The 57,671-nt window shown below is 66.6% G+C and carries 48 protein-coding genes and 1 tRNA gene (1 of these 49 running past the window's edge); 27 read left to right on the top strand and 22 right to left on the bottom strand.

Annotated elements, in window-relative coordinates:
• Positions 1-189: 189 nt before the first annotated feature.
• The 5 genes from acs (at position 190) to QE394_RS13285 (ending at position 6,611) form a co-directional block, all read left to right on the top strand.
• On the top strand, positions 190-2,202 hold the full coding sequence (acs, locus tag QE394_RS13305) for an acetate--CoA ligase (RefSeq protein ID WP_349034754.1): 2,013 nt from the start codon (positions 190-192) through the stop codon (positions 2,200-2,202).
• Positions 2,203-2,410: 208 nt separating this feature from the next.
• Positions 2,411-3,721, top strand: a complete 1,311-nt coding sequence (locus QE394_RS13300) for an ABC transporter substrate-binding protein (RefSeq protein WP_261620317.1) — start codon at positions 2,411-2,413, stop codon at positions 3,719-3,721.
• A gap of 137 nt (positions 3,722-3,858) precedes the next feature.
• The gene (locus QE394_RS13295) at positions 3,859-4,830 is read left to right on the top strand and encodes a sugar ABC transporter permease (protein ID WP_261620318.1); all 972 of its coding nucleotides are present in this window, start codon (positions 3,859-3,861) and stop codon (positions 4,828-4,830) included.
• On the top strand, positions 4,827-5,750 hold the full coding sequence (locus tag QE394_RS13290) for a carbohydrate ABC transporter permease (RefSeq protein ID WP_261620319.1): 924 nt from the start codon (positions 4,827-4,829) through the stop codon (positions 5,748-5,750). Before QE394_RS13295 ends, QE394_RS13290 begins: the two co-directional genes overlap by 4 nt.
• A 57-nt stretch (positions 5,751-5,807) precedes the next feature.
• Positions 5,808-6,611: a DeoR/GlpR family DNA-binding transcription regulator gene (locus QE394_RS13285; protein WP_056078185.1), complete on the top strand. Its 804-nt coding sequence runs from the start codon at positions 5,808-5,810 to the stop codon at positions 6,609-6,611.
• 10 nt (positions 6,612-6,621) lie between these two features.
• Here QE394_RS13285 and QE394_RS13280 read toward each other — a convergent pair whose 3' ends face one another.
• A complete protein-coding gene (locus QE394_RS13280) occupies positions 6,622-7,650 on the bottom strand; it encodes a LacI family DNA-binding transcriptional regulator (protein ID WP_349034753.1) in 1,029 nt (342 codons plus the stop codon).
• A 75-nt stretch (positions 7,651-7,725) separates the two neighbouring features.
• Between QE394_RS13280 and aroQ the strand changes: the two genes are divergently transcribed.
• Complete coding sequence (aroQ, locus tag QE394_RS13275) at positions 7,726-8,187, top strand: type II 3-dehydroquinate dehydratase (protein WP_349034752.1); 462 nt, start codon at positions 7,726-7,728, stop codon at positions 8,185-8,187.
• A 15-nt stretch (positions 8,188-8,202) separates the two neighbouring features.
• On the opposite strand, the gene QE394_RS13270 is transcribed toward aroQ, so the two are convergent.
• Positions 8,203-9,387 carry a MarP family serine protease gene (locus QE394_RS13270; protein ID WP_056078645.1) on the bottom strand — a complete coding sequence of 395 codons (1,185 nt, stop codon included), beginning with the start codon at positions 9,385-9,387 and terminating at the stop codon, positions 8,203-8,205.
• 220 nt (positions 9,388-9,607) lie between these two features.
• On the opposite strand from QE394_RS13270, the gene QE394_RS13265 reads away from it, so the two are divergent.
• On the top strand, positions 9,608-10,285 hold the full coding sequence (locus QE394_RS13265; RefSeq protein WP_009359192.1) for a Crp/Fnr family transcriptional regulator: 678 nt from the start codon (positions 9,608-9,610) through the stop codon (positions 10,283-10,285).
• 96 nt (positions 10,286-10,381) lie between these two features.
• On the opposite strand, the gene QE394_RS13260 is transcribed toward QE394_RS13265, so the two are convergent.
• The 3 genes from QE394_RS13260 to QE394_RS13250 are packed head-to-tail and all read right to left on the bottom strand — an operon-like array spanning position 10,382 to position 11,998.
• Positions 10,382-11,293, bottom strand: a complete 912-nt coding sequence (locus QE394_RS13260) for an NUDIX hydrolase (RefSeq protein WP_349034751.1) — start codon at positions 11,291-11,293, stop codon at positions 10,382-10,384.
• Positions 11,294-11,307: 14 nt separating this feature from the next.
• Positions 11,308-11,841 carry a RidA family protein gene (locus QE394_RS13255; protein ID WP_015938334.1) on the bottom strand — a complete coding sequence of 178 codons (534 nt, stop codon included), beginning with the start codon at positions 11,839-11,841 and terminating at the stop codon, positions 11,308-11,310.
• Position 11,842: 1 nt separating this feature from the next.
• Entirely contained in the window at positions 11,843-11,998 is a 156-nt protein-coding gene (locus QE394_RS13250) for a DUF4177 domain-containing protein (protein ID WP_011693223.1), read from the bottom strand.
• Positions 11,999-12,035: 37 nt separating this feature from the next.
• Between QE394_RS13250 and QE394_RS13245 the strand changes: the two genes are divergently transcribed.
• The 5 genes from QE394_RS13245 to QE394_RS13225 all read left to right on the top strand — a co-directional run bounded on the left by QE394_RS13245 (position 12,036) and on the right by QE394_RS13225 (position 19,270).
• Entirely contained in the window at positions 12,036-14,348 is a 2,313-nt protein-coding gene (locus QE394_RS13245) for a transglycosylase domain-containing protein (RefSeq protein WP_056078651.1), read from the top strand.
• 6 nt (positions 14,349-14,354) lie between these two features.
• Entirely contained in the window at positions 14,355-15,299 is a 945-nt protein-coding gene (locus QE394_RS13240; protein WP_056078638.1) for a metallophosphoesterase, read from the top strand.
• Between the two features lie 193 nt (positions 15,300-15,492).
• Positions 15,493-17,301, top strand: a complete 1,809-nt coding sequence (locus tag QE394_RS13235; protein ID WP_349034750.1) for an ABC transporter ATP-binding protein — start codon at positions 15,493-15,495, stop codon at positions 17,299-17,301.
• On the top strand, positions 17,298-19,124 hold the full coding sequence (locus QE394_RS13230) for an ABC transporter ATP-binding protein (protein ID WP_261620326.1): 1,827 nt from the start codon (positions 17,298-17,300) through the stop codon (positions 19,122-19,124). Before QE394_RS13235 ends, QE394_RS13230 begins: the two co-directional genes overlap by 4 nt.
• Positions 19,125-19,193: 69 nt before the next feature.
• Positions 19,194-19,270, top strand: a tRNA-Pro gene (locus tag QE394_RS13225).
• Positions 19,271-19,433: 163 nt separating this feature from the next.
• Here the strand turns inward: QE394_RS13225 and QE394_RS13220 are convergent.
• Positions 19,434-19,658 carry a hypothetical protein gene (locus QE394_RS13220; protein WP_349034749.1) on the bottom strand — a complete coding sequence of 75 codons (225 nt, stop codon included), beginning with the start codon at positions 19,656-19,658 and terminating at the stop codon, positions 19,434-19,436.
• Between the two features lie 133 nt (positions 19,659-19,791).
• Between QE394_RS13220 and QE394_RS13215 the strand changes: the two genes are divergently transcribed.
• Positions 19,792-21,057, top strand: a complete 1,266-nt coding sequence (locus QE394_RS13215; RefSeq protein ID WP_056078627.1) for a helix-turn-helix transcriptional regulator — start codon at positions 19,792-19,794, stop codon at positions 21,055-21,057.
• A 39-nt stretch (positions 21,058-21,096) separates the two neighbouring features.
• On the opposite strand, the gene QE394_RS13210 is transcribed toward QE394_RS13215, so the two are convergent.
• Together QE394_RS13210 and purD are read right to left on the bottom strand one after the other, a co-directional pair.
• Positions 21,097-22,038 (bottom strand): phosphoribosylaminoimidazolesuccinocarboxamide synthase, encoded by a 942-nt coding sequence (locus tag QE394_RS13210; RefSeq protein WP_349034748.1) that lies wholly within the window; start codon positions 22,036-22,038, stop codon positions 21,097-21,099.
• 1 nt (position 22,039) lies between these two features.
• Entirely contained in the window at positions 22,040-23,356 is a 1,317-nt protein-coding gene (gene purD / locus QE394_RS13205) for a phosphoribosylamine--glycine ligase (protein WP_261620337.1), read from the bottom strand.
• 96 nt (positions 23,357-23,452) lie between these two features.
• Here purD and QE394_RS13200 point away from each other — a divergent pair, with 96 nt between their 5' ends.
• The 3 genes from QE394_RS13200 to QE394_RS13190 are packed head-to-tail and all read left to right on the top strand — an operon-like array spanning position 23,453 to position 26,527.
• The gene (locus QE394_RS13200) at positions 23,453-25,039 is read left to right on the top strand and encodes a molybdopterin-dependent oxidoreductase (protein ID WP_349034747.1); all 1,587 of its coding nucleotides are present in this window, start codon (positions 23,453-23,455) and stop codon (positions 25,037-25,039) included.
• Between the two features lie 47 nt (positions 25,040-25,086).
• Positions 25,087-26,103, top strand: coding sequence for an asparaginase (locus QE394_RS13195; RefSeq protein ID WP_056078617.1), 1,017 nt, complete (start codon positions 25,087-25,089; stop codon positions 26,101-26,103).
• Between the two features lie 46 nt (positions 26,104-26,149).
• Positions 26,150-26,527 (top strand): sterol carrier family protein, encoded by a 378-nt coding sequence (locus QE394_RS13190; protein WP_056078614.1) that lies wholly within the window; start codon positions 26,150-26,152, stop codon positions 26,525-26,527.
• A gap of 45 nt (positions 26,528-26,572) precedes the next feature.
• On the opposite strand, the gene QE394_RS13185 is transcribed toward QE394_RS13190, so the two are convergent.
• From QE394_RS13185 to QE394_RS13170, 4 genes are all read right to left on the bottom strand, one after another.
• A complete protein-coding gene (locus QE394_RS13185; protein WP_349034746.1) occupies positions 26,573-27,217 on the bottom strand; it encodes a Pr6Pr family membrane protein in 645 nt (214 codons plus the stop codon).
• 34 nt (positions 27,218-27,251) lie between these two features.
• Positions 27,252-28,013 (bottom strand): SDR family oxidoreductase, encoded by a 762-nt coding sequence (locus QE394_RS13180; protein WP_349034745.1) that lies wholly within the window; start codon positions 28,011-28,013, stop codon positions 27,252-27,254.
• A 44-nt stretch (positions 28,014-28,057) separates the two neighbouring features.
• On the bottom strand, positions 28,058-28,816 hold the full coding sequence (locus tag QE394_RS13175) for an aspartate/glutamate racemase family protein (RefSeq protein ID WP_349034744.1): 759 nt from the start codon (positions 28,814-28,816) through the stop codon (positions 28,058-28,060).
• Positions 28,817-28,880: 64 nt separating this feature from the next.
• The gene (locus QE394_RS13170; RefSeq protein ID WP_349034743.1) at positions 28,881-30,449 is read right to left on the bottom strand and encodes an NCS1 family nucleobase:cation symporter-1; all 1,569 of its coding nucleotides are present in this window, start codon (positions 30,447-30,449) and stop codon (positions 28,881-28,883) included.
• A gap of 330 nt (positions 30,450-30,779) precedes the next feature.
• On the opposite strand from QE394_RS13170, the gene aceE reads away from it, so the two are divergent.
• Together aceE and nboR are read left to right on the top strand one after the other, a co-directional pair.
• A complete protein-coding gene (aceE, locus tag QE394_RS13165; RefSeq protein WP_349034742.1) occupies positions 30,780-33,545 on the top strand; it encodes a pyruvate dehydrogenase (acetyl-transferring), homodimeric type in 2,766 nt (921 codons plus the stop codon).
• Between the two features lie 77 nt (positions 33,546-33,622).
• Complete coding sequence (nboR, locus tag QE394_RS13160) at positions 33,623-34,258, top strand: nicotine blue oxidoreductase (protein ID WP_349034741.1); 636 nt, start codon at positions 33,623-33,625, stop codon at positions 34,256-34,258.
• On the opposite strand, the gene QE394_RS13155 is transcribed toward nboR, so the two are convergent.
• The 7 genes from QE394_RS13155 to QE394_RS13125 form a co-directional block, all read right to left on the bottom strand.
• Positions 34,247-34,888 (bottom strand): uracil-DNA glycosylase, encoded by a 642-nt coding sequence (locus QE394_RS13155; RefSeq protein WP_349034740.1) that lies wholly within the window; start codon positions 34,886-34,888, stop codon positions 34,247-34,249. The two genes, nboR and QE394_RS13155, sit on opposite strands and share 12 nt — an antisense overlap.
• A gap of 26 nt (positions 34,889-34,914) precedes the next feature.
• Positions 34,915-35,895 carry an aldo/keto reductase gene (locus tag QE394_RS13150; RefSeq protein ID WP_056078168.1) on the bottom strand — a complete coding sequence of 327 codons (981 nt, stop codon included), beginning with the start codon at positions 35,893-35,895 and terminating at the stop codon, positions 34,915-34,917.
• 54 nt (positions 35,896-35,949) lie between these two features.
• A complete protein-coding gene (locus tag QE394_RS13145; RefSeq protein WP_349034739.1) occupies positions 35,950-38,790 on the bottom strand; it encodes a molybdopterin cofactor-binding domain-containing protein in 2,841 nt (946 codons plus the stop codon).
• A 2-nt stretch (positions 38,791-38,792) separates the two neighbouring features.
• A complete protein-coding gene (locus QE394_RS13140) occupies positions 38,793-39,728 on the bottom strand; it encodes an FAD binding domain-containing protein (RefSeq protein ID WP_349034738.1) in 936 nt (311 codons plus the stop codon).
• A complete protein-coding gene (locus tag QE394_RS13135; protein ID WP_261621149.1) occupies positions 39,719-40,987 on the bottom strand; it encodes an XdhC/CoxI family protein in 1,269 nt (422 codons plus the stop codon). The genes QE394_RS13140 and QE394_RS13135 overlap by 10 nt, the downstream gene beginning before the upstream one ends.
• Before the next feature lie 97 nt (positions 40,988-41,084).
• On the bottom strand, positions 41,085-42,650 hold the full coding sequence (locus tag QE394_RS13130) for an NCS2 family permease (RefSeq protein ID WP_349035408.1): 1,566 nt from the start codon (positions 42,648-42,650) through the stop codon (positions 41,085-41,087).
• A gap of 15 nt (positions 42,651-42,665) precedes the next feature.
• A complete protein-coding gene (locus QE394_RS13125) occupies positions 42,666-43,160 on the bottom strand; it encodes a nucleoside deaminase (RefSeq protein WP_045732180.1) in 495 nt (164 codons plus the stop codon).
• Positions 43,161-43,579: 419 nt separating this feature from the next.
• Between QE394_RS13125 and QE394_RS13120 the strand changes: the two genes are divergently transcribed.
• Entirely contained in the window at positions 43,580-44,974 is a 1,395-nt protein-coding gene (locus tag QE394_RS13120; RefSeq protein WP_349034737.1) for an 8-oxoguanine deaminase, read from the top strand.
• Positions 44,975-45,005: 31 nt separating this feature from the next.
• Positions 45,006-46,250: a non-homologous end-joining DNA ligase gene (gene ligD / locus QE394_RS13115; RefSeq protein WP_056078151.1), complete on the top strand. Its 1,245-nt coding sequence runs from the start codon at positions 45,006-45,008 to the stop codon at positions 46,248-46,250.
• Here ligD and QE394_RS13110 read toward each other — a convergent pair.
• Positions 46,247-46,432 (bottom strand): hypothetical protein, encoded by a 186-nt coding sequence (locus QE394_RS13110; RefSeq protein ID WP_261621147.1) that lies wholly within the window; start codon positions 46,430-46,432, stop codon positions 46,247-46,249. The two genes, ligD and QE394_RS13110, sit on opposite strands and share 4 nt — an antisense overlap.
• A gap of 356 nt (positions 46,433-46,788) precedes the next feature.
• On the opposite strand from QE394_RS13110, the gene pucL reads away from it, so the two are divergent.
• Both pucL and QE394_RS13100 read left to right on the top strand, forming a co-directional pair.
• On the top strand, positions 46,789-47,697 hold the full coding sequence (gene pucL, locus QE394_RS13105) for a factor-independent urate hydroxylase (RefSeq protein WP_056078144.1): 909 nt from the start codon (positions 46,789-46,791) through the stop codon (positions 47,695-47,697).
• A 135-nt stretch (positions 47,698-47,832) separates the two neighbouring features.
• Complete coding sequence (locus tag QE394_RS13100) at positions 47,833-49,338, top strand: nucleobase:cation symporter-2 family protein (RefSeq protein ID WP_349034736.1); 1,506 nt, start codon at positions 47,833-47,835, stop codon at positions 49,336-49,338.
• Positions 49,339-49,418: 80 nt separating this feature from the next.
• Here the strand turns inward: QE394_RS13100 and QE394_RS13095 are convergent, their stop codons facing one another.
• On the bottom strand, positions 49,419-50,174 hold the full coding sequence (locus QE394_RS13095) for an IclR family transcriptional regulator (protein WP_349034735.1): 756 nt from the start codon (positions 50,172-50,174) through the stop codon (positions 49,419-49,421).
• Positions 50,175-50,417: 243 nt separating this feature from the next.
• Between QE394_RS13095 and QE394_RS13090 the strand changes: the two genes are divergently transcribed.
• The 5 genes from QE394_RS13090 to QE394_RS13070 all read left to right on the top strand — a co-directional run bounded on the left by QE394_RS13090 (position 50,418) and on the right by QE394_RS13070 (position 56,856).
• The gene (locus QE394_RS13090; RefSeq protein ID WP_349034734.1) at positions 50,418-51,863 is read left to right on the top strand and encodes an NAD-dependent malic enzyme; all 1,446 of its coding nucleotides are present in this window, start codon (positions 50,418-50,420) and stop codon (positions 51,861-51,863) included.
• A gap of 37 nt (positions 51,864-51,900) precedes the next feature.
• The gene (aceB, locus tag QE394_RS13085; RefSeq protein WP_261620288.1) at positions 51,901-53,499 is read left to right on the top strand and encodes a malate synthase A; all 1,599 of its coding nucleotides are present in this window, start codon (positions 51,901-51,903) and stop codon (positions 53,497-53,499) included.
• A gap of 3 nt (positions 53,500-53,502) precedes the next feature.
• Positions 53,503-54,801 (top strand): aldolase, encoded by a 1,299-nt coding sequence (locus QE394_RS13080; RefSeq protein ID WP_349034733.1) that lies wholly within the window; start codon positions 53,503-53,505, stop codon positions 54,799-54,801.
• Positions 54,794-55,606: a bifunctional allantoicase/(S)-ureidoglycine aminohydrolase gene (locus QE394_RS13075; RefSeq protein ID WP_056078127.1), complete on the top strand. Its 813-nt coding sequence runs from the start codon at positions 54,794-54,796 to the stop codon at positions 55,604-55,606. The genes QE394_RS13080 and QE394_RS13075 overlap by 8 nt, the downstream gene beginning before the upstream one ends.
• 92 nt (positions 55,607-55,698) lie before the next feature.
• Positions 55,699-56,856 carry a serine hydrolase domain-containing protein gene (locus tag QE394_RS13070; RefSeq protein WP_349034732.1) on the top strand — a complete coding sequence of 386 codons (1,158 nt, stop codon included), beginning with the start codon at positions 55,699-55,701 and terminating at the stop codon, positions 56,854-56,856.
• A gap of 19 nt (positions 56,857-56,875) precedes the next feature.
• Here the strand turns inward: QE394_RS13070 and QE394_RS13065 are convergent, their stop codons facing one another.
• Positions 56,876-57,671, bottom strand: partial view of a zinc-dependent alcohol dehydrogenase gene (locus QE394_RS13065; protein WP_056078122.1) — the 3' portion only. Its footprint extends 386 nt past the window's final position; the window shows 796 of its 1,182 coding nt (coding positions 387-1,182); its start codon lies beyond the right edge, outside the window; its stop codon occupies positions 56,876-56,878.

The following is a 57,671-nucleotide window of genomic DNA, read 5'->3' as shown; positions in this document are numbered from 1 at the left end:
AAAAAATGCCGCTTACGGGCACAACTGTGACAAGGCACACATGGCCGCGCCGGCAAGAGTTAGGGTGGATTCCGGAACAGCTCTTTGCGGTATGTCCGTGATCGGCCGGTGCCCGGTGTCGTGCTTGCGGCCCTGCACGGCCGTGGCCTGCATCCCGCGCAGCAAAGATCGATGAATGATGAGGTTCACATGTCCCAGGACACTCCAAGCTCCACGGCCACCGTTCCCGCTGCCCCGGCAGGACAGGGTGCACAGCAGGGCGACGCGTTTGAAAACCTGCTGCATGAGACCAGGACCTTCCCGCCCACGCCGGAGTTCGCGGCGAACGCAGTGGTCAAGGCCACCGATTATGCAGAGGCCGACGCCGACCGGCCGGCTTTCTGGGCGAAGCAGGCCCGCGAGCTGCTCACCTGGAGCAAGGACTTCGGTGAAGCCCTTGACTGGTCCAACCCGCCGTTCGCAAAGTGGTTCGTGGGCGGCGAAGTCAACGCCGCGTACAACGCGCTGGACCGGCACGTGGAAAACGGCCTGGGTGACCGCGTTGCCATCTATTTCGAAGGCGAACCGGGTGACAGCCGCACCTATACCTACGCCGAACTGACTGAGGAAGTGAAGAAGGCCGCGAACGCCTTCGAATCCCTTGGCGTGTCCAAGGGCGACCGCGTGGCCGTCTACCTGCCCATGATCCCCGAGGCCGTCATCACGCTGCTCGCCTGCGCACGGATCGGCGCGGTCCACTCCGTTGTGTTTGGCGGCTTTTCCGCCGACGCCCTGCGCTCACGCATCGACGATGCTGAAGCCAAGCTGGTGGTCACCGCTGACGGGACGTACCGCCGCGGCAAGCCGAGTGCGCTGAAGCCGGCCGTTGATGACGCCCTGTCCAAGGACGGGCACACCGTGAACAACGTCGTGGTGGTCAAGCGCAACGGCCAGGACGTGGACTGGCACGAGGGCCGCGACCACTGGTGGGACGAAACCGTCGGTGAAGCGTCCGCCGAGCACACCGCCGTCGGGCATGATTCCGAACACCCGCTGTTCATCCTGTACACCTCCGGCACGACCGGTAAGCCCAAGGGAATCCTGCACACCACCGGCGGGTACCTTACCCAGACCGCATACACACACAAGGCCGTGTTCGACCTGCACCCGGAGACGGACGTGTACTGGTGCACGGCCGACGTCGGCTGGGTCACCGGCCACTCCTACGTCGCCTACGCGCCCCTCGTCAACGGCGCCACCCAGGTCATGTACGAGGGTACCCCGGACTCCCCGCACCAGGGCCGCTGGTGGGAGATCATCGAGAAGTACAAGGTCTCCATCCTGTACACCGCCCCCACCGCGATCCGGACGTTCATGAAGTGGGGCAGGGAGATCCCGGACAAGTACGATCTGTCCTCCCTTCGGGTCCTTGGCTCTGTGGGCGAATCCATCAACCCCGAGGCCTGGATGTGGTACCGGAAGGTCATCGGCGGAGACAAGACCCCCATCGTGGACACGTGGTGGCAGACCGAGACCGGCGCGCAGATGATCGCGCCGCTCCCCGGGGTTACCGCCACCAAGCCGGGCTCGGCCCAGGTCCCGCTGCCGGGCATCGCCGTAGACGTGGTGGACGAGATGGGTGAATCTGTGCCGGACGGGCACGGCGGGTTCCTGGTGATCCGTGAACCCTGGCCGGCCATGCTCCGCGGCATCTGGGGCGACCCCGAACGGTTCAAGGACACCTACTGGTCCCGGTTCGAGACCATGTACTTCGCCGGGGACGGTGCCAAGAAGGACGAGGACGGCGACATCTGGCTCCTCGGCCGGGTGGATGACGTCATGAACGTGTCCGGGCACCGGCTCTCCACCACGGAAATCGAGTCCGCCCTGGTCTCACACCCGGCCGTGGCGGAGGCCGCCGTCGTGGGCGCCTCGGACGAGACCACAGGCCAGGCCGTCGTGGCCTTCGTCATCCTGCGCGGCGACGCCGCGAACAACGGCGACGCAACCGTCCAGGAACTCCGGAACCACGTGGGCAAGGAAATCGGCCCCATCGCCAAGCCCAAGAACATCCTGATAGTCCCGGAACTGCCCAAGACCCGCTCCGGCAAGATCATGCGGCGCCTGCTCAAGGACGTTGCCGAAGGCCGCGACCCGGGCGATGCCACCACTCTGGCCGATCCCACGATCATGCAGCAGATTGCGCAGTCGCTCAGAAAGTAACACCGGCTTAGTATGTTCCGCAGCACCGCCGAATGGCCCCTTTTAGCCCGTAAGTTCGGGATAAACGGGGCCATCCTGCGTTTGTGACGATTCAAAAACGGCCACCAGAAAAAGTGTTATTTAGCGTTCTTCCATGTTCTGTTTTGCGAGGTTATAGTCGTACTGATGTGAGGTGCCTCACATGCTGCTATTACTCAAGGGAGAGAACATGGCTTCACCGTTTGATGCGTCCGCAACTGCCTTCCCGAGCAGGCGGAGCATCCTCAAGACCGCCGGCGTTGGCGCTGCCAGCCTGGCCGGCATCCCGTTCCTCGCAGCCTGCACCGGCGGCAGCGCACCCTCCGCAACAGGTACCGATTCCGGCGGGCTGACCTTCGGCTCCGGCTCCTCCGACGACGTGCCCAAGCGGGCCTACCAGGCAGTCACCGATGCCTTCACGGCCAAGACCGGCAAGAAGGTCACCACCAACACGGTCCCCCACAACGACTTCCAGAACAAGATCAACTCCTACCTCCAGGGTTCCCCGGATGACACCTTCACCTGGTTTGCCGGCTACCGGATGCAGTACTACGCCGAAAAGGGACTCCTGGCTCCCATCGACGACGTCTGGGAAACCATCGGCGCAAACTATTCCGATGCCCTGAAGAAGGCCTCCACCGGGCCGGACGGCAAGCTGTACTTCGTCCCCAACTACAACTACCCGTGGGGGTTCTTCTACCGGAAGAGCCTGTGGGCCGAGAAGGGGTACGAGGTTCCGGAAACCTTTGACGCCCTCAAGACCCTCGCCGCCAAGATGCAGGGGGACGGCATCATCCCCATCGGCTTCGCGGACAAGGACGGCTGGCCCGCCATGGGCACCTTCGACTACATCAACATGCGGCTGAACGGCTACCAGTTCCACGTGGACCTGTGCGCGCACAAGGAATCCTGGGACCAGCAGAAGGTCAGCGCCGTCTTTGACACCTGGTCGGCGCTGCTGCCGTTCCAGGATCCCGGAGCCCTCGGCCAGACCTGGCAGGACGCCGCCAAGTCCCTTGAGTCCAAGAAGACCGGCATGTACCTGCTGGGCTCCTTCGTGACCCAGCAGTTCACCGACGCGGCAGTGCTGGCCGACATCGACTTCTTCGCCTTCCCGGAGATCGCCATGGAGGGCCGGGACGCCGTCGAGGCCCCCATCGACGGCCTCCTGCTCTCCAAGAAGGGCGGCGAGAACAAGGCTGCGCGGGACTTCATGGCATACCTGGGCACACCCGAGGCGCAGGATGCCTACGCCGCAGTGGATGCCTCCAACATCGCCACCGCCAAGGGCACCGACACCTCCAAGTTCAGCCCGCTGAACAAGAAGTGTGCCGAAACCATTGCGGATGCGAAGTACATCAGCCAGTTCTTCGACCGTGACGCGTTGCCGGCCATGGCCAACAACGTGATGATTCCCGCCCTCCAGAGCTTCATCAAGGACGGCAAGATGGACGTCAAAAACCTCGAGGCGCAGGCCAAGACCCTCTACGCCGCGCAGTAGCCGCCCACAGCACACCGGCACCGCAGCACTGCAGGACGGACGACGGCGGCGCACGCCCGCCGTCGTCCGTTCCCTTCCAGCGTCCCCACCCAGCAGCACCGCCCCGGCGGCGTCCCACCAGCAGAGGGAAGATTTCCATGAGCAGCACCGCGCAAGAATTGATCCCGCCGGAAGCGCAGGAACCCGGCGGCGGCCGGATCGGCCGGACCAGGGGCGGCCGGGTCCGCCGCCTGACCGGCCGGGACAAAGTGGTCCTGTCGCTGATGGTGGGCATCCCAACCCTGATCGAACTGGCCCTGGTATGGCTGCCGACGCTGATGTCCATCGGGCTCAGCTTCACCCGGTGGAACGGCCTGGACCTGGCCGACATCCGTCCCGCCGGCACCGAAAACTACCAGTACATCACCCAGGACTACCCGCCCTTCTGGCCGGCCGTCCAGCACAACCTCATGTGGCTGCTCTTCCTGGCCCTGATCGCTACGCCGCTCGGCCTGCTGCTGGCGGTGCTGCTGGACCAGAACATCCGCGGCAGCAAGATCTACCAGAGCATCTTCTTCGCTCCCGTGATGCTCTCCCTGGCCCTCATCGGCATCATCTGGCAGCTGTTCTACCAACGCGATAACGGCCTCCTGAACTTCCTCCTCGGCACGGCGGGGACGCCGCAGGCCGTCGACTGGTTCGGGGACTCGTCCGTGAACATCTGGGCCGCCATGATCGCGGCCACCTGGCGGCACGCCGGCTACGTCATGCTCCTCTATTTGGCCGGCCTGAAGGGCGTGGACCCCAGCCTGCGGGAGGCGGCCTCCATCGACGGCGCCAACGCCTACCAGACCTTCTTCCGGGTGGTGTTCCCGGCGATGCGCCCCATCAACATCGTCATCGTGGTGATCACCATCATCGAATCCCTCCGCGCCTTTGACGTGGTCTACGTCATCAACCGCGGCACCAACGGCCTGGAGATGCTCAGCGCCCTGGTGATCCAGAACCTCGTGGGAGAAGGCCAGGTGATCGGCGTCGGCTCAGCCCTGGCTGTCGTGCTGCTGGTCATCTCCCTCGTCCCCATCGTCTTCTACCTCAGCCGCACCTTTGGCAAGGAGAACAGAGCATGAGCACCACCCCAGCACGCACGGTCCGCACCGGCCGGATCCAGGCCGCTTCCGCGCAGCGGACCGGCAGCAGGCCCAAGCGCCACTACGGCACGCACATCTTCCTGCTGGTCATGGCCGTGATGTGGCTGATTCCCCTGGGATGGTCGCTGTACACGGCGCTCCGGCCGGTGGCCTCCACTAACGAACACGGGTACTTCAGCTTCGCCGGTGACTTCAACTTCGACAACTTCGTGCAGGCCTGGACCCAGGGCGGGTTCGCCACGTACTTCTGGAACTCCGTCATCATCACCGTCCCCGCCGTGCTGCTGACCCTATTCCTGGCGTCCCTCATGGCCTTTGCCGTCAGCCGGGTGAGCTGGAAGTTCAACGTCACGCTGCTCATCATGTTTACCGCCGGTAACCTGCTGCCCCCGCAGGTCCTTGCCGCGCCGCTGTTCGAAATGGCCAAGCACTTCGAAGTGCCCTACTCGTTCAGCGACTCCGGGAACATGCTGAACACGTACATCATCGTCATCGCCGTCAACACCGCTTTCCAGATGGGTTTCTGCACGTTCGTGCTGTCCAACTACATGAAGGCCCTCTCGGCGGACCTGACGGAGGCGGCGCTGGTGGACGGAGCCGGCATCTGGCGGCAGTACCGGGAAATCATCATGCCGCTCTGCCGGCCGGCCTTCGCGGCGCTCGGCACCCTCCAGGTCATCTTCATCTACAACGACTACTTCTGGCCCCTGATCTTCATCCAGAGCGGCAACCGGCTCCCGATCACCACGGCCATCAACAACCTGCAGGGCGAGTTCCTGAGCAACTACAACCTCCTGGCGGCGGGGGCGGTGATCACCGTCATCCCCACGCTGGTGATCTACCTGCTCCTGCAACGGCAGTTTGTTGCGGGCCTGACTCTTGGTTCCAGCAAGGGGTAGACCATCATGGAAGGTGACGGGGAGACAGCTCCCCCACCCCAGCACGAAAGGATCTCCATGCTCCCCGCAGCACGCCACCAGGCAATAGTGGACGTCGTCCAGCGCGAACGGGTTGTCCGCGTCTCGGACCTCGCCCAGCAACTGGGCGTCTCGCTGATGACTGTCCGCCGGGACATCGAACTGCTGGAGGAGGGCGGCAAGCTGGAGCGCATCCACGGCGGTGCGAAGCTGCCCGGTGATGCCAGCACCCACGAGCCCGGCTTCGAGCAGAAGTCCACCCAGCTGACAGCGGAGAAGCGGGCCATTGCGGTGGAAGCGGCCGCTCTGGTGCAGGAAGGGATGGCGGTCGGCCTGAGTGCCGGGACCACCACGTGGGCCCTTGCCAAGGAACTGGTCAACGGGCCGCCCATCACTGTGGTCACCAACTCCGTGCGCATCGCCGACCTGTTCCACCACGCAGCCGCCACGGGCCCGGCCCGCTACAGCTCCACTGTGATCCTGATCGGCGGCCAGCGCACGCCCTCGGACGCCCTGGTGGGCCCCATCGCCACGAGCGCACTCAAGCAGCTGCACCTGGACCTGCTGTTCCTCGGTGTCCATGGCATGGACTCCGCAGCCGGTTTCACCACCCCCAACCTCCTGGAGGCCGAGACGGACCGGGCTTTCGTGGCCGCAGCCCGCAAGACCGTGGTGCTGGCGGACCACACCAAATGGGGCGTGCTGGGCATCAGTTCCATTGCGTCGCTGGACGACGTGGACGAGGTCATCAGCGATCCCGGGCTCGGTCCCGATGCGCAGCGCATCCTGCGGGACAGGGTTGGCAGGCTGCGGCTTGCGCCCGCCCTGGGCCAGCCGGCCTAAAGGCAAATACTCAGGGGCAGCCGCAGGATTGGCGGACCTGGAGGTCGGCGGGGAAGATGAGGTGTTCGGGGGTGTTGCCGCGGCCCGTGCCGATGAGGGCGTTCACCGCGGCTTCGGCCATGGCCTTTGCCGGCTGCCTGACCGTGGTCAGCGGCGGCCAGCTGTACTCCGCTTCCGCCGAACCGTCGAAGGACGCCAACGCCATATCCTTCGGCACGGACAGGCCCGCCTCGTGCAGCGCCCGCAGGATCCCCACGGCCTGCAGGTCCGACGTCGCGAAAATAGCCGTGGGCCGCTCCGCCCCGGCCAGCAGGCGCTTGCCCGCAGCGTAACCGCCCTCCCGCGTGAACGGGGTCCGCACAATCGGGCCCTCCGGCAGGCCCGCGCCGGCCAGGGCCTGCAACCAGCCCTCCTCCCGGCCGTCATAATAATTGCCCGTGTTCGTCCCCATCGCCAACGCAATCCGCGTGTGCCCGTGGCCGATCAGGTGCTCCACCGCAGCCCGCGCACCGGCCACCAGGTCCACCCCAACACTGTTGAACCCCGGCGCCTCGGCACTGTGGTTCAACAACACCACCGGGACCTCCGCCGACTCGAAATCCGCCGCGCCGGGCTCCATCAACACACTCGAGACGATCACACCATCCACCTGCCGGGCCACCAGGTTACGCACGTTCCGGCGTTCCTTGGCCACGTTCCCGTCCGAGTTGGTCAGCACCAGGGCATAGCCACGCTCGGCCGCGGCCTCTTCCACCGCGTGGGCCAGCAACGAAAAGAACGGGTTGCTGTTATCCGGAATGACCAGCCCGATGGTCTCACTGGAGCCCAGCTTCAACGCCCTCGCCGCAGCATTGGGCCGGTACCCCAACCGGCGGATGGCATCCTGGACCTTCGCCTCAGTAGCCGGCGCCACCCGCTTCGGACCACCATTAACCACATAACTCACCACGGCAGTACTCACCCCCGCGAACCGCGCAACATCCTTACGCGTCACAGGCCCCCGGGGCCCCGGCACAGCCGACATGGTCATGGAGTACATGCTAGCTCCCGGCTCCGGCAGGACGAGGCACGTAAGAATGCACGGCACGCCGGGCCAGCCGATAGATTGGCAGGCATGACTGAAGCCTCCACCCCGGACACCAGCCGCGGCACCATCCTGGTAATCAACGGCCCCAACCTGAACCTCCTGGGCACCCGGGAGCCCGAAAAGTACGGCACCTCGACGCTCCCCGACGTGGAGCAGCTGGCACGCTCAGCAGCCGAGGCGCACGGGTTCGCGGTGGAATGCGTCCAGTCCAACCACGAAGGCGTCCTGCTTGACGTCATCCACGCCGCGCGCGAAACAGCGGCGGGCATCGTCATCAACGCCGGCGCTTTCACCCACACCTCCGTGGCGCTGCGTGACGCACTCGCCGCCGTGCAGCTTCCCGCCGTCGAGGTCCACATCACCAACGTGCACCAGCGCGAGGAATTCAGGCACCACTCCTACCTGTCGCCCGTGTGCGCCGCCGTCATCGTGGGCGCCGGCGTCACGGGTTACCGGCTGGCCATCGATTACCTGGCCGAAACCCTTTAGCTGCTTCGGGAGTCCCTACTTCTGGATGCACTGGCCGGAGGACACCGGCGCGCTCAGGGAAGATGCCTGCGCCGCCACCGGGTTCAGCTCATCCATGGTGATGGCGAAGCCCACGTCTGAGTCAGTTGTGGCCTTGGCGAAAATGACTCCGGCCACCTGGCCGTCCGTGGTGAGCAGCGGGCCGCCGGAGTTGCCCGGCTGCACATCACCGGCCAACCGGTAGATGTCCTCGGGGGCCGGGTTGTTGCCGTAGATATCGGGCACCAGGACGGTGGCTATGTCCTGGACGGTGGCCGGCTTGGACTGGAACGGTCCGCCGTGGGGGTAACCGGAGAACGCGGCCGCGCTGCCGCCGGGAAGGTCTGCCGAGAGGGGCAGCGGCTGCGCAGGCAACCCGTCAACGGCCAGCACCGCGAGGTCGTGCCTGCTGTCGAAGTAGACCACGCGCCCGGGGATGGCATCGCCGTCGGGCATCTCCACCACGGGCTGCGACACGCCCGCCACCACGTGCGCGTTGGTAACCACGCGGTCCTCGGACACCACAAAGCCGGTGCCGGTCTGGTTCTGGCCGCACTCGTACGCAGTTCCAGCGATGCGCAGCACCGATGCGGCGGCACGGTTAAGTGCCGGCGTATCCGTGCTGGCGTTGGGAACGGGAACAGCCGGCCCCTGCCCCAGGCCCTCGATCAGGGTGGGGATGCCGTTGCCGATCACCGTGGAACGCAGCTGCGCCATGGTGGCCTTGACAGGGATGGGGGTCAGCCCGTCGATGAAGCGGATGACCTTGGATTCGGCCAGCTGCTGGGACACCACCGGCACGCCCAGGGAGCTCACGCTGAAAGCCAGCATGGACATCACCAGAGCCGAAACCACCACGTTCACGGCGCCGCCCACCAGCCGGTCCACGGCGCGGAGCGGCCGGATTCGCACGGCGCCCCGGACCTGCCGGCCCACCATGGTGCCCAGGCCGTGGCCCAGCACCACCAGTACGACGGCGGCAGCCACGATAGCGGTCAGCCTCCATCCGGAGTCCGCAACAAAACCGCTGACCAGCGGGACGGCGAAAAAGGCAGCCACGGCGCCGGCTGCAAAGCCCACCAGGCCGCCAACAGTGACGAGGAAGCCGTTACGCAGCCCGTAGACCAGGTAGGACAGCAACGCCAGGATCAGGATCAGGTCCAGGACAGTCAAGCCGACCACGAAGGCTCCTTATAAACAGTTGAAACCTCATTCTAATGGGGGTCCCTGACAATCATCTGTGACGTCATCCCCGTCACAGCGGGCCTCCTGCCCGGACCCGGGCGGCCCCGTCGCAGGCCGTCTTATAGGCGTTTCGGCTGCCAAGTTCGTCACAGAAGCTTGAAAATTCTGAAACAATGGCAAAAGCGCCACAGACGATACTTTTTACTCAGGAGATTTCATGGACATCGAGGTACTGCGCCGAGCACCACTTTTCGCCACGCTCGACGACGACGCATTCCGTCTGCTGACGGACGAGCTCACCGAGGTGGACCTCTCCCGCGGCGCGTCCGTCTTCCGCGAAGGCGACCAGGGTGACCAGCTCTACTTCATCGTCTCCGGCAAGGTGAAGCTGGGGCGCACTTCCCCGGACGGTCGCGAGTCGCTCCTGGCCATCCTTGGGCCGGGCGAGCTCTTCGGCGAGATGGCCCTGTTCGACCCCAGCCCCCGCACGGCCACGGCCACTGCCGTTTCCGAGACGCGGCTGGCCGGGCTCAAGAACGAGAGCCTGAACAACCTCCTGCGCACGCGCCCCGAGGTTTCCGCCCAGCTGCTGCAGGCCCTTGCCCGCCGCCTCCGCCGCACCAACGACTCCCTGTCGGACCTCGTCTTCTCGGACGTCCCCGGCCGCGTGGCCAAGGCCCTCCTGGACCTCGCAGACCGCTTTGGCCGTCCCGCCACCGACGGCGTCCTTGTGGCCCACGAACTTACCCAGGAAGAGCTGGCGCAGCTGGTGGGCGCCTCACGCGAAACCGTCAACAAGGCCCTGGCCGAATTCGTCCAGCGGGGCTGGCTGCGCCTGGAAGCCCGCGCCGTCGTCATCCTGGACATGCAGCGCCTCCGCCAGCGCTCCCGCTAGGCGCTTCGCACCCAAGCGAAACCTAAAAGGCCGCCCTACCTCACCGGTAGGGCGGCCTTTCGTTTGTCCGGAAACGGCGCCGGATGGGCGAGTGGGTTAGCGTTCGCGCTGGGGGTCGCCGGGGGTTGTCTTGGCTGCTTCCACCTCAAGCATCAGTTGTCCGTCCTCTTCAATGAGCGCCGGCTGGTAGACGTGCGCCTTGCGCTTGTAGCTGAGGTAGGCGATGCAGCCGTTGGCCGAGGCCATCTTCTCGAGCATGATCTCGGAGCCCGGCACCAGGAGCTTGCCCAGCGTCCGGCCCACGGTGTTCTCCTGCCCCGCTTCATCGCCGAGGGCCGTGGTGTTGCGTCCGTCGATGACCTGCGCGGCGTTGACCCAGCGGCCCCAGATGCCTTTTCCGTCCAGCAGCGTGGGCTCCTGGCCCATGGGGACCGTGGCGGCGAAATAGCGCGTGTCGAACCGGCGGTGCGCGAAGTCCGGGGTGCGCCAGTTGACCAGGGATTTCAACAGGTCGGTCCGGAGCAGCAGGCCGCGCTTGTCCAGGACCTGCGCGAGGGTCTTTTCCTGTTCGGCCACGGCAACGCGGGCACGCATCCACTCGGGGGTGGAGGTGGCCTCGACGGTACTGGACATGTCCGGCCCGGCCAGCAGGATTCCGGTCTCTTCGAAGAGTTCGCGGATGGCGCCCACCACGTGCCGGCGCGCCAGCCCGACGTCGTCCGTTCCCATCTGCTCAGCCCAATGCTGGGGTGAGGGGCCTAGCCAGCCCATGGGATCGTCGTCGGCCGTGTCCAGCGATCCGCCGGGAAACGCAAGAACCCCCAGCGGCGAGGAACCCGGCCGGTAGGCCAGCCAGGTTTCCAGGCCGTTGGGGGAATCCCGCAGCAGGACAACTGAGGACGCAAGACGCGCGGCCCTGGGCGTCCGCTCGCCGTGTTCAAGCCAGCTTTGTGCTGCTCCTACAAGTTCCTCGGGGAGTGCAAAAAGACGGCGGGCGAGCTGTGGCAAGGAAAGGACCGGTCCTAGCTGAATTCGGCGATCAGTTCGACTTCCACCGGGGAGTCGAGGGGAAGGACGGCAACGCCGACGGCGGACCGGGCGTGCTGGCCGGCGTCGCCGAGGACGCGGCCCAGCAGTTCGGAAGCACCGTTGATCACGGCGGGCTGCCCGGTAAAGGTGGGGTCCGAGGAGACGAATCCCACAACCTTGACGATCCGGGTGATCCGGTCAAGGTCGCCGATGACGCTCTTGACGGCGGCGAGGGCGTTGACAGCGCACACTGCGGCGTACTTCTGGGCGTCCTCGGGGGAAACCGTGGGCTCGTCGGCGAACGCTTCAGCGCCGGCGGCCACCTTGCCCGTAGCTTCGAGTTTGCCGTTAATAAACGGCAGCTGGCCGGAGGTGTAGACGTGGTTGCCGGAGATGACGGCGGGAACGTAGGAGGCCACGGGGGCGGCAACCTCGGGGAGCGTCAGTCCGAGCTCTGCGAGGCGCTGCTCGACAGCTGAAACTGGCGCTGATTCCGCGCCGGTGCGGGCTTCTGCGGGGGTGCTCATGCTACTGCTTCTCCCTCTTGAGGTAGGCAACCAGTCCGTTTCCGTCAGGTCCTGTGACTACCTGGACGAGCTCCCAGCCGTCCTCTCCCCACTGGTCCAGGATCTGCTTTGTGGCGTGAATAATGAGCGGAATCGTCGCGTACTCCCATTTGGTCATGAGAGAAAGACTAGTCCTTGCCGGTAAAGTGGAAAACATGGCAACTCGTAAGAACCCCTTATTCGACACTGCCACCACCCTCGGAAAGATCCTTATTTTCCTTGGCGTGAGTGCTGTCTGCGGTGTCCTGGTGGCCGGCCTCCTGGTGCCGGCGGCTGCAGTGTCGGGCAGCGCAGCGAGCGGTTCGATCGAGTTCTTCGACACCCTCCCGGCAGAACTGAAGGTCGATCCGCCCAACCAGACCACCCGGATCCTGGCCGCGGACGGCAGCGAGATTGCCAGCGTCTACACGGAAAACCGCACCAAGGTTGCCCTGGACCAGATCTCCCCGTTCATGAAGGAAGCTGTCATCGCTGTTGAGGACAGCCGCTTCTACGAGCACGGGGGCGTGGACACCACCGGCATCCTGCGTGCCTTGGCCGCCACCGCCCGCGGCAACAAGCAGGGCGCCTCCACCATCACCCAGCAGTACGTCAACAACGTGCTGAACGCCAACCTCGCTGCCGAAGGCAACGAGGACCAGATCAAGCTCAATGGCGTTAACAAGGGCGTGGGCGACAAGCTCCGCGAGATGAAGCTGGCCATCGCCCTCGAGAAGGAGTTCAGCAAGGACCAGATCCTTGAGGGCTACCTCAACATCGTCTTCTTCAACCGCGACGCGTACGGCATTGAAGCCGCCTCGCGGTACTTCTTCAGCACCTCCGCCAAGGACCTAACGCTACCCCAGGCGGCGCTCCTGGCCGGCCTGGTGAACAGCCCCTCAGCTTTCGATCCCATCACCAACCCGGAGAGCTCCAAGCAGCGCCGCGACCTGGTGCTTGGCCTGATGCTGAACCAGGGCAAGATCACCAAGGAAGAACACGACGCCGCAGTGGCCACCCCGGTGGAGCCCAAGGTGACCCAGCCCAAGCAGGGTTGTGCGTACGCGTCCTCCGCCCCGTACTTCTGCGACTACGTCCTGCACCTGCTGGAGAACAATCCGGCGTACGGTGCCGAGCGTGAAGAGCGCCAGCGCCTGATCTACGGCGGCGGCCTCACCATCACCACCACGCTTGACCCGAAGGCCCAAGCTGTTGCCCAGGACCAGGTGAACGCGTCCGCGGGCGCCAACCCGGACAAGTGGGGCGCCGCGCTGGTGTCCGTCCAGCCGAACTCGGGCAAGATCATTTCGATGGCCCAGAACACCACGTTCCTGCCGAACCAGGGGTTCGATTCGCAGCTGAACTTCAACGTGGACCAGATGGACAAGGACGGCAACGACCTCAACGGCATCGGTGGTTTCCAGCCCGGTTCCACCATGAAGCCGTTCACGTTCGCGGAGTGGCTCAATGAGGGCAAGTCCATGAACACGGTGGTCAACGCCGCCCAGCGGGTGTACCCGTTGAGCTTCCCGTGGCGGAACTCCTGCGGCAAGGTCACCGGCGGCTACAGTACCGCGCAGAAGAACGCGGGCCTTGGCACCGCCGATGACCTGCAGAACGCCGAGCCGCAGTGGTACAGGAACCTCTCCGTCCTGGAAGGCCTCTACAACTCCATCAACACGGTCACGTTCGCTTCGGCCGCCCAGCTCGACTTCTGCGGCATCCAGAAAGTGGTTGACGCAGTAGGACTGCACAGCGGCCTGCCGTCGGCAGACGGATCCGAGCCCAACCCGAAGATCGACATGAACCTGCTGGGCAACCTGCTGGGTTCCACCCAGACTTCACCGCTGACCATGGCCAGCGCGTTCGCCACGTTCGCCAACGACGGCAAGTACTGCGAGGCCATTGCCATCACGTCCGTCACGGACGCCACGGGCAAACAGCTCCCTGCGCAGTCCACCAACTGCCGCGATGCCATCAAGCCCGAGGTTGCCCGCGGCGTGAACTACGCCCTGCAGGAAGTCCTGAACCGCGGTTCCGGTTCGCTGATCCAGCCCCGGATCTCCACCCGCACCAGCTTCCCCATCGGTGCCAAGACGGGTACGTCCAACAACAACGGTTCCACCTGGGTTGTGGGCCACACCACCGGCCTTGCCACCGCCACGTGGTTCGGTGACGCTTTGGGCGCGCAGGGCCGTCCGGGCCAGAACATCACCGTCAACGGCAAGTTCTACCAGGGCATTGACGGGTACATGATTGCCGGGCCGATGTTCTCGAACTACATGTCCCAGATTGCCCCGGGCTACGGCACCGATCCGTTCCCGGCACCGCCGAGCAACCTGGTGAACGGCACCACCCGGAGCACCACTCCGGCGGCCCCGCAGGCGACGCAGGCACCGCAGGCACCGTCCGCCCCGGCGCCAAGCCAGCCAGCTCCCCAGCCGAGCAACAACGGCAACGGGAATGGTAACGGCAGCGGAAAAGACTAGCCGGCCATGACCATGGATTCATTGGTGAGCCGCGCCCAAGCAATCGGGCGCGGCTTTGCCGTCACCGCAGGAGCAGGGACGGCGGCGGGGCTGGCCGCCTTCGGGTACGGCCTGTGGGAAAAGAACCAGTTCGTCCTGCGTGAAGAGACGCTGCCCATCCTTCCCCCGGGCAGGGACCCGTTCCGCATCCTGCACCTCAGCGATATCCACTTCGTTCCGGGCCAGGACAAGAAAGCTGCCTGGCTCCGGTCGCTGGCGGAACTCCGGCCGGACCTCGTGGTGAACACCGGCGACAACCTCAGCCACATCAAAGCTGTCGATCCGCTCCTGGCTGCCCTCAGGCCGCTGATGGAATTTCCGGGCGTCTTCGTCCCGGGTTCGAACGACTACTTCGCACCCACCCTGAAAAACCCTGCGTCCTACCTGATGGGCCCGTCCAAGGCCAAGCCCAAACCGGTGGCCCTTGACTGGCCGCGGCTGCGGTCCGGCTTCGGAATGGGCGGCTGGGTGGATCTGACCAACCGGAACCAGTCACTGGTCCTGAACGGCATGCGCTTCGATTTCTCCGGCGTCGACGATCCCCACCTGAACCGGGAACGCTACGCCGGCTGGCCCCGCGGGACCCGGAACCAGGACGCCAAGGACCACCTCCGGGTGGCCGTTATCCACGCGCCCTACCAGCGGGTGCTGGACCACTTCACGGGCGAGGGCGCGGACCTGTTGCTGGCCGGCCACACGCACGGCGGGCAGCTGTGCATCCCGGGCTACGGTGCGCTGGTCTCCAACTGCGACCTCCCCACCTGGCGCGCCAAGGGCCTGAACGATTGGCAGAGCAACGGACGTACGACGCCGGTCAACGTCTCCGGCGGCATCGGCACCTCGCGCTTTGCTCCAGTCAGGGTCGCCTGCCGGCCCGAGGCCGTGCTGCTGACTCTCACCTCCCCCTCCTGACCCCTCTGCCCTATCGGATCGGGCACCCAAAACAGGGTTTTGGCGACTCGATCTGATGGGGCACCAGGGATTACGGAATGCAATAAGTCAGCAAGCTGGCTGATGTGCCCTGGATCCTGTGAATCGTCTCACGTGATGGCATAGGGTAGTTGCTACGGGAAACTACATTCGTTTTAGAGCTTTAGAAGCGGGCATGGCGAAGCAAACTCCATTTTTCAGGTCAATCAGCCGTCTCTACCCCCATGTCCGGCCCATCATTCCCCGGCTGCTGCTCGGGCTCCTCTGCGCATTGATGGCAAGTATCGTTGCCCTCACCATCCCGCAGGTCCTGCGGGTGCTGGTCAACGAATCACTGAAGCCCGGCGGCGCATCCGATGCTGTGTGGATCTCAGCCGGCGTCATCCTGGTCCTCGGCGTGGCAGAGGCGGGCCTGGTGGCGTTGCGCCGCCAGTTCGTCATCAACCCCGCCACCACCGTGGAAACCCGCATGCGGGTGTCCCTCTACGACCACCTGCAGGACCTCACCGTATCGTTCCACGACCGGTGGGGTTCCGGGCAGCTGCTGTCCCGGGCCATGACGGACCTGAACTTCCTCCGCCGCTGGATGGCCTTCGGCGCCATCATGCTGGTGGTCACCACCCTGACGGTCATCATCGGCATCGTGGCCATGTTCTCCATGAGCTGGCAGCTGGCCCTGATCTTCCTGGCCGCCGCCGTTCCCATCACCATCAACAGCTTTCGGTTCCGCACCAGGTTCAGCAAGGTTGCCCGGCGCAGCCAGGACCAGGCCGGCGACCTCGCAACCACTGTGGAGGAGTCCGTTCACGGTATCCGCGTCCTGAAGGCCTTCGGGCGCAGTCGGGAGGCGCTGGAGAACTTCAATGAGCAGGCGGAGGAACTCCGCCAGACAGAGATCGAAAAGGCCCGCCACCAGGCGACCTTCACCATGGTGGTCACGCTGCTCCCCGAGCTCGCCCTGGGCGCCGGGCTGGTGGTGGGCGTCATGCTCTGCGCCAGCGGCCAGCTCAGCATCGGTTCGCTGGTTGCCTTCTTTGCCACGGCAGCGGTCATCGCCTCCCCAGTGGAGTTCTCCGGGATGCTGCTGGCCATGGCACTCACGGCCAAGACCGCTATCGACCGCCACTACGAGGTGATGGACACGCAGAACACCATCACCAGCCCGCCCCAGCCCCGCACCCCCGCCACGCTTGCCGGGACGCTGCGCTTCAACGACGCCTCCTTCGCATTCGAGGACGCCCCGGACAAACCCATCCTGAAGAACATCAACCTTGAGGTGCGGCCGGGCGAAACCATGGCGCTGGTGGGCATCACCGGCAGCGGCAAGAGCGCCCTGATCCAGCTGGTCCCCCGCCTGTACGACGTCAGCGACGGTTCCATCACCATCGACGGCGTGGACCTGAAGGAGTTCGACGTCGGAGAGCTCCGGCGGGTAGTGGGCGTCGCCTTCGAGGACACCACGCTCTTCTCCAATTCAGTCCGGGACAACGTGCTGCTGGGCGCCCGGGACAGGACGGACGGCGTCCTGGAGGAGGCACTGGACGTTGCCCAGGCGCACTTCGCGCACTCCCTGCCCGAGGGCGTGGACACCCTCATTGGCGAGGAAGGGCTCAGCCTCTCCGGCGGGCAGCGCCAGCGGATTGCGTTGGCCCGTGCCATCGCCGCCCGGCCCCGCGTCCTGGTGCTCGATGACCCCCTCTCCGCGCTGGACGTGCACACCGAGGAACTCGTGGAGGCGCGGCTGCGGGAAGTCCTGAAGGACACCACCACGCTGATCGTGGCGCACCGCCCCTCCACCGTGGCACTGGCGGACCGGGTGGCCCTGCTGGAGGACGGCCGGATCGCCGCCGTTGGAACACACACCGAGCTGCTGGCACGCAACGCCCACTACCGCTACGTCATCGCCAGCCTGGACCAGGAGCCGCGGGACCTGGACTCCGAACTGTCGGAGCTTGAGGACCAGGCTGAGGAAGTGACCCGATGAGCACAGCAACGTTCGGTACCGCCAACGAAGACAACGCCCACCTCAGCAAGAGTGACAGCCGGGCAGTACGGCGGCGCTCGCTCGCCCTGCTGCGCTCACTCATCCGCCCGGTCCGGGTACGGTTCTGGCTGACCATCGCCATGGTGGTCCTCTCCCAGGCCGCCCGTGTGGCAGGCCCGGCGCTGATAGCCTTCGGCATCGACCGCGCGCTGCCCGCCCTGCAGGCTGGAGACAACCTGCCCTTGGTGTTCACCGGCGTCGCGTACCTGCTGGCAGCGGTGGCGACGGCGGGACTCACCGCCCTGTATGTCACCTCCACGGCGCGGCTCAGCCAGGCGATGCTGCTGGACCTGCGGGTGCGCGTGTTCCGGCACACCCAGCGGCTCAGCCTGGAGTTCCACGAGAAGTACACCTCCGGCAGGATCATCGCCCGGCAGACCTCGGACCTCGAGGCGCTCCGCGAACTCCTGGATTCGGGCGTCAGCTCGCTGGCCTCAGGGCTGCTGTTCATGGTGTTCACCGCGGTGACGGTCTTCGCCCTGGACTGGCGCAGTGGCCTGCTGGTCTTGGCAGCCGGCGTGCCGATGTTCTTCCTGGCCCGCTGGTACCAGAAGCACTCGCAGATCGCCTTCCGGGAGTCCCGGGTGGTGTCCGCCCGGCTGATCGTGCATTTCGTGGAAACCATGACCGGCATCCGCGCCGTCAAGGCCTTCCGTAAGGAGCGCGAGAACGCGGAGACCTACGGGCAGCTCGCCGAGGACTACCGGAAGGTGACGGTCCGTTCCATCAACCTCAACGGTATCTTCCAGCCTGGCCTGGTGCTGATCGGCAATGTGTGCGTGGCGGTGGTGCTGCTGTTCGGCGGCTTCCGGGTCCTCTCCGGGGACCTCGCCGTCGGCGTCCTGCTGGCCCTGATCCTTTCCACCAAACGCTTCTTCCAGCCCGTGGACCAGATGGCCATGTTCTACAACTCGTTCCAAAGCGCCCAGGCGGCCCTCGAAAAGGTCTCCGGCCTGCTGGAGGAAGTCCCCACCGTGCGGCCACCCAAGAATCCGGTGGCCCTGGAATACGCCCGCGGCGGGATCGACTTCAACGGCGTGGAGTTCCGCTACGGCTCCGGCCCGCTGGTGGTCCCCCGGCTGGACCTGCACATCCCCGCCGGGCAAACCGTGGCCCTGGTGGGCCAGACAGGCGCCGGAAAGTCCACACTGGCCAAACTGATCGCCCGCTTCTACGACGTCACGTCAGGGACCCTGACCCTGGATGGGGTGGACCTGCGGGACCTCAGCAGCACGGACCTGCGCCGCAACATCGTCATGGTCACCCAGGAGGCCTTCCTGTTCAGCGGCTCGGTGGCGGACAACATTGCCCTGGGCCGTCCGGAGGCGTCGCGGGACGAAATCGAGGACGCCGCCAAGGCCGTGGGTGCCCACAACTTCATCCTGCAGCTGCCGGAAGGCTACGACACGGACGTCAACAAGCGCGGCGGCCGGGTCTCCTCGGGCCAGCGGCAGCTGATCAGTTTCGCCCGCGCGTTCCTGGCCCGCCCGGCGGTGCTGATCCTGGACGAAGCCACCTCGTCCCTGGACATCCCCTCCGAGCGGCTGGTGCAGAGCGGGCTGGCACGGCTCCTGGCAGGCAGCGATTCCGCCGGCAGGACAGCGCTGATCATCGCCCACCGGCTGTCCACCGTGGAAACCGCGGACAGGGTGCTGGTGGTCCATGACGGCCGCATCGTCGAGGACGGCAGCCCGGCCGACCTCATCGGCGGCGGCGGACGTTTCGCGGACCTGCATGGGGCGTGGAAGGACTCGCTGGTCTGAAGTTCCCCACGATTTCGCATCGGGACCCCGCATCGGCTATTCTTGTAAAGTTGCTTTTGGGCAACGGATCGGGATGTAGCGCAGCTTGGTAGCGCGCTTCGTTCGGGACGAAGAGGTCGCAGGTTCAAATCCTGTCATCCCGACCACACTGAAAGAGGGTCTCCTTGCGGAGGCCCTCTTTTGCTTTACCCGCCCCGTTGCCCCGGCGGTGAAGACGCCCCCGCACGGGGGCCGGGCACGGGCGGTTAAAGGAAACAGCCCCGGAGCAGTGCTCCGGGGCTGTCCTCGCCTCCTGGGTTGAGGAAGCTGTTACATCGGGTCCGGCCAGTTACCAACGAACGTGGTGTACGTGGTACCGGAGGTGTCCTTCTTGGTGTCCTTGACCTTCTTGGACATCGGGTCCGGCCAGTTGCCAACGGCTACCGAAGTACCCGTGGAATCAGCAATGGAACCGGCGGACAGTACGGCCGGAGCTGCAGCAGAAAAAGCAAGGGCACCGGCCAGCGCAGCCGCTGTTGCGATCTTCTTCAACATAAATAGGTTCCTCAATACGAGTCGGATTCGTTACAAAGCCAGCACTGTCCTTGTTGACATACATTGTAAAATGTTTTCCACAGGGACTGTCAAGCATTTGGTGGAAAGACTGTCCGGAAGAGGAGGAAACGCCGTGGGCAACGGATTCGGGGAGAAGCTCCGTGCGGAGCGTCTCGAACGGGGGCTGACGCAGGCTGAACTGGGCAAGGACCTGTATTCACCCAGCTACATCTCACTGCTGGAAACCGGCCGGAGGGAACCCACGGCCGAGGTTATCGAGGAACTGGCGCGCAGGCTGGAGCTGGCACCCAAGGCACTGGAAGCCTGGAGCCAGCCCATCTCGGTCAGCGACGCCGAATACGTCCTGGCCGGGCTGTACGCCCGGCAGGCCTGGGACCTGCGGGACTATCCGCTGGCCGCCAGCCACGCCGCCACGGCCGCGCAGATCGCGCTGGACGGCAGGAACACCAGCGCCTGGTGGAACATGACCTACATGCAGGCAGAATGCCTGATCAAGCAGGGCAACTGGCAGGAGTGCCAGCGCATCATGCAGCACCTGCTGGAACACCCCATGGCCAAGGAATCGGCAGGGCTCGCTGTGCGCGCCCGCCAGATGCTGGCCGGCATATGCCAGGGCCAGGGCCAGCTGGGCGCCGCGGTGGACCATGCCCTGGAGGCCGTCAAACTCTGCTCGCAGCTGCCCAAGGGCTCCACCCTCATCATCGGTGCCCACCGGGCCCTGATCGGCGCCCTGGCCGAAAGCGGCCGCCTGGACGAGGCCTGGAAGTACTGCCAGGACATGAACGACCATGTGGACGAACACTCCATGTCACAGCTGGCCGGCGAGGTTGCCTGGGTGATCGGCAACGTGGCCTTTATGCGCCACGACTACCAGGAGGGCATCAAACACCACGAGCGCGCAGCCCGGCTGCTCTCCCCCGCGAATGACATCGAACTGTGGGCACGGTTCAACAAAGCCTCCGCCGCGGTGCGGCTCTCCTCGGGGATTGTGGAACCGGAAACCCTGTCATCCATCGAGCGCGCCGAGCTGGCCCTGTCCATCGTGGGCGGCAACAAGTCGGACCAGCTGGAGGTTGCCTTCATCCGCGCCCGGTGGCTGTACCTGACCGGGGACATTGTGGCCGCCGTCGAAAAGCTCCGCGAAATCCATGGCGAACGGGCCTCACTGGCCAAGCACACAGCAGGCGAGGTTTCGCTGCTGCTGGGCAAGTCCCTGAAGGCCGCCGGTGAGTCGGAGGAGGCCCTGATCCACCTCCAGGAAGCCCAGAAGGCATTCAGTGCGGCAGGCGCGGCGGACCGCGTCCAGCAGGCACTGGACGCGGTCCTGGAAATCAAGCTGGCCCAGAGGCGGGCCGCCAACGCCGCGAAGGCCAGCTAGCCCAGCAGCACTTCGCCGGAGGGGCAGCTGGGGCTCCCGTCAGGCGAAGGTCTTGCCCGTGATCTTCTCGTACGCCTCGACGTACCGGCTGCGGGTGCGCTCCACCACTTCTGCCGGCAGCGCCGGCGGCGGCGTATCCGAGGCCCGGTCCCACCCGGATTCGGCGGAAGTCAGCCAGTCCCGGACATACTGCTTGTCGTAGGACGGCTGGGCCTGCCCCGGCTGGTACGTGCCGGCGTCCCAGAAGCGTGAGGAATCCGGCGTCAGCACCTCATCACCCAGCGTGATGGAACCCGAGACGGCGTCATAGCCGAATTCCACCTTGGTGTCGGCCAGGATGATGCCACGCTCGCGGGCAACCTTTTCCGCGGTGGTGTAGATCTTCAGCGTCAGCTCGCTGAGGCGGGCAGCGATGTCGTCCCCCACCAGCGCCACCACGGCGTCGTACGTGATGTTTTCGTCGTGCTCGCCCACAGCGGCCTTCGCCGACGGCGTGAAGATGGCATGCTCCAGCCGGGACCCGTCCACCAGCCCGTCCGGCAGCGGAATGTTGCAGACGGTGCCGGACGCCCGGTATTCCAGCAGCCCGGAACCGGTGAGGTAGCCGCGGGCGATACACTCCACCGGGAACATGTCCAGCTTCTTGCAGATCATGGCCCTGCCCTCGACCTCGGCAGGGACGCCTTCTTCGACAGTGGAGCCCAGGACGTGGTGCTCCACGCCCAGCTGGTCGAACCACCACAGGCTCAGCTGGGTGAGGATACGGCCCTTGTCCGGGATTTCGCTGGAAAGCACATGATCGTAGGCGCTGATCCGGTCGCTGGCCACCACCAGCACGCAGTCCTGGCCCACGCGCTCCATGACGGACTCATCGGCGGGCTCATACAGGTCGCGGACCTTGCCGGAGTAAACGTGGGTCCAGCCCGGCAGGTCCAGGGTGCCGGCGCTGCTGAAGCCGCGGGATGCGGGAGTATCGCTCATGCTAGGCCTTCGCTTTCGTGATGGGCAGCGCACCCGTGGCGGCGTACGGCACCTTGATTTCGCCGCGGGCGGCCTTGCGGCCGATGTCACTACGGAACTGTCCGCCGTCCAGCTGGACCAGTTCCACGCCGTCGTATGCGCGTTCGCGCGCCTCCACCAGGTCACTTCCCAGTGCGACCACCGCCAGGACACGGCCGCCGGCGGACACTGCCTTGCCGTCGTCGTCCAGGGCCGTACCGGCGTGGATGACGTGCACGCCGTCCAGTGCCTCGGCCTTCTTCAGGCCGCGGATCCGGTCTCCGGTGCGCGGAGTGTCCGGATAGTTTTCGGACGCGACGACGACGGCGACGGCGGTGTCCTTGGACCAGCGCAGCTCTTCCGCGGTCTCCAGTTCGCCCTTGGCGGCGGAGAGCAGCAGGGAGCCGAGCGGCGTCTTGAGCCGTGCGAGGACGGCCTGGGTCTCGGGGTCGCCGAAGCGGACATTGAATTCGATGACCCGCGTGCCGCGGGAGGTCAGGGCCAGGCCGACAAACAGGACCCCGACAAAAGGCGTGCCGCGGCGGGCCATTTCGTTGACGGTGGGCTGGGCCACCCTGTCGATGACTTCCTGGACGAGCCCTTCGGGAGCCCACTCAAGCGGGGTATAGGCGCCCATGCCGCCGGTGTTGGGGCCTTCGTCATTGTCGAAGATGCGCTTGAAGTCCTGGGCGGGTGAAAGTGCCACGGTGTTGTGTCCGTCGCAGAGGACAAAAAGGGACACCTCGGGTCCGTCGAGGAATTCCTCGATCACCACCGACCCGCCGGCGTCAAAGCAGGACTGGGCGTGGGCCAGGGCCTCCTCGCGGTTGCGTGTGACCACCACGCCCTTGCCGGCGGCGAGGCCGTCGTCCTTGACGACGTACGGGGCGCCGAAGGTGTCCAGCGCGGACGCGGCCTCTTCGGCGTTGGTGGCCACCAGGGCCATGGCCGTGGGCACACCTGCCTCGGCCATGATCTCCTTGGCAAACGCTTTGGACGCTTCCAGCTGCGCGGCGGCCTTGCTGGGGCCGAACACGGGAATGCCTGCCTCACGGACAGCATCGGACACGCCTGCGGCCAGCGGGGCTTCGGGGCCCACCACCACGAGGTCAACGGCCAGCTTGGTGGCCAGCTTCGCGACTGCGTCTGGATCGTTGCCGTTGATCTTGTATGTGGGGACCAGCTTGCTGATGCCGGCGTTACCGGGCGCTGCATGGACCTCGGACACGTTGGGGTCGGCGAGCAGGGAGCGGACAAGGGCGTGTTCGCGGCCTCCGGGGCCGATGACGAGTACCTTCACAGTCTCCAAGCGTACTTTGTGGACCCTGCCCGCTCCTAAGCTGTGTCCTTGCCGTCCGCTGCCATCCGCGGGGCTGTCCCGCTCCGAACACCTGCCATGACAACGCTACGGAACCGACTTACTGGACCCGCTCCCCTGGCTGCGCTGGCAGGTGTGGTGGCTGCCGCCGTCGTACTGGCCGTCGCGGAGCTGCTCGGCGCGTTCTTCACCGCCCGCGCCACACCGCTCTTTGCGCTGGGCTCCACGTTCATTGATTTCACGCCGGGATGGCTGAAGGATTTTGCGATCGCCACGTTCGGCACCAATGACAAGGCGGCCCTGTTCGTCGGCATGGGCCTGACCATCACCGTCCTGGCGTGCGTCCTGGGTGTCGTGGCGTACCGCAAATGGGCGCTGGGCGTCCTGGGCGTCCTGTTCATGGGTGCGGTGATCGTGGCGTGCGTGGTGACGCGGGCGGGTGTTTCGGCCGTTGATGCCATCCCCGCGGTCCTCGGGACCGTCGCGGGTGTGGCGGTGCTCCGTTTCCTGGTGAACCGGGTGCAGGCCCCGAAGGAATGGCCCGAGGCGCCGGCAGACCTGGCGGACGACGCCGATGCACGGGTGGGGAGCGAAGGCAGCAGCCGCCGGAGGTTCTTCGCCGCGGCCGGGATCACCGCCGTGGCGGCCGGCGTCGCAGCCACGGGCGGGCGGTTGCTCGGTGCCGCCCGCAGCAACATCGCCAAGGCCCGCGAAGCGCTCCAGCTCCCTGCACCCGCCACGGCCGCCCCTGCCATTCCCGCCGGCGTCCAGTCGCCCGTGGACGGTGCGCCGCCGTGGGTGACCCCCAACAACGACTTTTACCGCATCGATACTGCCTTGAGCGTTCCCGAGATCAACGCGGACGACTGGGAGCTGCGGGTCCACGGCCTGGTGGAGGAAGAGGTGCGCCTGACGTTCCAGGACCTGCTCGACGCCGACCTGATCGAATCGCACGTGACGCTTACCTGCGTCTCGAACCCGGTGGGCGGCAACTTGGCGGGCAACGCGAAGTGGCTGGGACTGCCGCTCCGGGAGGTGCTGAAGCGGGCAAAGCCCAAGGACGGAGCTGACATGGTCCTCTCCACCTCCATCGACGGTTTCAGCGCCTCCACGCCCCTGGAAGTACTGCAGGACGGCCGCGACGCCATGCTGGCCATTGGCATGAACGGCGAGCCGCTTCCGCTGGAGCACGGTTACCCGGTGCGGATGGTGGTCCCGGGCCTGTACGGGTTCGTCTCCGCCACCAAGTGGGTGGTGGACCTGGAAGTCACCCGGTTCGCGGACAGCAAGGCATATTGGACTGAGCGCGGCTGGTCCGAACGCGGACCCATCAAGACCATGGCGCGGGTTGATGTGCCCAAGTCCTTCGCCAAGGTCCCCGCCGGGAAGGTTGCGGTGGGCGGCACCGCGTGGGCCCAGACCCGGGGCATCACCAAAGTGGAAATCCAGATCGACAACGCGGATTGGGTGGAGGCCACCCTGTCCACCGAGGCATCACTGGTGACCTGGCGGCAGTGGTCCTACGAATGGGACGCTACGCCGGGTCCCCACTACATCAAGGTCCGCGCCACGGACGGCACGGGCAAGGTGCAGACCGAGCAGCGTGCGGACCCCGTCCCGGACGGCGCCTCGGGCTGGCAGTCCGTGATGGTCACGGTGGAGTGACGCCGCGTCGGCCAGTGCCGCCCGGGGGTTCCCCCTAGACTGGCAGCATGCCGCACAATCCCCACGCCACCTTTACCGTGGACTCCGCCGTCGAACTGGCCGTGATCGAGCGCAGCGGATTCGTGGAGTCCCGGCATATCGGCTCGGCCGTCCTTCTTGCCGCTGACGGATCCGTGGTGACGGAGCTGGGCGACATCAACACTCCTATCTACGCGCGGTCGGCCCTCAAGCCGTTCCAGGCCCTGGCCGCCATGCAGTCCGGCGTCCCGCTGCGGGGCGCCCAGGTGGCCGTTGCCTGCGGCAGCCACACTGGCTCCCTGGACCATATGGACGTGGTGGCGGGAATGCTGAAGGCGGCCGGGGTGCGCGAGGACCAGTTGCAGTGCCCCGAAGCGTGGCCGCAGGATGAAACGGCGCGGAATTGGCTGGTCCGCTCTGAGAAGGGCAAATCCCGGCTTGCCTTCAACTGTTCCGGCAAGCACGCCGCGTTCCTCTGGGCCTGCACCGAAAACGGCTGGGACACACACAGCTACCTTGAGCCGAACCACCCGCTGCAGCAGCGGGTGCGCAGCGTCATCGAGGAATACACCGGCGAGAAGATCGCGCACCTGGGCATCGATGGCTGCGGCGCCCCGGTGGCGGCCCTGTCCCTCAAGGGCCTGGCGCGGGGGTATTCGCTCCTGGCCAAGGCCCCCGGCGACCAAAGCTCCAACGCCCGCGCCGCCACGATTGCCACGTCCATGCTTGATTACCCCTGGGCGGTGCAGGGCCGGGGCGAGGCGAACACGCTGGTGATGGATGAGCTGGAGGTCATCGCCAAGATCGGTGCCGAGGGCGTGCTCGCCATGGCCACACCGCAGGGTGTCTCGGTGGCCGTCAAGATCCTCGACGGGAACCTCCGTGCCACCTCCCTGGTGGCGCTGACGCTGCTGGCCGCGGCCGGCGCCGTGGAAATCCCGGGCGTGGCTAGCGTCCTCGAAAAGGTCGTGGAACCCGTGCTGGGCGGCGGCCGCCCCGTGGGCAGGATCCGTCTGGGCCCCGCCGTTTCCGCTCTCCTGGACTGACCGACCCCGCACTGATCGAACCGCCACCGGAACTAAGGATGGAAACATGGCAACCGCCCGCCGCCGCGTCGACGTGAAGGAAGGCAAAGCGGCCCTGGACGCGTGGCTGGAAGCGGCCCGGTCGCCGTCGGACGCTCCCCTCCCGCGGAACGTCCTGGCCACTGCCGTGCGCTATACCCTCGAGGAAGTCACCGCCCGGGCGCCGGGCAACTCCGTGGAGGTCCGGGTGCCGCCCTTTGGCGTCACCCAGTGCGTGGAAGGGCCGCGGCACACCCGCGGCACACCGCCGAACGTCATTGAGTGCGACGCCGCCACCTGGCTTGCGATGGCCACCGGCGGGCTCGCCTGGGCGGACGCTGTCGGGGCAGGCAAGGTGGCCGCGTCAGGGCTCCGCGCGGACCTCTCCGCGCTCCTGCCTCTCTAGGACTGCGCCGGTATCCAGTTGGGCATCCGTGAGGCTCCTCCGGGCTTATGGCTGCGAGGGTGCACTGGCGGGATGGGGCACCGAATTCTGCAAGCGGGTGGAGAGTGCGGCCACGGCGGCGAAGGCAAACGCCCCGACGGCGATCAGCAGGGACATCACCGCAACAGTGCCGTAGCCGGAACTCCGGGGATCCAGGAACGGGTAGGGGTACCAGCCCACCAGCGGGCCGCGGAGCAGGCTGTAGGCGAGGTACAGCAGTGGAAACGCCAGCCACACCAGGGACGTCCGGACAGGAATCCGTTCCCTGGGCAGGTCCACCAGCCAGTCGATCACCATGACGGTGGGCACGGTGTAGTGCAGGACCACGTTGACCCACGGGATGGGGGTGTTGACGTCGATGTCGCTCAACAGGAGGCTGTAGGTGATGCCGGTGATGGTCATGTACACGGTGGCGGCGCCGCGCAGGAGCTCCAGCCAGCGCGGGCTGGCGCCCTTCCAGGCGTACCAGCCGGCGATGCCCAGCGTCATGAAGGCGATGATGTTGGACTCGATGGTGAAGTAGCTGAAGTAGTTGCCGGCACTGGCTCCCGGAACGTTCTGCACCAGGTGCAGGAACTGGAACAGCACCGCCACGAACCCCAGCAGTGCGAACCAGAATCGGAAAAGAGCAAGCCCCCTGTTTGCGGTCATGTGCCGAGCATAGCCGCGCGCAGGCGCGGGCCGGTCAGCCGCGGCCAATGAAGGGCATGCCCGCCGCCGTCACCACCACGGAGCCCACGCTGGCAGACGCCGGCATGTTGGCCATCATCAGCACCGCACGGGCCGCATCCGCCACCGGAAAGGTCGGTTCCACCCGGCGCGTCCCGTCGGCCTGCAGCGCACCGGAGCCCACGCCGATGGTGTCCATGATCTCCGTGGCGGCATTGCCGATATCGATCTGCCCGCAGGTGATCCCGAACCCACGGCCGTCCAGTTCGATGCTCTTGGTCAGGCCTGTCATGGCGTGCTTGGTCACCGTGTAGGCGACCGTCCGCGGCCGGGGCGAGTGGGCCGCGATGGACCCGTTGTTGATGATCCGGCCGCCCTGCGGTTCCTGGGCCTTCATGGCCCGCACCGCGGCCGCTGCGCACAGCATGGACCCAGTCAGGTTTACGGCCACGGTGGCGTTCCAGTCGTCCACGCTGATCTCGTCTACGCTCGCGGCGGGACCAAACACGCCGGCGTTGTTGAACAGGACGTCCACGTGGCCCCACCTTTGCAGGGTGGCGGCGAAGAGGCGTTCGACGTCGTCAGTCCGGGAGACGTCGCACGCCACCACGAACGCGCCGGGATGGTCCGCCGCGGTTTCCTTGAGCGGAGTTTCCCGCCGCCCGGCCAGGACCACCCGGTACCCGTCGGCCAGCATCTGGCGTGACACCTCCCGCCCGATGCCGGAGCCGGCGCCGGTGACGACGGCCACCCGTCCTTCGGAGTGGGAAATGCTCACGTGTGCTCCTCGTTCTACGGTTGGTTCTTCTGCAGCTGCTTGTTCTACGGCCGTGTGTTCTGCAGCTGTGCTGCCGTTCCGGCGCTGTTCAGCGGCCAGCCTATGACGGTCTTGGGCCGGGGCGCAGCGTAGGTCCGTACCTTGGAGGTTGACAGCCGCATCCGCACCAGCGACTCCGCAATGGTGACGGCCGAGGCCACACCGTCCACCACGGGAACACCTGCGCGCTGCCGGATCTGTTCGTCCAGCCCGGCCATCCCGCCGCAGCCCAGGACAATCACCTCCGCCTTGTCCTGGGTGACGGCCCGCATGGCCTCGCTGATGATCGCCTCCACTGCCCGTTCCGGTTCTTCCTCCAGTTCCAGTACGGCCATGCCGCTCGCCCGGACCGAGGCGCACCGGGCGTCCAGGCCGGCGAGCTTGAGCCGGTCCTCGATGAGCGGGACGGCACGGTCCAGGGTGGTCACCACGGAGTACTTGTGGCCCAGGAACATGGCGGTGCTGGCCGCGGCCTCGGTAATGTCCACCACCGGGACGTCCAGGAGTTCCTGCAGCCCTTCCCGGCCGTGCTCGCCGTAGCCGGCCTGGACTACCGCATCAAACGGCTCCGGGTAGGACGTCACCGCGTCCATGACGGCGATGGCCGCCAGGTAGCTTTCGAAGTTCCCCTCACAGGAATCGGCGCCGAAGCGGGGCGTGATGCCCACAATCTCCGTGCCCGGCGCGGCAACCGCACGGGCAGAGGTGGCGATGGATTCGGTCATGGACTCTGTGGTGTTGACGTTGGCAACGAGGATGCGCATGGTTGTTCCTTTTCGGGGCTGCAGCGGTAGGCGCTGGTGGTTGAACGACGCGGGCAGGCGCTGGTCAGTGGGTGCTGGCGACGGCGATGGACTCGCCGTCGCGGTCTTCCAGCCGTTGCGTCCGGTCGGAAACGAAGTAGTACACCACTGCCGCGATGCTGGCCGCGAAGAACCAGGCGAAGGGGGCCACGGCGGCCAGCGCCGGAACGAAGGCGATACACAGGGCCACGACGGCGGCCGGCACCATGGCGGTGATGGCCCGCGGGTTGACGCCTTTGCGGTAGAAGTAGGCGCCGTCGGGTGAAGCGGTGTAGAGCTCGGGGACGTTGACCTTGCCGCGGCGGATCAGCCAGTAGTCGGCCATGACCACGCCGAACAGCGGGCCAAGCAGCGCTCCGAGGCCGCCCAGGAAGTAGAGGATGACCAGGGGGTTGTTGTAGAGGTTCCAGGGCAGGATCACCAGGCCGATGACGGCGCTGACGACGGCGGCCCGCCGGAAGTTGAGCCGCTTGGGGAACAGATTGGTCAGGGCGTACACGGGGGCAACGAAGTTGGCCATCAGGTTGACCGCGATGGTGAGGATCAGCAGGGCCAGGCAGGCCAGCACCAGGAAGAGCGTGTTCGGGATGGTCTGGACGATGTCCGACGGGCTCTGGATGATGGTGCCGTTGATCTTGAACTGGCCGCCGGCCATGACCACCACGATGGCGCCGAAGAGCAGCATGTTGATGGGGATGCCCCAGAAGTTGCCCCGCACCACGGCGTTCTTGGAGACGGCGGACCGGGTGAAGTCGCAGAAGTTCAGCACGAACGTGCCGTAGATGGATACCCAGAGGGCTCCGCCGGCGAAGATGGTCCGCCACATGTCCAGCCCTTCAAGGGCGTTGTTCGATGACCAGGCAATGGACCCGCCCGCTTCCATGAAGATCCAGATGGCCATGGCTGCCATGGTGGCCAGGATAACGGGACCGGCGAAGGCTTCGTACTTGCGGATCATCTCCATGCCGAAGCTCACGATGACCAGCTGCACCACCCACAGGACCAGGAATGCGGCCCAGCCAAGGGTGGACAGCCCCAGGATGGAGTCTTTGTCCAGGTCCGCCAGTGCGGGGAACATGGCCACGAGCATCACGCGGAACACGACGGAGGCGAGGTAGGTCTGGATGCCGAACCAGGCCACCGCGACGGCGCCGCGGAGGAGGCTGGCGATCTGGGCTCCCCTGATGCCGAAGCTGATCCGGCTCATCACCGGGAAGGGAACGCCGGTCTTGACGCCCATGAAGCCCGAGAGGGTGAGCAGCCCGAACAGCAGCGCCGCTCCGATGCCCAGTGCCAGGAGGATCTGCCAGCCGCCGAGGCCGAGGGCGAACAGGCCGATGGCGAAGGCGTAGTTTCCGAGGCTGTGCACATCGTTGGCCCACAGCGTGAAGATGCTGTAGCTGGTCCAGCTGCGGCCTTCACGCTTGGTGGGGGCAAGGTCCACGTTGTAGAGGGTGGGGCTGATGCTCTTGCCTGATGCTGCGCTTGCTGCGTCGCACAGGGCGTCAACGCCAACGGCCGGATGGGTGGGAGCAACTGACGGCGTTGTCAGGTCCTGGGCCGCGTCAATGCCCGCCGAAGGAGGGGTCTTCATAAGGTGGTCTCAATTCGTTGGGGCTTCCGGGGTGGTGAGTCCGACGTTGGGAGTCAGTCCTGCTGGTCCCCGTCGTTTCTGTTATTCCACTCTGCGGAATCGAGATATTGAATAATGAAAACCAGCGTATGACCTGGGTCACGTACGGTCAAGGCGATACTGCCGGCCGGAACAGTCACAAACAGTTGGAAAGGCCCCGACTATGGCCCGGGATGCGGGCCACGGGCTGCCGCATTGACCCGACCCGCACCTCGCAGATAATCTCGTCATACAGAAATGTTTTCTCACAATACGAAAACATGGGCCATTCGAAGATGAAAAGAGGCTCCCGTGGCTGCAGGAGAAGATACCTCCCATATCCTCAGCGGGTTGACTGACCAGCTGCCTGATCGTGATCCGGAAGAGACTGCGGAGTGGGTTGAGTCCCTGGATGCGTTGATCCGGGAACAGGGTACCGAGCGTGCCCAGTACATTATGCGGAGCCTGCTGCAGCGTGCGGGCGCGCAGAGTGTCGGGGTGCCGATGGTGACCACCACCGATTACGTGAACACGATCCCCGTGGACCAGGAAGCACCGTTCCCGGGCAACGAAGAGTACGAACGCCGGTACCGGGCGTACATGCGGTGGAACGCCGCGGTCATGGTGCACCGGGCGCAGCGGCCCGAGATCGGGGTGGGCGGGCACATCTCCACCTACGCCGGTGCCGCGACCCTGTACGAGGTCGGCTTCAACCACTTCTTCCGCGGCAAGGACGCCCCCGGCGGCGGGGACCAGGTCTTCTTCCAGGGCCACGCCTCCCCCGGCATGTACGCCCGCGCGTTCATGGAAGGGCGCCTAACCGAGGAGGACCTGGACGGGTTCCGGCAGGAAAAGTCCCGGGCCGGCCACGCCCTGTCCTCCTACCCGCACCCGCGCCTGATGCCGGACTTCTGGGAATTCCCCACCGTGTCCATGGGTATCGGCCCGATGAACGCGATCTACCAGGCCCAGTCCAACCGGTACCTGCACAACCGCGGCCTGAAAAACACGTCCGACCAGCAGGTCTGGGCGTTCCTGGGCGACGGGGAAATGGACGAGCCCGAATCCCGCGGCCTGCTCCAGCTCGCCGCGAACGAGAACCTGGACAACCTGAACTTCGTGATCAACTGCAACCTCCAGCGCCTCGACGGGCCGGTCCGGGGCAACGGGAAGATCATGCAGGAACTCGAAGCGTTCTTCCGCGGCGCGGGCTGGAACGTGATCAAGGTCGTCTGGGGCCGGGAATGGGATGACCTCCTCACCCAGGACACCAACGGGTCCCTGGTGAAGATCATGAATGAAACCCCCGACGGTGACTACCAGACCTACAAGGCCGAATCCGGCGGGTTCGTCCGCGAACACTTCTTCGGCAAGGACCCCGCCACCAAGGACATGGTCGCGGACCTCACCGATGACCAGATCTGGAACCTCAAACGCGGCGGCCACGACTACCGCAAGGTCTACGCAGCCTACAAAGCCGCCACCGAGTTCAAGGGCAAACCCACCGTCATCCTCGCCAAAACCGTCAAAGGCTACGGACTCGGACCCAGGTTTGAGGGCCGGAATGCCACGCACCAGATGAAGAAGCTGACGGTGGAGGACCTCAAAGACTTCCGGGATTACCTCCGCATCCCCGTGTCGGATGAGCAACTGGACGCCGATCCTTACCGTCCTCCCTATTACCACCCGGGTGCCGATGCGCCCGAAATCGCCTACCTTCACGAACGCCGCAGGGCGCTCGGCGGGTCGGTGCCGGAACGCCGTTCGCATCATGAGGCTGTTGAACTTCCGGAAGCGAAGACCTACGAGGTTGCCAAGCGCGGCTCCGGTAAGCAGCAGGCCGCCACCACCATGGCGTTCGTGCGCCTGCTCAAGGACCTGCTCCGCGACAAGAAGTTCGGGCACCGGATCGTGCCCATCGTGCCGGACGAATCCCGGACCTTCGGCATGGATGCGTTCTTCCCCACGGCCAAGATCTATAACCCGGGCGGCCAGAACTACCTCTCCGTGGACCGCGACCTGGTCCTGGCCTACAAGGAATCCCCCGCAGGCCAGCTCATCCACCCCGGCATCAACGAAGCCGGCGCCGTGGCAGCCTTCACCGCCGCCGGCACCGCCTACGCCACCCACGGCGTACCCCTCGTCCCGGTCTACGTGTTCTACTCCATGTTCGGCTTCCAACGCACCGGCGACGCCTTCTGGGCAGCAGCAGACCAAATGACCCGCGGCTTCATCATCGGCGCCACCGCAGGACGGACCACCCTCACCGGCGAAGGCCTCCAACACGCCGACGGCCACTCCCCCCTGCTCGCCTCCACCAACCCCGCAGTAGTCACCTATGACCCCGCCTACGGCTACGAAATGGGGCACATCATCCGCGACGGCCTCGAACGCATGTACGGGCCGGCCGCAAGCGGCGAAGGAACCGGAGCTGGCTCCGACAAAAACCTGATGTACTACCTCACGGTCTACAACGAGCCCATAGTGCAGCCCGCCGAGCCGGAAAACCTGGATGTGCAGGGTGTCCTGGGCGGCATTTACCGGGTTTCGGCGTCGGGCGTTGAGGGACCGAAGGCGCAGATCCTGGCCTCCGGCGTGTCCGTGCCCTGGGCCCTCGAAGCCCAGCGCATCCTCGCCGAAGACTGGTCCGTCTCCGCCGACGTCTGGTCCGTCACCTCCTGGAACGAACTCCGACGCGACGGCCTCGCCGCCGAAGAAGAAGCCTTCCTCAACCCCGAACAACCCGCCCGGGTCCCGTTCGTCACCCAGCAGCTCGAAGGTGCCACCGGCCCCGTCGTCGCCGTCTCCGACTACATGAAAGCCGTCCCGGACCAGATCCGGCAGTTCGTCCCCAACGAATTCGCCACCCTCGGCGCCGACGGCTTCGGCTTCTCCGACACCCGCGCAGCAGCCCGCCGCTTCTTCAAAAACGACACCCACTCCATCGTGGTGAAGGCGCTGCAAATGCTCGCGGCCAGGGGTGACGTTGAGGCAGGCGCACCGGCCTACGCCATGGACCGGTACAAGCTCCTGGACGTCAACGCCGGGACCACCGGTGGTGTGGGCGGCGACGCCTGACCTGAACAACAGATCAGCGGCGGGGCAGTTTCCGGAAGGAAGCTGCCCCGCCGCCGTCGTGTGGCTAGGGTGCAGGTATGGAAGAAGGACGCATGCAGGAGCGGCGCACCACGGGCATCGTGCTGGCCGCGGGTGCCGGGACACGCCTGGGCCTCGGGCCCAAGGCGCTCCTGCCCTACCGTGGGCGGCCGCTGGTGGAGGCCACCGCCGGAACACTGTCCGACGGCGGCTGCCGGGAAGTGGTGGTGGTCCTCGGCGCGGGTGCCGTGGACGTCGTCGCGGCGGCCCACCTGGGCCGTTGCCGGATTGTCGCCAATCCGGACTGGCAGTCCGGCATGGGCAGTTCCTTCCTGCTCGGTGAACGGACGGCAGATCCGGCGGACCACCTGCTGGTGGCCCTCGTGGACCAGCCCGGACTCACCCCGGAAACGGTGGCGCGGCTGCTCGCCGCCCACCGTCCGGGCCGGATCACCGCCGCCGCGTACCGCCGTCGTGATCTCAATGGCGGCAGTCCCGTCAGCCAACTCCTGCGCGGCCATCCACTGCTCATCGACGCTTCGCTGCGGGCCGCGGTTGCCGCAACGGTGACCGGTGACGCCGGTGCACGGGGCTTCCTCCGCGCCCATCCGGAACTCGTGGACGAAGTGGATTGCACTGACCAGTCCACCGGCGAGGACATCGACACACCGGGCCAGCTGCGCCTACTGCAGTAGCAGCTGCTCCAGCCCGCTTTTAAAACCGGCCCGGCCGCCGTGGGCCGGGTGCCGGATCTTGGGCGCATCCACTCCGCTCCGGAGCAAGCTGCGATGGGCCACGTTACCCACGGCCACTATGGTGCGGACAGCGAAGAGCTGCGCCAGTGCCTGCCAGAACGGGGTGCCCAGGGCCGCTTCGGACGGCCGCGGCGTGCGGTTGGTCAGCGGCTGCCCCGGCTTGTGCGGATGCCACGGGAATGCACTCCACAGCAGCGGCAGGACGCCGAGTTCGGCCAGGACTTCCCACATCACCGTAGCCGTGGGTTCCGCCGCAACCCCCGCAGCCTCGGGCGGCAGGACGTATCCCTTGCCGGGCCCGAACAGCCCAAAGCTGTTGGCCGGCCCCTCGAAGATGGTCCGGTTGGTGAAGGGCACGCCGGTAATCCGCATGCCACGGAAGCCCGGCGCCTCGCCCACCAGCAGGACCGTTGGGCGGCGTTCCAGCATCTCCTGCAGATAACGCTTCAGGTTGTAACGGCGCAGCGCATTCTCCGGGACGGTGTGGTCGAAGAAGTTGGTCCAGTCGGCGCCCGGCTCCACGGCGGCGAGCGCGCCAATGAACGCGTCAACGCTGTCCGCGGGCCGCATGGAACTGTCCGGACCTGGAATCCCGGCTACCAGCGCGGGTGGATGGCCTCGCGGAAGTAGTGGTCGTAGATCCAGCGGACACCCTCGCCGAACTCATCGGTGACAGCCACGGACGCGGCGGCAGCGTTCGCCACGGCCTGGTCCACGTTGCGGGCACCGGGGATCACCGTGGTGACACCGTCCTGTGCGGCAATCCAGGCGATGGCGGCCTGGGCGGTGGTGGCGCCGGAGGGAACCAGTTGCTCGAACTCGGCCACAGCCTTCAGGCCAAGCTGGAAGTCCACCCCGGAGAAGGTCTCCCCCACATCGAAGGAGCCTCCGTCGCGGTTGTAGTTCCGGTGGTCGTTGTCCGCGAACGTGGTGTCCTTGGTGTATTTCCCGGACAGCAGCCCGGACGCCAGTGGGACGCGGGCAATGATCCCCACGCCCGCTGCCTTCGCGGCGGGCAGGACCTCGTCCAGCGGCTTGAGCCGGAAGGCGTTCAGGATGATCTGGACCGAGGCCGTTCCCGGGCGCCGGATGGCTTCCAGTGCTTCGTCCGTCCGCTCCACGCTGACGCCGTAATTGCGGATGGCGCCTTCGGACACCAGGGTGTCCAGGGCGTCGTAGACCTCGTTGCTGCTGAACACCGGTGTGGGCGGGCAGTGCAGCTGGACCAGGTCCAGGGTGTCGGTTCCCAGGTTCTTCCGTGAGCGGTCAACCCATTGGCGGAAGTTGGCCAGCGTGTAGTTTTCCGGGCGCTGGTCCATCCGGCGGCCCATCTTGGTGCCCACGGTGATGTCCAGCCCGGGGTTGTCGGCCAGGAATTTGCCGATTGCCTGTTCGCTCTTGCCGTCGCCATATACGTCAGCGGTGTCGAAGAAAGTGACACCGGCCTCAGCGGACGCCGCCAGGATGGCCTGGGCCTGGGCCGGGTCCACGTTGCCCCAGTCCGCGCCAAGCTGCCAGGTGCCCAGCCCCACGATGGAGACGTTCCGTCCGGTCCTGCCTAAAATCCGTTGTTCCATCCCCCGACTATAGGGGGCAGCCCGGCAGCCACCGGAATTTTACGGCCCGCCGGTTCACCGCACCGGCTGGGAATGGACGTGGTCCGCGGGCACCAACCCGGCCTCCTTCAGCCCCAGGTAGATCCGGTCCCGGGCAATGGGCAGGGACGCGAACCGCACTCCGGTGGCGTTCCGGATGGCGTTGGCCAGCGCGGGCGCTACCGGGTTGAACGGGCTTTCACTCATGGACTTGGCACCGAGCGGGCCAAGCTTGTCGTTGGTATCGGCAAAGTACACCTCGCTCCGCGGCACGTCCGCGAAGGTGGGGATGTGGTACTGCCGCAGGATGTCCGTGGTGACCTTACCAGCGTCGTCCACCACCACTTCCTCGTACAGCGCGGCACCTATGGCCTGGGCAATGCCGCCCTCGATCTGGCCGCGGCACTGCCGGGGATTGACGACCACACCGGCGTCGGCGGCCTGCACGCTTTGCAGGATCCTCAGTTCGCCGGTATTCCGGTTCACCGCCACGCGGAAGCCGTGCACGTTGAACGCCACCGACCGCGGGGTTCCACCCCAGCGGCCTTCGGCAGCGAGTTCGACGCCGGCTTCCGCAGCTGCCTGCGCCAGTTCCGACAGTGCCACGGCTGTCCCGTCCACCACCACGGCGTCTCCCTCGAGGACGCAGGCGGAGGCCTGGGTTTGCCGGATCCCTGCGGCAAAGGCCCGGATGCGGACAGCAAGCTCCTCTGCCGCAGCGAGCGTGGCTTTTCCGGCCACCACCGTGCCGGCCGAGCCGAACGCGCCGGTATCGTGCTCCACCAGGTCCGTGTCGGACTGCCGGACCGCCACCCGGGCAGCCTCGGTGGACAGCGCGGTGGCGGCAAGCTGGGCGTGGACGGTGGTGGTGCCGTTGCCGAACTCGGCCGTGCCGACGTCGGCCTGGTACGTTCCGTCGGGAAGGAGCCGCATCCGCGAGTGGGCGAAGTGTCCGCGCGGCGGCACGGTGTCGATCATGGACAGCGCGGCACCCTCGCCGGTCATCCATTCCGGTCCCAGCTGGTCCAGCCCAGCCGTCCGGTACCGTTCCAGGCCGCGGTCCAGGGCACCGCGCACCAGGTCCAGGCACTGGTCCAGCCCGTAGCTGCCGTAGTGCACGTCTTCCTCGGGTTCCGGGTGGGTGGACAGCATGTGGTCGCCTTCGCGCACCATGTTCCGGCGGCGGAACTCGTAGGGGTCCATGCCGATGCCGGCGGCTAGTTCGTCCATGGCGGACTCCACTGCGAAGATCATCTGGCTCAGCCCGTACCCGCGGAACGCCCCGGCCGGGACCGTATGGGTGTACATGGCGTGGGCGTCCACTTTTTTGTTGTCGCACTTGTACACGGCCAGGGATTCGCCGCAGCCATGGAACATGACGCCGGGGCCATGGTTTCCGTAGGCTCCGGTGTTGGTGAGGACGTCCAGTTCCAGGGCGGTGAGGTGGCCGTCTTTGCTGGCACCGGCCTTGAGCTTGATGGTGAACGGATGCCGCGTGGTGGTGGCGGTGAACTGTTCGGTGCGGGTGAGTTCCAGCTGGACGGGCCGCTTCAGCTTCAGCGCAGCGAGCGCCACGAGGTCCTCGGTGAGGACTTCCTGCTTGCCACCGAAGCCGCCGCCAACCCGCCCGGCCACCACATGCACCCGGTCCTCTTCCAGCCCGAACACCCGGCACAGGGTGCGCCGGACCAGGAACGGAACCTGGCTGGAGGTACGGACCTGGAGCCGCCCTTCGGCATCAATGGAGGCAATAGCCGCGTGGGTTTCAAGGGCCACATGCTGGACGCGCTGGGTCCGGTAGGTCTGTTCGTGGATGAAGTCTGCGGCTGAAAACCCATCCGCCACGCTTCCCAGCTCGGAATGCAGCTCAGCCACCACGTTGCGGTCCGGACGGGAGATCCGCGCGGTGGCGCCGTCCTTGTCACCGTGCACCAGCGGGGCGCCGGGACGCAAGGCATCCTGCGGCGTGAAAACGGAGGGCAGTTCTTCGTAGCCAACCTTCAACGCCCGCACGCCTGCCTCGGCGGCAGCTACGGATTCGGCGGCTACGGCGGCCACGCGCTGCCCGATGAACCGGACCACGTCATCCAGCACCCGGGTATCGTCCGGATCGTCGGTGAACAGTTCGTGCTGGGCGGTGGAGAAGAGCTGCTCCGGGGCGTCGTCGGAGGTGAAGACAGCCACCACGCCGGGGACCCGGAGGGCAGCGTCCTTGTCGATGGACACCACCCGTGCGTGGGCGTGCGGTGAGCGGAGGATCTTCAGGTGCAGCAGTGCCTGCTGCTGGTCCTGCGGGATGTCCAGGGTGTAGCGGGCCGCGCCGGTGACCACCGCACGGCTGGCGGGTGCGGGGACGTCGTCGCCGAGCTGGCCGTGTTCCGGGTCCGGCTGGCTTGCCCCGGCGATACCCGAGCCCTGCCCCTGCGGATCCGGGTGCCCCGCGTGGCCGCAGACGGCGTCAGCAATTGCGCGGTAGCCCGTGCAGCGGCAGAGGTTGCCCTTGAGGTTGCGGGGCAGGTTGTCCTTTTGTTCGTCGTCGAACGTGGCGGCAGTCATCACCATGCCGGCGGTGCAGAAGCCGCACTGGAAACCCTGCCGCTCCATGAACTGCTGCTGCACCGGGTGCAGGCCGGGACCGTCGCCGGATGCGGCGGCCAGTCCCTCGATGGTGGTGACCGAGTGCCCCTCGGCACGGACGGCGGGGTAGATGCAGCTGTGGACCGGCGTGCCGTCCACGTGGACCGTGCAGGCACCGCAGTCGCCGCCGTCGCAGCCCTTCTTGACGCCGGGGTTTCCCTGTTCCCGGAGGAAGGTCCGGAGGCACTGGCCCGGGCGGGGATCCGTTTCGGCCGGTGCGCCGTTGATGTTGATGGCCATGGTCAGGCCCCTTTCGGAAGTGCTGTGGACCCGGAGGCCGGGGTGCTCCGGGGAGGCCAGAAGTCGCCGGACACGGTGAGGCCCGCCGCTCCTGTGCCCTCAGGCGCTGCCAGTTCGGTACGGATTTCCTCGGCCAGCCGGTAGGTCATATCCCGCCGCCAAGCCGGGAGCCCGTGGATGTCATCGTGGTACAGGGCGGCCGGTATGGCGTCCTCGAGCGCGGCCGCCAGGTGGTCGGCGTCCGGGATCGTGTCGAAGCGCAGCTGTACGGGCCGCTTGGTCGCAGCGGTGACGGTCAGGACCAACGCGGTGCCGCCGTCGAGCCTTCCAATCAGCAGCACCCCGGATCTGCCCAGGTTGCTCAGCGACAGGCGGCGGAAGGCGGTTCGGGATGACAGGGCCGACGCCGGGAGGTGGACGCTGCGGAGCAGCTCGCCCGGTGCCAGGCAGTTCGTCGCGTCCCCGGTCACGAAGTCGGTCACGGGGACGCTGCGGCTGGTACCGCCGGGGCCCAGGATGGTGGCCACGCCGTCCAATCCCGCGCACAGCGAGATGACAGGCCCTGCGGGCAGTGAGGTGCACAGGTTGCCGCCCACGGTGGACATGTTCCACACCTTGAAGGAAGCAACGAAGGAATCGCAGCACGGCCGGACCAGGTCCAGCGCGGGCCAGGGCAGGCCTGCGGCGTCCGGGGATTCCGGGAGGCGGTACAGCTCGGCGATGGTGCAGGTGGCGGCGAGGTCGATCCCGTCATCGGTGACGGTGACAGCTGTCCAGCCTGCTGCGCCGAGGTCGAGGAGGCGCTTGAGGGGCTGGGGTCCGAAGGCATAGCTGCCATAGGAGAACAGGACCGTGCCGCCGGCGAGCCAGGCGTCGCCGTCGCGCCACTGTGCGGGGTCCGTGGTGGGGACCACTGCCTCGATGGTGTTCATGTCCATGCGTTCTCCTGCTGGTAAAGGGTGGTGGGCGCCGACGGACCGGTAATCGCAGCCTGGCCAACGTGGTTCCCGTGGATGGGCCCGGAACGGTCCCGGAGCGGAATGCCGGTGGCGGCGCGGGTCCGGGCGGCGATGAGCTCGGCCGTGATGGACACGGCCACCTCCGCCGGGGTGACGGCGCCGAGGTCCAGGCCGATTGGTGAATGGAGCTGTGCGATCCGGCCGGGCGGGATGCCCGCACTGAGCAGGCTGTCGACGCGCTGCAGGTGGCTGCGCCGCGACCCCATGGCCCCCACGTAGGCGAGGTCGAGGCCGAGGGCCGTTTCGAGGAGCGGAAGATCGAACTTGGGGTCGTGGGTGAGGACGGCCGCCACGGTGCGGCTGTCCAGCCTGCCCGCCGCTGCCTCGGCCGCCAGGTACCGGTGCGGCCAGTCCGTGACCACGGCATCCGCGGCGGCGAACCGGGGCTGACTGGCGAAAGCAGGGCGGGCGTCCACGAGGGTCACGTGGTAGCCGAGGAGCTTGGCCGCAGGCACCAGGGCGGCGCCGAAGTCATTGGCGCCAAACACCAGCATCCGCGGTGGAGCCAGCCGGGATTCCACCAGCAAGGCAGGTTCGCCGTGGCTGCCCGCCGCCCGGTCCGGAAGGCACCCGTCCGGACCGGGCAGCGGAACCAATCCGGTACCGCCGGTCCGCAGCAGCGCCTGGAGAAGAGCAGGAATTTCCGCCCCTTCCCGCCCGGATCCCACGGCACTCAACAGCGCCGCGAGTTCCGGTGCCGCCGCGTGGGCACTGGCCGGATCCGGCAGGACGACGGCGGCCCCTCCCCCGGCGGCGCCGTCCGGTGACAGGCGCCGCACCAGGGCAACGGGTTCGCCGGCGATGCCGCCCGCCAGGTGGATGAGGGCTGCGCGCAGCGGGTGCGGCGTGCCGCCGGGCACTGCGGCGGACACCGGTTCCACGTGGATGTCCAGCTCTCCGCCGCAGGTGAGCCCGGCGGCGAAGGCATCCGTGGAACTGAAGCCGAAGGTCCTGCGGCGGCTGCCGCCGTCGTCCATGGCGTCCTGCGCCAGCGCCACCACGGCGCCCTCCACGCATCCGCCGGAGAGGCTGCCCAGCACAGCCCCGGACTCAGCGACCAGCATGGAGGTGCCAACTGGCCTGGGCACCGAACCGCCGGCACCAACAATGGTGGCAACGGCAAACCGTCCGCCCAGGTGGGGCGTCCAGCTGCCGAGGAGTGGAATCAGGTCAAGCATTGCGGTGCTCCTTCTTCCGCGCGGCGGTGGTGTCCATATTGTCGTTCCTCGCAGGTGGTTGGGGAAGGTTGCCGCGGCCGAAGGGGCGCGCGGCGGGTCAGCCGCCCAGCAGGGCGTTGATGGGCCCGCGGGCGAAGTACACCAGGAACCCGGCGCTGACCACCCACATGAGCGGATGGATCTTCTTCGCCTTTCCGGACGCGGCGCCGATGATGGCCCAGCTGACGAAGCCCACACCGATGCCGTTGGCGATCGAGTAGCTCAGCGGCATGGTCACGATCGTGAGGAATGCCGGCAGCGCCACCGTGAACTTGGTGAACTTGATCTCGCGGATTTGGGCCATCATCATGGCGCCCACCACCACCAGGGCAGCGGCCGCGACCTCCAGCGGCACCACGCTGGTGAGCGGGGTGAGGAACATCGAGCCCAGGAACAGCACGCCGGTGACCACGGAGGCCAGGCCGGTGCGGGCCCCTTCGCCGATGCCGGCAGCGGAATCGATGTAGACCGTGTTGGAGGAACCGGAGGTGGCACCGCCGGCAACAGCGCCGAAGCCTTCCACGATGAAGGCGGACTTGAGCCGCGGGAACGTTCCGTCTTTGTGTGCGACGCCGGCGCTCTTGGCCAGGCCGGTCATGGTGCCCATGGCGTCGAAGAAGTTGGTGAACACGAGGGTGAAGACCAGCATGGTGGCTGCAAGTCCGCCGATCCTGGCGAACGAGCCGAAGAGGTCGAACTGGCCCACCAGGCCCAGGTCCGGAGCTGACACGAGCTGGCCGGACAGGACGGGGGTGTTCAGGTGCCAGCCGCCGGGGTTGGTGGCGCTGGCGGGGCCGATCTTCATGAAGGCTTCGACGACGGCGGCCAGCACGGTGGTGCCGACGATGCCGATGAGCAGGCCGCCCTGGACCTTGCGGGCCACCAGGATGCCCATGGCCAGGAGGCCAACGACGAACACGAGCGTGGGCACGGAGGTGATGGAGCCGCCGTCGCCCAGCTGGACGGGAGGACCTCCCGCGGTGGGCCGGACGAAGCCGGAGTCCACGAAGCCGATGAAGGCAATGAACAGGCCGATGCCCACGGTGATGGCGGCCTTGAGTTCCTTGGGTACCGCCCGGAAGATGGCGGTCCGGGCGCCGGTGACGCCGAACAGCACAATCAGGATGCCGTTGATCACCACCAGGCCCATGGCTTCGGCCCACGTGACCTCCTGGATCACGGAAACGGCCAGGAACGAGTTGATGCCGAGGCCGGCCGCGAGGCCGAACGGAAGGTTGGCGATGAGGCCGAAGAGGATGGTCATGACACCCGCCGTGAGGCCGGTGACTGCCCCCACCTGGGCTGCGGAGAGCCAGCCGCCCGCCACGTCGGTGGGGGCGTTGTCCGCGCTGAAGCCGCCCAGGATCAGGGGGTTCAGGATGACGATGTACGCCATGGTGAAGAACGTGACCAGGCCGCCGCGGAATTCGCGGGCCACGGTGGAGCCGCGCCGGGTGATCTGGAAGAACCGGTCAAGGATGTTGTTTGGCGCCGGCGGGGTGCTTCCTTGCCGTCCCCGCCCGGTTGCCGTTTGCGTGTCGCGTGCCCCTGCGGGCTCTGCACTGTTGTCACCCTTCGGGAACAGTGCAGCCTGCTTTTCAGAGGAATTGTCCAGGATTGTCATGTCAGCCACCGGGCCCTAGTAGTCAATCCTGGATTCGAGCGTGTTCCAGGTGTTGAACGGCTCCAGCGGGGCCGGCGCCTGGGGATCGGCCAGTTCCAGCTTGGAGACCGGCATCAGGGAGTCCCTGTCCTGGTTGTCGAAGTACTCGTAGAAGACGGCGTCGTCGAAGCCCACCGAGGCGGCATCGTGGCGGTCCGCGGCGAAGACCACGCGCTCCACGCGGGCCCAGAGTGCCGAGGCCAGGCACATGGGGCATGGCTCGCAGCTGGTGTAGAGGACAGCGCCGCTGAGGTCGAAGGTGCCCAGCTCGCGGCAGGCGGTGCGGATGGCGGTGACTTCGGCGTGGGCGGTGGGATCGTTGTCCGCGGTGACGCGGTTGACGCCGTCGAACGTCTTGCCGTCCGCGGTGACGATCATGGCGCCGAAGGGCCCGCCACTGTTGAGGACGTTGGCTGTTGCCAGCCGGATGGATCGGGCCAGGAACTGCTCGGCCGTGACGGTGGTACTCATGATGCGACTTCCTTAGTGCCGGGAAGCCTGAAGCCGCGCAAAGGACCAGAGGAACCAGGTGCGAACGGTTACCAGGCTTCAGCATGTGCTGTGAAGGTTTAGTTGCGCCTGGTAGATAGCTTCCCGGGTTTCGGGTGCCCGCCTTTGGCAGAATCGAGATTAGCACCGGTTTGTGGTCCACGCCATAGGTTTCTGGAAATTTAATTTCGCAATGTGAAATCAATGTTTCGCGCTCTTCACCGGCCGCGCCCATCCCCCGGTCACATTCCGCGGCCATTGACGCAGGTCACCGGCATTCCCTACGCTGGTGCGGACCCGGACCGCCCGCCGCATGGCAGTTGGCAGTTGGCAGCCGGCCACCTGGATCAGCAGACAGGGCCTCACTGAGCTGGAACGTGCAGAACTCCGCCCAGACAAGGATGCCTTCCGTGACTCTTCCCTCCCCTGCTTCCGCCGCCACCAATCCCGCCGCCCGGCTCTGGATCCGGAACCCGCTGGCCGTCTTCACCGCCAATTCCCTCGACGCCTCGGGCGGGCTGGTTATCAGCAACGGCGTCATCACGGAGGTCCTCGCCGCGGGCCAGCAGCCGTCCGCACCCTGCTCCCAAACCTTCGACGCCGGCAGCCACGTCCTGCTTCCAGGGCTGATCAACACGCACCACCACTTCTACCAAACCCTGACGCGCGCCTGGGGTCCGGTGGCCAACGCCCCGCTGTTCCCCTGGCTGCAGAACCTGTACCCGGTGTGGGCGCGGCTCACGCCGAAGGACCTCGAGCTGGCAGCCACGGTTGCCCTGGCCGAGCTGCTGCTGTCCGGCTGTACCACCGCGGCAGACCACCACTACCTGTTTCCGGCCGGCCTGGAGGATGCCATCGACATCGAGGTTGCCGCAGTGCGCCGGCTGGGCATGCGCGCCACACTCACCCGCGGTTCCATGACGTTGGGAACGGACGACGGCGGCCTGCCGCCACAGTCCACGGTGCAGGATCCGGACGTGGTGCTGGCGGACAGCGGGCGCCTGGTCTCGGAGTACCACGAGCGCGGCGAGGACGCGGCGGTCCAGATCGCCCTGGCCCCGTGCTCGCCGTTCTCGGTGACCAAGGAAATCATGGCCGAGAGCGCAGCCCTTGCCGAACGGCTGGATGTGCGGCTCCACACGCACCTGGCCGAGACGCTGGACGAGGAGGACTTCTGCCGGGAACGGTTCGGGCTGCGGACCGTCGACTACCTGGACAGTGTCGGCTGGCTGACGGACCGCACCTGGCTGGGGCACGGCATCCACTTCAGCGACGCGGAGATCACCCGCCTCGGCGCGGCCGGAACCGCCGTCGCACACTGCCCCACCTCCAATATGCGCCTCGCCTCGGGAACGGCCCGGGTCCTGGAACTGGAGGACGCGGGCGTTCCCGTGGGGCTGGGAGTGGACGGCTCAGCGTCGAACGATGCCTCCAACATGATCCTCGAAGCCCGGCAGGCCCTGTACCTGCAGCGCCTCCGCTACGGTGCGGACGTGCCGGTGGAGCGGGCGCTCGGCTGGGCCACCCGGGGCTCGGCGGCGGTGCTGGGCCGGAAGGGACTGGGCCAGCTTGCACCCGGGATGCAGGCCGACCTCGCCCTGTTCAAGCTGGACGACCTGCGCTTCTCCGGCAGCCACGACCCCATCGCGGCGCTGCTGCTGTGCGCGGCTGACAGGGCTGACCGGGTCATGGTGGGCGGTCAGTGGCGCGTGGTGGACGGCCGGATCCCCGGACTGGACATCCCCGCGCTGATTGCGGAGCACTCCACGGCAGCGCGCAGGCTGGTCAACGGCTGACAGGCATCAATGCCGCTGCTAGCGTGGCGCCATGACTCCGTCAAAGACGCCGGCCGAGATCCTGGACATCGAGGGTGTTGAGGTCCGGATCTCGAGCCCGGACAAAGTGGTGTTCCCCGAGCCGGGCCTGACCAAGCTGGACCTGGTGCGGTACTACCTTGCGGTCGCGGAGGGTGCGTTGCGGGGTGCCGGCGGCAGGCCAATGGTGCTGAAGCGGTTCCCGAAGGGCATCGACGCCGAACCGTTCTTCCAGAAACGCGTCCCGGAAAACCATCCGCCGTTCATTGACACCACCACGCTGCACTACGCCTCCGGGACGTCGGCGGAGGAAGCCGTCATCCGGGACGCGGCCGGCCTCGCGTGGGTGGTGAACCTCGGCTGCCTGGACCTGAATCCGCACCCCGTCCGGGCCGAGGACCTGGAGCATCCCGACGAGTTGCGGGTGGACCTCGATCCCATGCCGGGCGTGGACTGGTCGCAGATCGTGGACGTGGCCTATGTGGCGCAGGAGGTCCTCGACGACGCGGGGCTGGTGGGCTGGCCGAAGACCAGCGGGTCCCGCGGGCTGCATATCCTGGTGCGTATTGCGCCGGAGTGGTCCTACAAGGATGTCCGGCTGGCCGCCGAAACCCTGGCCCGCGAGGTGGAGAACCGGGCCCCGGGCCTGGCCACCGCGCGCTGGTGGAAGGAGGAACGCGGCGAGAGCGTGTTCGTTGACTTCAACCAGAACGCCAAGGACCGCACCGTGGCATCGGCGTACTCGGTGCGTGCACTGCCCGATGCACGGGTGTCCACGCCGCTCACCTGGGATGAGGTGCGCACCGTCCGGCCGGAACGTTTCACGGTCCCCACGGTGCTGGAACGGTTCGCGGACATCGGCGATCCGCACGCGGGCATTGATGCCGCCGCCGGGTCGCTGGACGGGCTGCTGGCACTGGCGAAGGAACTGGGACCGGCAGAAAAGGCGCCCCGCGGCGCGAACGGCACCGGGCGCCGGCAGTCCCTGATGCCGCTGATCGAGGTGGCGCGCACCAAAACCAAGCCTGAGGCGCTCAAGGCACTGGAGGATTGGAAGTCCGGGCACGCCGTCGTCGTAAAATCCCTGCAGCCCGCGGACGTCCTGGTGGACGGAATGCGGGGTTCAAGCTCGCTCTGGTACCGGGTGCGGGTCAACCTGCAGCACGTCCCGGATGCGGACCGGCCGGGCCAGGAAGACCTCATCGCGGACTACGATCCGTGGGCCGGAAAGGAATGGCCCGGCCGCCCCGGAGCTTAGCGCTGCCGGCCGAAGCCCGGGAGGGTGGAGATCCAGCGCGAGAAGCGGCTGGGTTCGTGGATTCGGTCCTCCGGAACAAAGAAGTCCGGATCGGTGCCGCCGCCGAGGGGGAGGTAGAACTCCGGAACCGCACGGCCCGCCGTGTTCGCCGGTGCAACTGCCTGTGAATCCTGCTGGTACATCTGATCCTCCTCGATTTCTTATTTCGTATTATGGAAAGTAATTTTTGCTGTACGAAAAGAGTAGGTTGATCCCTGACGCTGAGTCAATGGTTCCGCGGGGCGGCTCAGGGGGCCGCCGGTCACAATCGGATTTTTCTCCTTGTGATGTACACCACCGGCTTGCGGGGGTACGCTGTTAGGCAACTCGTGGCGCAGGTCACGTAACCTGGGAGCAGCAGGCAGGGTCGTAATGAGCTGGCATCAATGGATGCCGGCTCTTTTTTGTTGGGTCGGCTCCACCGGAAACGCGCTTGAAATGCGCGCTTAATTTCAGTGATGGAACCTTGGTTCCACTTACCGGAGATTGGGAAAAGACCATGAGCAGCAAGATCATTCTCGGCGAAAACCAGTACGGCAAGGCCGAAGTCCGCGTCGTCAAGATCACCAGGGACACCAACCGCCACGAGATCGAAGACCTGAACGTCACCTCGCAGCTGCGCGGCGACTTCTCCGCGGCCCACCTGGAGGGCGACAACGCCCACGTGGTGGCCACGGACACCCAGAAGAACACCATCTACGCCTTCGCCCGCGACGGCATTGGCTCCCCGGAAGCATTCCTGCTGCGCCTCGGCGAGCACTTCACCTCCAGCTTCGACTGGGTCAACGGCGGCCGCTGGGAAGCCGAGTCCTACTCCTGGAACCGCATCCAGGCCCACGGCAGCGAACACGACCACTCGTTCGTCCGCAACGGCCAGGAAGTCCGCACCGCCGTCCTGGTCCGCGACGGCGCCACCAGCCACCTGGTTTCCGGCCTCAAGGACCTGACCGTCCTGAAGTCCACTGAATCAGGCTTCGTCGGCTACCCCCGGGACCGCTACACCACCCTCCCGGAAACCACCGACCGCATCCTCGCCACAGACGTTTCCGCCCGCTGGCGCTTCAAGACCGGCACCGATTTCAGCACGCTTGACTTCAACAAGAGCTACGACGACGTCAAGGGACTCCTGCTCGAAGGATTCACCGAGAAGTACTCCCACGCCCTGCAGCAGACCCTGTTCGACATGGGCACCAAGGTCCTGGAGGCCCACAGCGAGATCGACGAGATCAAGTTCTCCATGCCCAACAAGCACCACTTCCTGGTGGACCTGTCCCCCTTCGGACTGGACAACCCCAACGAAGTGTTCTTCGCAGCCGACCGCCCCTACGGCCTGATCGAAGCCACCGTCCAGCGCGACGACGCAACCGCAGCACCCGCAGCCTGGTCCGGCATCGCCGGCTTCTGCTAAAGCCTGCACGCTTTTCGGTTTCGGCGGGCTCGGCCCACCGTTGTTGAGCCCGTCGAAACCAACCCACAGCTTCACCTGTTAGCCAGACAACGTTAGCCAGACGATGACGTCTGCCATGAACCAAGAAAGTCTGCCATGAACACCAAGAAGAAACCGGCCGCCACAGCCGCCGGACACCGCACCCAGCCAGGCCGCCCGGAAGACCAGCGGCTCCCGCTGGGAAGCACATTCGCCTACGGCTTCCAGCACGTCCTCACCATGTACGGCGGCATCATCGCCCCTCCCCTGATCATCGGCGCCGCGGCCGGCATGTCCTCACAGGACATCGGCCTGCTCATCGCCGCCTGCCTTTTTGTCGGCGGCCTCGCCACCATCCTCCAGACCATCGGCGTCCCGTTTTTCGGATCCCAGCTCCCCCTCGTCCAGGGAGTATCCTTCGCCGGCGTCTCCACCATGGTGGCTATTGTCCACGGCGGGGGCGGCATCCAGGCCGTCTTCGGGTCGGTGATCGCGGCCTCGCTCATCGGCCTGCTGATCACCCCGCTGTTTTCGAAGATCATCCGGTTCTTCCCGCCCGTGGTGACCGGTACCGTGATCACCACCATCGGCCTGACCCTGATGCCGGTAGCCGCCAACTGGGCCATGGGCGGCAACAACAAGGCGGACAACTACGGCAGCATGGCCAACATCGGCCTCGCCGCCGCCACCATGGGCATCGTCCTGCTCCTGAGCAAGGTGGGCAGCGCGGCCATCTCCCGGCTTTCGATCCTCCTGGCCATGGTGCTCGGCACCGGCATCGCCTTCGCGTTCGGCATGGCGGACTTCTCCAAGGTGGGCCAGGGCGAGATCGTCGCCTTCCCCACCCCGTTCGCCTTCGGCCCGCCCACCTTCGAGATCGCGGCCATCATCTCGATGCTGATCGTCATCCTGGTCACCCTGACCGAAACATCAGCGGACATCATCGCCGTGGGTGAAATCGTGGGCACCAAGGTGGACTCCAAGCGGATCGGCAACGGCCTCCGCGCGGACATGCTCTCCAGCGCCATCTCCCCGCTGTTCAACTCCTTCACGCAGAGCGCCTTCGCCCAGAACGTGGGCCTGGTGGCCATCACCGGCGTGAAAAGCCGCTTCGTGGTCAGCGCCGGCGGCCTGATCCTGGTGATCCTCGGCCTGCTTCCGGTCCTGGGCCGGGTTGTCGCAGCCGTCCCCACGCCTGTCCTGGGCGGCGCCGGCGTGGTCCTCTTCGGCACCGTGGCCGCCAGCGGCATCCGCACGCTGTCCAAGGTGGAGTACAAGAACAACATGAACCTGATCGTGGTGGCAGCATCCATCGGGTTCGGCATGATCCCCATCGCCGCACCGGCGTTCTACGACCGGTTCCCGTCCTGGTTCAGCACCATCTTCCACTCCGGCATCAGCTCGGCAGCCGTCATGGCCATCCTGCTGAACCTGCTGTTCAACCACCTCAAGGCCGGCAACTCGGACAACCAGTCCGTATTCGTCGCCGGCACCGAACGCGTGGTGCAGGAACAGGACATCAAGTGCCTGGTGGACGGCGACCGCTTCGAAGGCGGCAAACTCCTCGACTGTGACGGCAAGGAAGTCCGCATCGAATCGGCCCAAAAGGCATCAGAGCATTAGCAAAGACGCAGCCAACGACGGCGGCCCGCACCTTTTCGCCAAAGGTGCGGGCCGCCGTCGTCACGTAGTTTTTGGGCGTGTCAGGTGCGGTTCAGCTCGCGGGAGATGGTCTCGGCCGCCTGGCGGAGCACCGGCACGGCTTTGTCGGCGAAGTGCTCGTCCACCCGCGATACCGGCCCGGAGACGGAGATCGCCGTGGGCGTGGGGACATTGGGGACGGCCATGGCGAAGCAGCGGACACCCAGTTCCTGCTCCTCTTCGTCGATGGAGTAGCCACGTTCCCGGATCAGCTTGAGGTCGGCCAGGAGTTCCTCGACGTCGCCGATGCTCTTCACGGTGGGCGTGGGCATTCCTGCACGGGCCACGATGCCGCGGACGGTCTCGTCGTCGAGCTGGGCCAGGATGGCCTTGCCGACGCCGGTGGCGTGGGTATGGGCCCGCCGGCCCACCTCGGTAAACATGCGCATCGAGTGCAGCGAAGGCACCTGGGCGACGTAGATGACCATGTCCGAATCCAGTACGGCCATGTTGGAGGTCTCGCCGAGCTGGTCCACGAGGGCTTTCAACTGGGGACGGGCCACCGCACCGAGCTGCTTGTTGGCGCCTTCGCCGAGCCGGATCAGCCGCGGGCCCAACGCGTAGCGGCGGTTGGGCAGCTGCCGGATGTAGCCCAGCGATACCAAGGTCCGCAGCAGGCGGTGGATGGTGGGCAGCGGCAGGTCGGTGGAGGAGGACAGCTCGCTCAGGGTGACGTCGCCGCCGGCATCGGTGATCAGCTCCAGCAATTCAAAGACGCGCTCTACCGACTGCACGCCACCGGACGCTTTTTCTGCCATTCCGTTGTCTCCTACGGCTCGGAATCCGACAACTCTTATCCACATCGTGAAAAGAGTGCTTAGAACACCCAACATACATCAAGCGCGGAGTTGCGGGCACGCGTCGGCACCCAGCTCTTCCAGTCGCATTCGGAGGGCTTGTATTTCCATCTTGTAGATAATAATATCCATAATACGAAAACATTCGTAGAAAACAGGCTTACCGGAACAGGCCGATGCACGGCCCCAACAGGAGGACATTCAATGGCGAACCCCAGCCCCGGAAACTCGATCACCCTGCGCGTCGAAGCGCCGTCCAGCTTCAGCGCCACGAGCGAGCTCGCCGCCGCAGTGGGGGCGGCAGGCGCCGCCATCACCGCCCTGGACGTCAGCGAGTCCCACCATGAGACCCTCGTTGTGGACGTCACCTGCAACACCACCGACGACGAACACGCCGCCCGCGTCAAGGACGCCCTGAACGCGCTCGACGGCGTCAGGGTCCAGCATGTCTCGGACCGCACCTTCCTGATGCACCTCGGCGGCAAGCTTGAGGTGGTCCCCAAGGTAGCCCTGCGCAACCGCGACGATCTCTCGCGTGCCTACACCCCCGGCGTCGCCCGCGTCTGCCTGGCCATTGCCGAAGACCCCGCCGCGGCCCGCAACCTGACGGTCAAGCGCAACACCATCGCCGTGCTCACCGACGGTTCCGCCGTCCTGGGCCTGGGCAACATCGGCCCAGCCGCTGCGCTCCCCGTCATGGAAGGCAAGGCAGCCCTGTTCAAGCAGTTCGCCAACGTGGACGCCTGGCCGGTCTGCCTGGACACCCAGGACACCGAAGAAATCATCATGATCGCCAAGGCCATGGCCCCGGTGTACGGCGGCATCAACCTCGAGGACATCGCCGCACCGCGCTGCTTCGAGATCGAGAAGCGCCTCCGCGAGGAACTGGACATTCCGGTGTTCCACGACGACCAGCACGGCACCGCCATCGTCACCCTCGCTGCCCTGGTCAACGCCCTGCGCGTGGTGGGCAAGACCCTCGGTGAGGTCCGCATTGTCGTCTCAGGCGTCGGCGCCGCGGGCTCAGCCATCATCCAGCTCCTCAAGGCCCAGGGCGCGGAGCACATCGTCGCCGCCGGCCGCTCGGGTGCCATCCACTCCGGCGAAACCTACAGCGACGAACACCGCAGCTGGATTGCCGCGAACACCAATGAGGAAGGCTTCTCCGGCACCCTTCACGAGGCCCTCGTCGGCGCGGACGTCTTCATCGGCGTCAGCGCCCCGCACGTCATCGGCGAAGAGCAGGTAGCGTCCATGGCCAAGGACGCGATCGTGTTCGCCATGGCCAACCCCACACCGGAAATCGACCCCGTCATCGCCGCAAAGCACGCGGCAGTCGTGGCCACGGGGCGCAGCGACTTCCCCAACCAGATCAACAACGTACTGGCCTTCCCCGGCTTCTTCCGCGGCCTGCTTGACGCGGGAGCCTCGGACATCACCCCCGAAATGCTGGTGGCCGCCGCGGAAGCCATCGCCAACCGGGTAGCTGACGATGAGCTCAATGCCAGCTACATTATCCCCAGCGTCTTCGATCCCCATGTGGCCGCCGATGTTGCCTCAGCCGTTGCCGCCGCAGCGCACGCCGCCAACGTGGCAACCGCCGCAGTCTCGGAACAGGCGGAACCGGAAGCCGCCCTGGCCAACGCCTGATTCAGCACAAGTCTTCAGCCTAAGGAAAGGACCAGAAATGGCCATCACTGTCACAGATCCCCTGCCGATCAACCGCGCGGAGGAGATCCTCACCCCCAAGGCGCTGGCGTTCGTGGAGGAACTGCACAACCGGTTCGCCGGCACCCGCAACGGCCTCCTCGCGGCCCGTTCCGCCAAGCGGCAGCGCGTGGCCGACACCGGCAAGCTGGACTTCCTGCCGGAGACGCAGGACGTGCGCGACGGCGACTGGAAGGTCGCTGCCGCCCCTGCGGCACTGCAGGACCGCCGCGTGGAGATGACAGGACCTGCCTCGCCGGCAAAGATGGCCATTAATGCGCTGAACTCGGGCGCCAAGGTGTGGCTGGCGGACCTTGAGGACGCCAGCACACCAACCTGGGGCAACGTCATCGACGCCATCCTGAACCTCCGCGATGCCGCCCAGGGCACGCTCAGCTTCACCTCGGAAGAGGGCAAGGAATACAAGCTCCGCACTGACGCGCCACTCGCCGTCGTGGTGGCCCGCCCGCGCGGCTGGCATATGCAGGAGAAGCACCTCCTCATCAACGGCGAACCCGCCGTAGGCGCACTGGTGGACTTCGGCCTGCACTTCTTCCACGTCGCCAAGCAGCTGGTGCTGAACGGGCAGGGCCCGTACTACTACCTGCCGAAGATGGAAAGCCACCTCGAGGCGCGGCTGTGGAACGACGTGTTCGTGTTCGCCCAGGACTTCCTCGGACTGCACCAGGGCACCATCCGCGCCACGGTGCTGATCGAGACCATCCCGGCCGCGTTCGAGATGGACGAGATCCTTTACGAGCTGCGGGACCACGCCTCGGGCCTGAATGCCGGCCGCTGGGACTACCTGTTCAGCATCATCAAGTACTTCCGCGACGCCGGCGAGGAGTTCGTCCTGCCGGACCGCGCCTCCGTGGCCATGACCGCGCCCTTCATGCGCGCCTACACCGAACTGCTGGTCAAGACCTGCCACCGCCGCGGTGCCTTCGCCATGGGCGGCATGGCCGCCGTCATCCCCAACCGCCGCCACCCGGAGGTCACCGCAGCAGCCTTCGAAAAGGTCCGGGCGGACAAGACCCGTGAAGCCAACGACGGGTTCGACGGCTCCTGGGTTGCGCACCCGGACCTGGTGTCCACCTGCCGCGAGGTGTTCGATTCCGTGCTCGGCGACAAGCCAAACCAGGTGGACCGGCAGCGCCCCGAAGTGTCAGTCACTGCAGCCGAGCTGCTGGACGTCTCCTCCGCCGGGGGCCAGGTCACCGAGGCCGGGCTGCGCCTGAACCTGTACGTTGCCGTGGCCTACACGGCCGTGTGGCTGTCCGGCAACGGCGCAGTGGCCATCCACAACCTCATGGAGGACGCCGCCACCGCTGAGATCTCCCGTTCGCAGGTCTGGCAGCAGATCCGCAACAAGTCCGTCCTCGCCGACACCGGCAACACCGTCACCAAGGACCTGGTGGAGCGGATCCTGGGCGAGGAAACCGAACGGCTCCGCACCGAAGTGGGCGACGAAGCGTTCCGCCGGTACTACCAGCCGGCCAGCGACCTGATCGCCGACATCTGCCTCTCGGACGGCTACACGGACTTCCTCACCACCCCCGCTTACGAACTGGTGGGCTGAGGCATGGCCGCAACACCCAAGCCCTCACTGTCGGCGGGAGACCTCGCGTCCATCGACGGGCAACTGGCCGCCACCGACCGGCTGCTCGAGCAGAACTACCCGGGCGACGACGGCTCCCGCCAGCCCGTGCACACGGTGTACGTCCCCGCAGACCGGTTCACGCCGTCGTTCGCTGCCCAGTGGGGCGCCGAGGCCAGGGCCACCGTGGAGGCGCACGGCGGCTACCACAGGCTGGGCCAGCTCCTGGGGCAGCAGCCCGGCCTGGCCGAGGCGGTCGCCGGACGCGTCGAAGCCAAGCTCGCCAGCGAACCCATCGAGGACCTGCGCCTGGACTTCGAAGACGGCTTCGGGGACAGGGGCGACGACGCCGAGGACGCCGCCGCTGTTGCCGCGGCTGCCGCGGTGGCCCAGGCCGTCGCGGCCGGGTCCGCTCCCCCGTTCATCGGCATCCGCTTCAAATGCTTCGAAGCGGCCACCCGGGCCCGCGGCCTGCGCACCCTGGACCTGTTCGTCTCCGGACTCGCTGCGGCCGGCGAGCTGCCCGAGGGACTGGTCCTGACCCTGCCCAAGGTCACCACCGTGGACCAGGTCCGGGCCATGGACTACGCAGTCTCCCGGCTGGAGGAAGTCCACTCGCTGCCCGCCGGGCGGCTGCGCTTCGAGGTCCAGGTGGAAACACCCCAGCTGATCCTGGGTCCGGACGGCACCTCGCCGGTGGCGCAGCTGGCGCATGCCGTGCCTGGCCGCATCAGCGGGCTGCACTACGGCACCTACGACTACTCCGCATCACTGCAGATCTCCGCCGAATACCAGTCCATGGAGCACCCCGTGGCCGACTTCGCCAAGGAAGTCATGCAGCTCGCAGTCGCCGGCACCGGCATCCGGCTCTCCGACGGGTCCACCAACATCATTCCGGTGGGCGACAACGTGGAGAACGCCTGGCGGCTGCACGGACGGCTGGTCCGCCGGTCCCTGGAACGCGGCTACTACCAGGGATGGGACCTGCACCCGGCCCAGCTGCCCAGCAGGTTCGCTGCCACCTACGCCTTCTACCGCGAAGGCCTCCCGGCTGCCGCAGCCCGCCTCCGCAACTACGTCGAACGCACCGAAGGCGGCGTCATGGACGAACCCGCCACCGCCCGCGCGCTGGCCGCGTTCGTCCTCCGCGGCGTCCAGTGCGGCGCAGTAGGTGCCGAAGAGGTCCAGGCGCTTGCCGGCGTCGGGATTCCCCAGCTCACCGCACTGGCGCACCCGCGGCTCGCCACTTCCACCACCACAGCAAAGGATCTCCTCCATGGGTAAGTACTACTCCCCCACCGGCGGGCTGCCCCCGCAGACGCACCTGACCACCGAACGGGCCATCGTCACCGAGGCCTACACCGTGATCCCCAAGGGCGTCATGACGGACATCGTCACGTCCAACCTGCCCGGTTTCTCGAACACCCGGTCCTGGATCATCGCCCGCCCCATCTCGGGCTTCGCCACCACGTTCTCCCAGCTGATCGTCGAGATCGGCCCCGGCGGCGGTGCACCCAAGGCCGAGTTCGAAGCCGGCGTCGAAGGCGTCGTCTTCGTGACCCGCGGGCAGGTCAACCTCACCCTCGACGGCGAACTCCACCAGCTCGAGGAAGGCGGCTACGCGTACCTTGCCGCCGGTGCGGAGTGGGGCCTGGAGAACGTTTCGGACGACGTCGTGTCCTTCCACTGGATCCGCAAAGCGTACGAACGGCTTGAAGGCTTCGAAGCCAAGTCCTTCGTCACCAACGAAAAGGACGTGGAGCCCACGTCGATGCCGGACACCAACGATGCCTGGAAGACCACCCGGTTCACCGACTCCAGCGACCTGGCCCACGACATGCAGGTGAACATCGTGACGTTCCAGCCCGGCGGCGTCATCCCCTTCCCCGAAACCCACGTCATGGAACACGGCCTGTACGTCCTGGAGGGCAAGGCCATGTACCTGCTCAACAACGACTGGGTGGAGGTGGAGGCGGGCGACTTCATGTGGCTGCGCGCCTTCTGCCCGCAGGCCTGCTACGCCGGCGGCCCCGGCGAATTCCGTTACCTGCTGTACAAGGACATGAACCGCCAGGTGCGCCTCACCTAAGCACCTACCCCCTCCCAACCCAGTAGCAGCACATGTCGTTTTGGGGCCCCAAAACGACATGTGCTGCTACTGGGTTGGGGGAAAATAGGTCCATGGGTGCGCGCCGGGGCGGCGGATGGATACGGGCGGCTGCTGCCCTGTGCACGGTCCTCCTGATCTCAGCTGCCGGCTGTACCGGCGAACCCCGCCCTCCGGACCCCACGCCGACGGACCCTGACAGGGCAGCCGCTTTCGCCCTCCTGGAAGCCTTCAGCGACCGTATGATCGGCGGGGGCGCACCCGCCGTCCTGATCGACGTCCGGTATGACGGCAAAGCCTGGGCGCACGCGGCCGGGGTGCGGAGCCTGGAAACCCGCGAACCCGCAGCGGCGTCCGACCCCGTCCGGGTTGGCGGCATCACCGAATCATTCGTGGCGGTTTCCGTGCTGAAGCTGGTGGCGGAAGGAAAGCTCGGACTCGACGATCCCGTGAGCCGCTACCTGCCGGAGTTCGGGAGCGTCCTGCATCCGCCCGGCCCGGTCAGTGTGCGCCAGCTTCTGACCCACGAGTCGGGGCTGCCCGACTTCACCGATCCACTCCTGGCATCCGGCCCCTGGGAAAAGGTCACGGTCCGGAAGATCAGCCTCGAGCAGCAGCTGGCCCTGGCGGCCACCGTGCCGTGGGAGCCGCGGCTGGCACGGATCTTCAACTATTCGCGGACCAACTATGCGGCGCTGGCCCTGATCGTCGAACGGCTCCGCGGCCAGGACATCGCACAGGTCCTGGCCACGGACATAGCCCGTCCGCTGGGCCTGGGCGCAACCCGGCTGGGCGGGCCGGCCCTTCCGGGCATGGTTCACGGCTACGTCATGGTGGGCGGCGCGCGCCTGGATGCCAGCTTGCCAGAATGGCAGGCGGAGGCTCCCTCTTCCGGAGCAGTTTCTACCCTGCCGGAGGTGAACCGTTTCTACGCCGCGCTCCTGAAGGGCGAACTGCTCCCGCCGGACAGCGTTACGGCCATGAAGGGCGGCTACCTGCAGTACTACGGTTTTGCGCTGCGCCGCTGGAACAACACCTGCAACAACCGCTTCTACTACGGCCTGCCTGGCGACACCGACGGTTACGGAACCATTGCCATGACCAGCGAGGACGGCAAGACCCAGCTGGCCATGGCGATGGCCTATCCGCCCGAGCCGCCTACCCTGGGGGTCAACCCGTTGATTTCCGAGCTGGCGGAGGTCTCCCAGGACGCGCTCAACCACCTGTGCTGAGCGGCATTCGTGATGCGGCTCAGGCTCCCGGGTTGAGGACTACCTTGATGCAGCCGTCTTCCTTCTTCTGGAACTTCTCGTAGAGTGCCGGTGCCCCGTCCAGGCCAGAGCGGTGGGTGACGAGGTCCATGACGCCCAGCGGATCGGCGTCGTCCTCCACCAGCGGGAGGATGTCATCCGTCCAACGCCGCACGTTGCACTGGCCCATCCGCACCTGGATCTGCTTGTCGAACATGGTCAGCAGCGGCATGGGGCTGGCCTGGCCGCCATAGACTCCGCTGAGCGAGAGCGTTCCCCCGCGCCGGACGGCGTCGATGGCTGTGTGCAGCGCGGCGAGGCGGTCAACACCGGCGGTCTCCATGGCCTTTTGTGCCAGCTTGTCCGGCAGCAGTCCCAGTGCCTGGTGCGCGAATCCGGCCACCGGGGAGCCATGGGCTTCCATGCCGACGGCGTCCACCACCGCGTCAGGGCCCCTACCGGCGGTCTTCTCCCGCAGTTCGTCACCGAGGGTTTTGGTGTAATCGAGCGTGTCCACGCCGTGCCGGGCCGCCATGGCGCGGCGTTCCGGGACGGGGTCCACGCCCACCACGTTGAAGCCGCGCTGGACGCCGATGCGGGCGGCGAATTGCCCCACTGGCCCGAGCCCCAGCACCGCAAGGGTGCCGCCTGGCTGCACGTCCGCGTACTCCACCGCCTGCCAGGCCGTGGGCAGGATGTCGGAAAGGAACAGGTACCGTTCGTCCGGCAGTTCGGTCCCCACCTTGACGGGTCCGTAATCCGCGTGCGGGACACGGAGGTACTCGGCCTGCCCGCCC

The sequence above is a fragment of the Pseudarthrobacter sp. SORGH_AS 212 genome (assembly GCF_030818145.1).
Lineage (GTDB): Bacteria > Actinomycetota > Actinomycetes > Actinomycetales > Micrococcaceae > Arthrobacter.
Note: the sequence above shows the minus strand (reverse complement) of the source record. Positions and strands in the feature narration are given on the sequence as shown.

Coding starts and splice junctions, on each gene's coding strand:
- acs (WP_349034754.1), top strand. CDS start 190: ATGTCCCAGGACACTCCAAGCTCCACGGCCACCGTTCCCGCTGCCCCG.
- QE394_RS13300 (WP_261620317.1), top strand. CDS start 2,411: ATGGCTTCACCGTTTGATGCGTCCGCAACTGCCTTCCCGAGCAGGCGG.
- QE394_RS13295 (WP_261620318.1), top strand. CDS start 3,859: ATGAGCAGCACCGCGCAAGAATTGATCCCGCCGGAAGCGCAGGAACCC.
- QE394_RS13290 (WP_261620319.1), top strand. CDS start 4,827: ATGAGCACCACCCCAGCACGCACGGTCCGCACCGGCCGGATCCAGGCC.
- QE394_RS13285 (WP_056078185.1), top strand. CDS start 5,808: ATGCTCCCCGCAGCACGCCACCAGGCAATAGTGGACGTCGTCCAGCGC.
- QE394_RS13280 (WP_349034753.1), bottom strand. CDS start 7,650: ATGTACTCCATGACCATGTCGGCTGTGCCGGGGCCCCGGGGGCCTGTG.
- aroQ (WP_349034752.1), top strand. CDS start 7,726: ATGACTGAAGCCTCCACCCCGGACACCAGCCGCGGCACCATCCTGGTA.
- QE394_RS13265 (WP_009359192.1), top strand. CDS start 9,608: ATGGACATCGAGGTACTGCGCCGAGCACCACTTTTCGCCACGCTCGAC.
- QE394_RS13255 (WP_015938334.1), bottom strand. CDS start 11,841: ATGAGCACCCCCGCAGAAGCCCGCACCGGCGCGGAATCAGCGCCAGTT.
- QE394_RS13250 (WP_011693223.1), bottom strand. CDS start 11,998: ATGACCAAATGGGAGTACGCGACGATTCCGCTCATTATTCACGCCACA.
- QE394_RS13245 (WP_056078651.1), top strand. CDS start 12,036: ATGGCAACTCGTAAGAACCCCTTATTCGACACTGCCACCACCCTCGGA.
- QE394_RS13240 (WP_056078638.1), top strand. CDS start 14,355: ATGACCATGGATTCATTGGTGAGCCGCGCCCAAGCAATCGGGCGCGGC.
- QE394_RS13235 (WP_349034750.1), top strand. CDS start 15,493: ATGGCGAAGCAAACTCCATTTTTCAGGTCAATCAGCCGTCTCTACCCC.
- QE394_RS13230 (WP_261620326.1), top strand. CDS start 17,298: ATGAGCACAGCAACGTTCGGTACCGCCAACGAAGACAACGCCCACCTC.
- QE394_RS13220 (WP_349034749.1), bottom strand. CDS start 19,658: ATGTTGAAGAAGATCGCAACAGCGGCTGCGCTGGCCGGTGCCCTTGCT.
- QE394_RS13210 (WP_349034748.1), bottom strand. CDS start 22,038: ATGAGCGATACTCCCGCATCCCGCGGCTTCAGCAGCGCCGGCACCCTG.
- QE394_RS13200 (WP_349034747.1), top strand. CDS start 23,453: ATGACAACGCTACGGAACCGACTTACTGGACCCGCTCCCCTGGCTGCG.
- QE394_RS13195 (WP_056078617.1), top strand. CDS start 25,087: ATGCCGCACAATCCCCACGCCACCTTTACCGTGGACTCCGCCGTCGAA.
- QE394_RS13190 (WP_056078614.1), top strand. CDS start 26,150: ATGGCAACCGCCCGCCGCCGCGTCGACGTGAAGGAAGGCAAAGCGGCC.
- QE394_RS13185 (WP_349034746.1), bottom strand. CDS start 27,217: ATGACCGCAAACAGGGGGCTTGCTCTTTTCCGATTCTGGTTCGCACTG.
- QE394_RS13175 (WP_349034744.1), bottom strand. CDS start 28,816: ATGCGCATCCTCGTTGCCAACGTCAACACCACAGAGTCCATGACCGAA.
- QE394_RS13170 (WP_349034743.1), bottom strand. CDS start 30,449: ATGAAGACCCCTCCTTCGGCGGGCATTGACGCGGCCCAGGACCTGACA.
- nboR (WP_349034741.1), top strand. CDS start 33,623: ATGGAAGAAGGACGCATGCAGGAGCGGCGCACCACGGGCATCGTGCTG.
- QE394_RS13155 (WP_349034740.1), bottom strand. CDS start 34,888: ATGCGGCCCGCGGACAGCGTTGACGCGTTCATTGGCGCGCTCGCCGCC.
- QE394_RS13150 (WP_056078168.1), bottom strand. CDS start 35,895: ATGGAACAACGGATTTTAGGCAGGACCGGACGGAACGTCTCCATCGTG.
- QE394_RS13145 (WP_349034739.1), bottom strand. CDS start 38,790: ATGGCCATCAACATCAACGGCGCACCGGCCGAAACGGATCCCCGCCCG.
- QE394_RS13140 (WP_349034738.1), bottom strand. CDS start 39,728: ATGGACATGAACACCATCGAGGCAGTGGTCCCCACCACGGACCCCGCA.
- QE394_RS13135 (WP_261621149.1), bottom strand. CDS start 40,987: ATGCTTGACCTGATTCCACTCCTCGGCAGCTGGACGCCCCACCTGGGC.
- QE394_RS13130 (WP_349035408.1), bottom strand. CDS start 42,650: ATGACAATCCTGGACAATTCCTCTGAAAAGCAGGCTGCACTGTTCCCG.
- QE394_RS13125 (WP_045732180.1), bottom strand. CDS start 43,160: ATGAGTACCACCGTCACGGCCGAGCAGTTCCTGGCCCGATCCATCCGG.
- QE394_RS13120 (WP_349034737.1), top strand. CDS start 43,580: ATGCCTTCCGTGACTCTTCCCTCCCCTGCTTCCGCCGCCACCAATCCC.
- ligD (WP_056078151.1), top strand. CDS start 45,006: ATGACTCCGTCAAAGACGCCGGCCGAGATCCTGGACATCGAGGGTGTT.
- QE394_RS13110 (WP_261621147.1), bottom strand. CDS start 46,432: ATGTACCAGCAGGATTCACAGGCAGTTGCACCGGCGAACACGGCGGGC.
- pucL (WP_056078144.1), top strand. CDS start 46,789: ATGAGCAGCAAGATCATTCTCGGCGAAAACCAGTACGGCAAGGCCGAA.
- QE394_RS13100 (WP_349034736.1), top strand. CDS start 47,833: ATGAACACCAAGAAGAAACCGGCCGCCACAGCCGCCGGACACCGCACC.
- QE394_RS13095 (WP_349034735.1), bottom strand. CDS start 50,174: ATGGCAGAAAAAGCGTCCGGTGGCGTGCAGTCGGTAGAGCGCGTCTTT.
- QE394_RS13090 (WP_349034734.1), top strand. CDS start 50,418: ATGGCGAACCCCAGCCCCGGAAACTCGATCACCCTGCGCGTCGAAGCG.
- aceB (WP_261620288.1), top strand. CDS start 51,901: ATGGCCATCACTGTCACAGATCCCCTGCCGATCAACCGCGCGGAGGAG.
- QE394_RS13080 (WP_349034733.1), top strand. CDS start 53,503: ATGGCCGCAACACCCAAGCCCTCACTGTCGGCGGGAGACCTCGCGTCC.
- QE394_RS13075 (WP_056078127.1), top strand. CDS start 54,794: ATGGGTAAGTACTACTCCCCCACCGGCGGGCTGCCCCCGCAGACGCAC.
- QE394_RS13070 (WP_349034732.1), top strand. CDS start 55,699: ATGGGTGCGCGCCGGGGCGGCGGATGGATACGGGCGGCTGCTGCCCTG.